Below are 57,671 nucleotides of genomic sequence, written 5' to 3' on the forward strand. Positions count from 1 at the left end.
TCGTCGGCGTCGACGTTGACCGCGATCAGCCGGGGCGGCTTGGGCATCCGCCAGTTCTGCGTCATCAGGCCGTCGAAGTCGGTGCCGATGGCGAGCACGACGTCGGCCTCGTCCCACAGCTCGCCGACCTCCGGCGTGTGCACCGGGTTCGGGGCCAGGCACGGGTGGTCGAGCGGGAGCAGCCCGCGGGCGGCGAACGTGGTGATCACCGGCGCGGCGAGCTTCTCGGCGAGGGCGCCGATCGCGTCGCCCGCGCCCGAGCGCAGCGCGCCGCCACCGGCCCAGATCAGCGGGTGCCGCGCGTCGGACAGCATCGCCTCGGCCCGCGCGAGGTCGGGGACGTCGACGTCCGGCTTGCGGTGCGGAGCGGGCGGGCGCCGGTGCGGCACCTGTTCGCGCAGGTAGTCGGTGGGCACGCCGAGGTAGACCGGGCCGCTCTGCGGCAGCTGCGCGAGCCGGGCGGCGCGGTGGACCGTGGTGCCGATCTGGTCGGGCGCCCGCACGGTGAAGCCGCCCTTGGTCACCGGCGCGAACATCGCCTGCTGGTCGGACGTCTCGTGCAGCACGCCGCGGACGACGCCGGGCCGCCGCAGCGTCGAGGGGATGTCGGTGGCGATCACCAGCACCGGCGCCGCGGACGCCATGGCCTCGCCGACCGCGCCGAGCGTGTTCGCCGCGCCCGGGCCGGTGGTGACCAGCGCGACGCCGAGCTTGCCGGTGGCGCGGGCGTAGCCGTCGGCGGCATACCCGGCGGTCTGTTCGTGGCGAACTCCGACCAGCTTGATGCGGGTTTCACCGAGCGCCTCCCACAGTGGCAGGTTGTGCACCCCCGGAAGGCCGAAGACGATCTCCGTTCCGAGCGCTTCCAGCGCGTCCACCAGCTCCCGAGCACCACTCACAGCCACGGCTCGGATACTGCCAGATCGTTGAACGATCTGGCAATCGACCCCTAGACGATGTTGTGCTCCGCCGGTGCGGTATCGACGGTTTCGAACCGCCGGACGTCGAGCTCGGCGAGGTCCACCGCCGGCCGTCGGCCCAGGTAGAGGTCCCGGATCAGCTCGCCGGTGGCCGGGCCCATCTGGAAGCCGTGCCCCGAGAACCCGGTCGCGTAGAAGAACCGCGACAGCAGGACGCTTTCCCCGATGATCTGGTTGCGGTCCGGGGTCGTTTCGTACAGCCCGGCCCAGGCCGTCCGGATGCCGGCGTCGAGCACGGCGGGGATCCGGCGGCCCGCCAGCCCGGCCAGCCGCGGCAGCCACTCGCCGGGTTCGTAGCGGGTGTCGAACCCGGGGACGCCGTCGCCGTCGGAGAACGACATCGCCAGGCCGGGTCCCTCGCGGTGGAAGTAGAAGGCCGACGGCATCTCGATGGTGAGCGGAACCGATTCCGGCAGCCCGGGCACCGGCCCGGTGAACACGACCTGCCGCCGGTACGGGCGCACCGGCAGGTCCAGCCCGGCCAGCTCGCCGATCCGGCCCGACCACGCGCCGGCCGCGCACACCACGGCGCCGGTTCCGACGACCCCCGCCGTCGTGACGACGCCGGTCAGCGTGTCGCCGTCGCGCTCGATCCCGGTGACCTCGACGCCGGTCCGCAGCTTCGCGCCGTGCGCGCGGGCCGCCTTCGCGTAACCCTGGACCACCGCGTCCGGGGTCGCCTTGGCGTCGTCCGGCGACCAGAGGGCGGCCACGACCCCGTCGGTCTCCACCAGGGGGAGCACCTTCTTCGCTTCGGCCGGGTCGAGCAGGTGGCTGCGGACGCCGTGCTCGCGCTGGAGTTCGGCGCAGCGTTCGAACGCGGGTACGTCGGCCGGTTCGGTGACGAGGTAGAGGTAGCCGTCACGGCGGAAGTCGATCTCGGTGCCGAAGTCGCGGGAGAAAGCGCTGTACGCGGCGAGCCCGCGCAGGCCGAGCTCGACGTTGACGCGGCTGGTGAACGACGAGCGGACGCCGCCCGCGGCCTTCGCCGTCGAGCCGCCGCCCAGCTCGCCGCGGTCGAGCAGCAGCACGTCGACGCCGGCTTCGGCGAGCCGGAACGCGCAGCTGACGCCGATGACGCCACCGCCGATCACGACGCATTCGGCCATCGGTGGCAAGGACGTTTCCCCTGCGCCGCGGGCGGTCATACTCGCCAGAGTAGAACGTGATCCACCGGCGGCCGCCGAGCGCGTAGAGTCGGCGTGCCGAGCTCGAGAGGTGATGTCCCATGGCGATGATGCCCGTGACCGATTCGATGTTCCTCCTCGTCGAAACGCGCGAGCATCCGATGCACGTGGGCGGTCTGCAGCTGTTCAAGAAACCCGAGGGCGCCGGCGACGACTACCTCCGCGACGTCCGGAGCAACCTCCTCGAATCGGACAACATCCGCTCGGTGTTCCGGCGCCGCCCCGCGCGGCCGGTCAACACCATGGGCCACGTGGCCTGGGCGAACGACACCGAGCTCGAGCTCGACTACCACTTCCGGCACTCGGCGCTGCCGCAACCGGGTCGCGTCCGCGAGCTGCTGGAGCTGACGTCACGCTGGCACGGCACCCTGCTCGACCGGCACCGGCCGCTCTGGGAGACCCACCTCATCGAGGGGCTGGCCGACGGCCGGTTCGCCGTCTACACCAAGGTCCACCACGCGCTGATGGACGGCGTCTCGGCGCTGCGCCAGCTGCAGGGCACGCTGTCGGACGACCCGGCGGACCTGGATTGCCCGCCGTGGTGGGGGACCCGGCACAAGCCCGGCGAAGAGCGCGAGAAGCGCCCGCGGTCACTGCTCGGGACGGCTCGGAAGACCGCCAACCAGCTCGCGAGCCTGGCCCCGGCCGCGATGAAGGTGGCGCGGGAGGCGTTCGGCGAGCACACCATCACCCTGCCGGGCCAGGCGCCGAAGACGATGCTCAACGTGCCGATCGGCGGCGCGCGGCGGTTCGCGGCGCAGTCGTGGTCGCTCGACCGCGTCCGGCAGGTGGCGACCGCGGCCGGCGTGTCGCGCAACGACGTCGTGCTCGCGATGTGCTCGGGCGCGCTGCGCGACTACCTCATCGAACAGCGGGCGCTGCCGGACGCACCGCTCATCGCGATGGTGCCGGTGTCGCTGCGCCGCCAGAACGACCCCGGCGAGGCGGCCGGCAACAACATCGGCGCGCTGCTGTGCAACCTGGCCACCGACCTGCCGGACGCGGGCAAGCGGCTCGTCACGATCCACCAGTCGATGCGCAACGGCAAGCGGCTGTTCTCCGAGCTGACGCCGTTGCAGACGCTGCTGCTGTCGGCTGTGAACGTCGCGCAGCTCGGCGTGTCGCCGATCCCGGGCATCGTCAAGAACACGCGGCCGCCGTTCAACCTGGTGATCTCGAACGTGCCCGGCCCGCGCAAGCAGATGTACTGGAACGGCGCCCAGCTGGACGGCATCTACCCGGCGTCGGTGCTGCTGGACGGCCAGGCCGTGAACATCACGCTGACCAGCAACGGCGACAACCTCGACTTCGGCGTCACCGGGTGCCGCCGAAGCGTCCCGCACCTGCAGCGGATCCTGACCCACCTCGACACCGCGTTGGTGGAACTCGAAGCCGCGGTGAGGTAGCCCGCTCACCGGCTCCCCCATCGGAAGGAATCTTTCCGAACTCGCTGGTCAGCTCCGTGGCGCGCTCCTAGGGTGGCGATGATCACCCCCGGAGAGAGGAGCAGGCCATGACCGAGGAGTGGACGACCCCGGACTTCGTCGAGTACGAAACCCCGATGGAGGTCACCGCCTACGCGGCCCGCATGGCGGACTGACGGATGCCGGTCGAGCCACTGCCGGAAAGCGCATTCATCGACGCGCTGCGCGGTCTTTCCGGCCGGTACTGGGGCACGCACCCGTTCCACCGCCGGCTGCACGCGGGCGAGCTCGACGAGCGCGCGCTGCGGATCTGGGCGGCGAACCGCTGGTACTACCAGTGCGTGCTGCCCCAGAAGGACGCGGCGATCATCAGCAACTGCCCGGTGCCGGAGATCCGCCGCCAGTGGCTCGACCGGATCGTCTACCACGACGGCGTGAGCGCCGGCACCGGCGGGATCGAACGCTGGCTGCGCCTCTGCACGGCCGTCGGCCTGAGCCGCGACGAGGTGCTCGACGAGCGGCACGTCGCTCCCGGCGTCCGGTTCGCCGTGGACGCCTACGTGACCTTCGCGCGGACGAAGCCGTGGTGGGAGGCCGTCGCTTCCGGGCTGACCGAGATGTTCGCCGGGCACCTGATGCAGCGGCGGGTGGCGGACATGCTCGCTCATTATGCGTGGATCGCGCCGGACGACCTGGCCTACTTCACCAACCGGATCGACAAGGTTTCCGGCGAAGGCAAGGACACCCTCGACATCGTGGTGCGCCACTGCGTCACGCGCGAACAACAGGACCGCGCGATCGCCGCGCTGTCGTTCAAGTGCGACGTGCTGTGGTCGATGCTCGACGCGATCGAGCGGGCGGCCGCGTGATCACCGCCGATTCGGTTCCGCAGCTGCGCCGCGGCGTGCGGCTGTCCTTCGACCACGTCCGGGAGACGCACGTGCTGCTCTTCCCCGAAGGCGTCCTGGTGCCGAACCCGACCGCGGCGGCCGTGCTCGAGCTCTGCGACGGCGCCCGGTCCGTCGGCGAGATCACGACGGCGCTTTCCGAGCGCTACTCCGGCGTGGTCGCGCAGGACGTCGTGTCCGTGCTGACCCGGCTCGGGGAACGGCGGGTGGTCGCATGGACGTGAGCCCGCCGCTCGGCCTGCTGGCCGAGCTGACCCACCGCTGCCCGCTGCACTGTCCTTATTGCTCGAACCCGGTCGAGCTGACTTCGCGCGCCGCCGAACTGTCCACCGAGGAGTGGCTGTCGGTGCTGTCGCAGGCGCGGGAACTGGGTGTGCTGCAGGTGCACATGTCCGGCGGCGAGCCACTGCTCCGGCCGGATCTGCCTTCGCTGGTGGCGCACGCACACGGGCTCGGCTGCTACGTCAACCTGGTCACTTCGGGGCTCGGCCTGACGCCTTCGCGGCTCGACGACCTCGTTGCGCGCGGGCTGGCGCACGTCCAGCTTTCGGCGCAGGGCGCGACCCGGGAGCGGTCCGATCTGCTGGCCGGGGCGAAGGCTTTCGACCGGAAGCTGGCCGCGGCTTCTTTGGTGAAGGCGGCCGGGCTGCCGCTGTCGCTGAACGTGGTGCTGCACCGGCAGAACCACGACCAGCTGGCCGGGATCATCGAGCTGGCCGAGCGGATGGGCGCGGACCGGCTGGAGCTGGCGAACACGCAGTACTACGGCTGGGCGCTGCGCAACCGGGACGCGCTGATGCCGACCGCTGCCCAGCTTGCCGCGGCGGAGCCGGTGGTACGCGCGGCGGTTGCCCGGCTGCGCGGGACGATGGAGATCGTCTACGTCGTCGCCGACTACCACGAGCCGTACCCGAAGCCGTGCATGTACGGCTGGGGTGCGCGGCAGCTGACGGTGGCGCCGGACGGGACGGTGCTGCCGTGCCCGGCGGCGTCGGCCATCTCGACGCTTTCGCTGTCTTCGGTGCGGGACACGCCGCTGGCCGAGATCTGGTACCGCTCGTCGTCGTTCAACGCCTATCGGGGCGAGGACTGGATGAGCGAGCCGTGCCGCACGTGCGACCGCCGCGGCCTCGACTTCGGCGGCTGCCGCTGCCAGGCGTTCCTGCTCACCGGCGACGCGGCGGCGACGGACCCGGTGTGTTCGCGGTCGCCCCAGCGTTCTGTGGTCGATCTTGTCTTGTCCCGCCCCGAGGTTTCCGACCTGGTCATGCGCCGGTGAAGGTGATCCTGCTGGGCACCGCGGCGGGCGGTGGGTGTCCACAGTGGAATTGCGCGTGCCGGCTCTGCGTTTCGGGGCTGCCGCCACGCACCCAGGACTGCGTCGCGATCAGCGCGGACGGCGCCGGCTGGTACCTGCTGAACTGTTCCCCGGACATCCGGGCACAGCTGCTCGGGACGCCGGAGCTGCGGGCCGGTCCGGGGCCGCGCGAGATCCCGCTGCGCGGGGTGCTGCTGACGGACGCCGAACTCGATCATTCGCTGGGCCTGCTGATGCTGCGCGAGTCGGGCGGGCTCCCGGTGTGGGCGCCGCCGGCGGCGCTGTCGGCACTCTCGCCGTTCGTTTCCGTGCTGGACGGTTACGGCGGCTGGACGTATTCGTCTGTTGTGGACATTCCGGGGTTGCGGGTCGAGGCGCTGCCGGTGAGCGACAAGCGGCCGAAGTACGCCTCGGGTGCGGACGGGCCCTGGGTGGTCGCCTACCGCATCTCGGACCCGGCGACGGGCGGGGTGCTGGTGTACGCGCCGTGCCTGCGCAGCTGGCCGCCCGGGTTCGACGAGTTCGTGGCGGACGCGTCGCTCGTGTTGCTGGACGGCACGTTCTACGCGCCGGACGAGATGGCCGGGGTCGGCGGACCGGACCAGCTCGCAATGGGCCACCTGCCGATCACGGCGAGCCTGCCCCGGGTAGCTGGGCGGCCGTGGGCGTACACGCACCTGAACAACACGAACCCGGCCCTGGACCCGGCATCGGCCGAGCACGCGGCGGTGCTGGCGGCGGGGGCCGCACTGCCGGGGGACGGCACGAGGTACCTACTTTAAGCCGTTGACAGCGGTGGTTGGCTGAAGCCATGCGCCCACCGGGTCCCGCGCATCACCCACCACCGGCGGCCGCCCTGCGCCATCCCGCCGCGCGCCACTCAGCGGCCACCTGCACCAGCCCTCACCGCCCGATCCCGACAAGCGAACCGCACCACCCCGCCACGCGCCGCTCATCGGCCACCCGCACCAGCCCACGCCGCCCGACCCCGACCGGCGAACCGCGCCACCCCACCGCGCACCGCCCATCGGCCACCGCCACCAGCCCACGCCGCCCAATCCCGACAAGCGAACCGCACCACCCCGCCACGCGCCGCTCATCGGCCACCCGCATCAGCCCACGCCGCCCGATCCCGACCGGCGAACCGCGCCATCCCGCCGCACGCCATCGGGCGTCGGCTGAGCTGCCTTTCGGCGGGCCGGAGGCGCTGCCGTGAGCACGCCACTCCTCGCCCCGCTTCGGGAAGCCCGGTTCCGCGCGCTCGTCACCGGGCGGAGCCTGGCCGACTTCGGGAATGCCGTTGCTCCCTTTGCCCTGGCCTTCGCCGTGGTCGATCTCACCGGGTCGGCCGTCGATCTCGGGATCGTCGTCGGGGCTCGTTCGCTCGCCAATGTGCTTCTGCTGCTCTTCGGCGGGATGCTGGCCGACCGGCTGCCGCGGTCCGTCATCCTGCAGGGCACCGAAACCGCCGCCGCGCTCACGCAGGCCGCGATCGCCGCGAGTGTCCTTTGTGGATTCGCCTCGATCCCGCTGCTGGCGGGGCTCGGGCTCGTCAACGGCGCCGTCTCGGCCATCTCGCTGCCCGCGGCCGCCTCGCTCACGCCGTTGACCGTGCCGCCCGCGCTGTTCGCCCCGGCGAACGCCCTGGTCCGGCTGCTCTCCAACGCCGGCCGCATCGCCGGGGCCGGGCTGGCCGGTGTGCTCGTCGCCTTCGCCGGCTCCGGGTGGGCGCTCGCCGGGAACTCCCTGCTCTTCCTCGCCGCCGCGCTGGCGTACCGCCGCATCCGGCTGCCGCGCGGGGAACGCGTCCCCGGCAGCCGTCCGCTCGCCGAACTCGCCGAAGGCTGGCGGGAGTTCCGTGCCCGGTCGTGGGTGTGGCTCGTGGTGCTCCAGTTCATGATCGTCAACGCCGCGATCGCCGGCGCGCTGCTGGTGATCGGCCCACTGGTCGCCGACGACACGTTCGGCCGCACCGGCTGGGGCTTCGCCCTGGCCGCGCAGACCGCCGGGTCGCTGCTCGGCGGGGTACTCGCCGCCCACTGGCAACCCCGGCGGATGCTGCTCTTCGGCGTCGCGCTGACCATGGTCGACGCGCTGCCGATGCTCGCCCTCGGCCAGACGCCGTACCTGCTGCCGCTGCTGGCCGCGATGTTCCTCTCGGGCGTGGCGATCGAACAGTTCGCCGTCGCGTGGGACGTGTCGCTGCAGGAGAACATCCCGCCGGACAAGCTCGCCCGCGTCTACTCCTACGACATGCTCGGCTCGTTCATCGCCATGCCGCTCGGCCAGCTCGCCGCCGGCCCGCTGGCCGAGCACGCCGGCCGGTCGGCGACGCTCCTGGGCGGCGCGGCCCTGGTCATCGGCGCCACCGCGCTCGTGTTGTGCAGCGCCCAGGTGCGGGGGCTCGTCCGCCGGGAGCCGGTCAGCCCGGGCTGACCCTCCGGCCCACGCCAGGTCGCGGTGGCCGCCGGGACGCGGCCGGCGCTTCCGCGGCCACTTCCAGGGCGGTCAGGCGGGCGCCCAGGGCCGCACTTCCTCCAGCAGCTTCGCCACGGCCAGCACGAGGTCGTCCGAGTGCCGCGGCCCGACGATCTGCAGGCCGACCGGCAGCCCCGCCGACGTGCGCCCGGCCGGCACGCTGATCGCCGGCTGCTGGGTCATGTTGAACGGGTACGTGAACGGCGTCCACTCCGGCCACTCGCTCAGCCCGCTGCCCGGCGGCACGTCGTGCCCGGCCTCGAACGCCGCGATCGGGAGGGTCGGCGTGATCAGCACGTCGTAGCGCGTGTGGAACCCGCCCATCCGGATGCCCAGCGCGGCGCGCTCGGCGGTCGCGTCGAGGTAGTCGCTCGCCGTCCACTTCTTGCCGAGTTCCCAGACCCGGCGCAGGCCCGGGTCGGTCCGGTCCGCGGACCCGGGCGGGAACGAGTCCAGCAGCTTCGCCGCCCCCGAGGACCACAAGACGTCGAACGCCGGCTTCGGGTCGGCGAACCCGGGATCGGTCTCCTCGACGTGCAGGCCGGCGTCGCCCAGCGCGCGGACCGCTTCCGCGACGATCGCGGCCACCTCCGGGTCGACGTCGACGTAGCCGAGCGTCGGCGAGAACGCGGCGATCAGCCCGCGCACGTCCCGCCGGACGGCCTCCCGGAACGACCCCACCGGCGGCGCCAGCGCGGCCGGGTCGCGGTGGTCGGGCAGCGACAGGACGTCCAGCAGCAGCGCGGTGTCGTCCACCGACCGAGCCATCGGCCCGGCGTGCGAAAGCGGGCCGAACGGGCTGGCCGGGTAGAGCGGGATCCGGCCGTGGGTCGGCTTCAGCCCGACGATGCCGCAGAACGACGCCGGGATGCGCACCGAGCCACCGCCGTCCGTGCCGACCGACAGCTCGCCCATCCCGGCCGCGACGGCCGCGGCGCTGCCGCCGCTCGAGCCGCCCGCCGTCTTCGACGGGTCGGCCGGGTTCCGCGTGATGCCGCACAGCGGGCTGTCGGTGACGCCCTTCCAGCCGATCTCGGGCGTGGTCGTCTTGCCCAGCAGCACCAGGCCGGCCTCGCGCATCCGCGCGGCGACCGGGCTGTCGACGTCCCACGGCTGGTCGGGGTCGATGCTCTTCGAGCCCCGGACGGTGGGCCAGCCCTGGGTGAGGAACATGTCCTTGATCGAGGACGGCACGCCGTCGAGCCACCCGATCGGGTTGCCGTCCCGCCAACGGACCTCGGACGCCTTGGCCTGTTCCAGCGCGCGGTCGGCGTCGACGAGGCAGAAGGCGTTGCACTCGCCGTCCCGGGCTTCGATGGCCTGCAGCGCGTTCTGCGTCGCCTCGACCGGCGAAAGCTCGCCGGTCGCGTAGGCGGCGACGAGCTCGCTGGCGGTCAGCATCCTGTCGTTCATCCGGCTCCCTGGTTCCCCGACGGCACGTAGCCGAGCGTCTTGTCGACGACATTGCGCAGCGGCTCCCCAGCGCGCCAGCGGCGGAAGTTTTCGGTGAACACCTCGACCAGCGTGTTCCGCCAGCCGATGAAGTCGCCGGACATGTGCGGCGAGATCAGCACGTCCGGCAGGGTCCACAGCGGGCTTTCGGCCGGCAGCGGCTCGGTGTCGAGCACGTCGAGCGCGGCGCCGGCGATGGCCTTGCTTTCGAGCGCTCCTATGAGATCCGACGTCACCACCAGCTCGCCCCGGCCGACGTTGACGAACCGCGCCGACGGCTTCATCGCGGCGAACGCGCGCGCGTCGAACATGCCCTTCGTGTGCTCGGTCAGCGGCGCCACCGCGACGACGTAGTCGGCGTGCGGCAGGACCTCGGTGAGCCGCGCGGACTCGTGCACGACGCCGAAGTCCGGGTCGCCGATGCGCTCCCGGCGGCCGGCGCCGCTCACCCGCATCCCGGCCGCGCGCAGCAGCCGCGCGATGGCCCGGCCGATCGGCCCGGTGCCGACGACCACCACTTCCCGCCCGGCGATCCGCTCGGTCTCGCGGTGCCGCCAACGGCCTTCGCGCTGCAGGTCGTGCGAGCGCGCGAAGTCCTTGGCGAAGGCGAGCACGACGCCCAGCACGTACTCCGCGATGGCGTCGTCGAAGACGCCCCGCGAGTTCGTCAGGACCACCTCGCTCTCGCGCAGCCCGGGGAACAGCACAGGATCGACGCCCGCGCTGGCGATGTGCAGCCAGCGCAGCCGGTCGGCCGCGTGCCACGCGCCGGGCACCGCCGTGGAGAGGAAGTCGTAGACGAAGAGGGCATCCGCTCCGGACAACGCTTCGGCGAGCCCGGCCGCGTCCGTGTAACGCACGACCGCCCCGGATTCGACAGCACGCATGTCCGGTGGGCGGGACTCGCCGCAGAGCACTGCCAGGACGGGGGCTTCCCGGTGTTCCGAGACGATCACGTTGACACGGTAAAAGTGACTCGTATGATTGTCAACAATCCGAGGAACGACCCCCGGAGCACCGGACGTGTCAAGTACGGACGTATTCCGGAGGCTGAGCCTTGGATTTCGACTTCCTGGCGTTCGACGGCCCGCTGGCGCAACGCGGCATCGGGGTCATCGCGCCGTTCGACCTCGCGCTGGAGCGCGAGCTCTGGCGCTGGGTGCCGATGGAGGTATCCCTCCACCTCGCCCGCACGCCGTACGAGCCCGTGCCGGTCAGCATGGAGATGGCCCGCCTGGTCAGCGACAGCCACCACCTGGCCAGCGCCACCCGCGACGTGCTGCACGTCGAGCCCGAGGTCGTCGCCTACCTCTGCACGTCGGGCAGCTTCGTCAACGGCGTCGACTACGAGCGCTCGCTGACCAAGGCGATCTGCGACGCCGGCGCGCCGGACGCCGTCACCACCTCGGGCGCGCTGGCCGAAGTGCTGCACCAGCTCGACCTCCACCGCGTCTCGGTGCTCACGCCGTACGACGCCGACCTGACCAGCGCCCTGCACGCCTTCCTCGCCGAGCTGGACGTCACGACCGTCGCCAGCGACCACCTCGGCCTGGGCGGCGGCATCTGGAAGGTCAGCTACCGGACCATCGCCGAGCGCATCCTCGCCGCCGACCACGGCGACGCCGAAGCGATCTTCGTCAGCTGCACCAACCTCCCCACCTACGACCTGATCGAACCCCTGGAAGCCGCGCTCGGCAAACCGGTGCTCACCGCCAATCAGCTGACGATGTGGGCGTGCCTGCGCCGGATGCACCTCCCCATCGTCGGACCCGGGAGGTGGCTCCGTGACGTGTCGTGAAGGTTTTCCCTTGACCTCCCCTCTAGGATTGTCGACAATTTGCGTCCCCTCCGGAGGTTCCGTGACCACCATCGGTTTCATCTACCCCGACCACGCGGCCGAAGACGACTACCCGCTGGCCGAGCAGCTGCTCGGCGGCATGGCCGTCGACGAGGGCGACATCCGGCTGGCCGTCGAGCACATCTACGGCACCGACAAGCACGCGGTGGCCGAGCTGCTGGACCTCGGCAGCGAGGCCCGCCTCGCCGACGGCGCCGCCCTCCTCGCCAAGCACGAGCCGGCCGCGGTGATCTGGGCCTGCACCAGCGGCAGCTTCGTCTACGGCTGGGAGGGCGCCCGCGACCAGGCCGACCGCCTCGCCGCCGTCGCCGGTGTCCCGGCCTCCAGCACCTCCTTCGCGTTCGTGCACGCCGCGCGGGCGCTCGACGTCAAGCGGGTCGCCGTCGCCGCCAGCTACCCGGACGACATCGCCCGGCTGTTCGTGGACTTCCTCAAGGCCGGCGGCATCGAGGTGGTCTCGATGGCCAGCGCGGACATCGTCACGGCGGCCGAGGTCGGCGCGATGAGCCCGGAGGCCGTCGTCGAGCTCGCCGTCGGCCACGACCACCCGGACGCCGAGGCGGTGCTCGTGCCGGACACCGCCATGCGCACCCTCGGCGAGATCAACGCCGTGGAAGCCGCCCTCCGCAAGCCCGTGCTGACCGCCAACCAGGTCACGGTGTGGGAGGGCCTGCGCCTGACCGGCCAGCAGCGGCTCGTCCGCTCGCTCGGCGCGCTCTTCCGGCACCTGCCCCACGGGAGTGCCTGAGATGGCCCTGCCACCGGGCATGCTGCCCGAGATCGAACCGGTGAGCCGCGAGTCGACGGCCGCCGTCATCGCGCGCCAGCTTCGCGACGCGATCATGACGGGCGCCCTCCCGCCCGGGACCCAGCTCGGCGAGACCGAGCTGGCCGCGCGGTTCCAGGTGTCACGGGGGCCGCTCCGGGAAGCCATGCAGCACCTGGTGTCCGAAGGGCTGCTGCGGAGTGAAAGACACCGCGGGCTGTTCGTGATCGACCTCGAGCCGGGCGACGTCTACGACATCTACGCGGCCAGATCCGCGATCGAGCGGGCGGCCATGCAGCGCGCCCTGCGCGGCGGCGACCGCGACCGGATCGCGGACGTCCTCGAGCAGACCGTCGCCGAGATGGCGACCGCGGCGAGCGAGGACGACCCCACCGCGTTGTCGACCGCGGACCTGAAGTTCCACGAGGCGCTGATCAACGCCTCCGGCAGCAAGCGGCTGGTGCGGATGGCCCGGACGCTGCTGATCGAGACGCGGATGTGCCTGACGGCGTTGCAGAGCACGTACCAACGGGTCGAGGAGCGCGTGGAGGAGCACACGAAGCTGATCCAGGCACTTCGGGACGGCGACGAGGAGACGGCGCTGGCGTTGCTCGAGGCCCACATGGAGGACGCGGTGCAACGGCTCGCGCCGGGCACGAGCTTGAAGGACGGGGAAGCGCCGCCGGTGCCGGGAAACGCGTGATCGGGATCTGAACTCCTGTGATCCAGGACGGAACTCACGTGACCGGAGCCGGAACTCGCGTGATCCGGGACGGAACTCACGTGACTGCAGCCGGAACTCGGGTGATTGGGCGGGCATCTCCTGTGACTGGGCGGGCATCTCCTGTGACTGGGCGGGCATCTCCTGTGACTGGGCGGGCATCTCGCGTGACTGGCGGGGCATCTTGTGTGTCTGGAGGGGCATTGCGGGGTGGGGGTCAGTGGGCATGGCGGGGTCCTAGGACCGGCTGGCCTGCCTGGCCGTCGCGGTAGTCGGGGGACCAGGGGAAGCGGCCCTCTGTGTCCGCGTGGACCAGTTGCAGGGCGCGGATTTCGGGCCCGTACAGCGCTGCTGCGAACACCAGGTGGACCGACGGCTCCGCGAGCTCGACGACCTCGGCAGGCGCGCCGCCGGGCAGGCGGATGCGGTCGCCCGCGGCCGGTGGTGGGCCGGTGGCCACGGAGTTCAGCAGGTTGCCCGCCGTGAGCACCGGCAGGCCGGTCACCACCAGCTCCGGCAAGCCGTACCCGCTCAGGCCGATCGTGTAGGCCCACGGCGGGTGCGGCCCGGCTCCCTCCACTCCCTGCACCAGCCAGCCCCGCGCGGCCACGCCGCCGCGAAGCCGCTCCAGGTACCCGGGTCTGTCCCGGTTCTCGCACTCGAAGCACATCGGTGACTCCTCCCCTTCGGTGGGCTCGTGGTCCACCGTGCCGGAGGGCACCGACAAAAACTCAGCCCAGCGCTTCGGCCACCGCCGTGCCGAGCCGTTCTGTGGTATCCGTGCCGCCGAGGTCGGGCGTGCGCACCCGGCCCTCGTCGAGCACCCGGTCCACCGCGGCGCGGATCGCTTGCGCCGCAACGGTTTCACCCAGGTGCTCGACCAGCATCGCGGCCGCCAGGATCTGCGCCACCGGGTTGGCGATCCCTTGCCCCGCGATGTCCGGAGCGCTCCCGTGGACCGCCTCGAACATCGACGGATATTCACCCGATGGATTGATGTTTCCGGACGGCGCCATGCCGAGCCCGCCGGTGATCGCGGCCGCGAGATCGCTCAGGATGTCGCCGAAGAGGTTCGACGCCACCACGATGTCGAGCCGGTCCGGCGCCTGGACCATCCGCGCGGCCAGGGCATCCACGTGCATCTGTTCACTGCGCACGTCCGGGAACTCGGCCGCGACCTCGGCGAAGATCTCGTCCCAGAACGGCATCGAGTGGATCAGCCCGTTGGACTTCGTCGCCGAGCAGACCCGCGAAGACCGCGTCCGCGCCAGTTCGAAGGCGTACCGGATGATCCGCGTGACGCCGACGCGCGTGAAAACCGACTCCTGCAGCACGAACTCGTCCGGCCGGCCGGCGTTGTGCCGCCCGCCGATCGCGGAGTACTCCCCTTCGGAGTTCTCGCGGACGATGACCAGCTCCAGCTCCTCGGTCTTGCGCCCGGCCAGCACGGACGTCGTGCCCGGCAGCAGCCGCACCGGCCGCAGGTTGACGTACTGCTGGAACGCCCGCCGCAGCGGGATCAGCAGGCCCCACAACGAAACGTGGTCCGGGACGCCGGGGAAGCCGACCGCGCCGAGCAGGATCCCGTCGTACGCCGAAAGCTGCGCGACACCGTCCTCCGGCATCATCGCGCCGACCCGGGCGTACCGCTCGCAGCTCCAGTCGAACTCCGTCCACTCCAACGAGAAATCGAACAGCGCGGAGGCCCGGTCGAGGACCTTGCGGGCCTCGACCGTGACGTCCACACCGATCCCGTCGCCGGGGATGCTCGCGATGCGGTAGGCCGTCACAGGGCCACCGCGATGTACTTGGTCTCCAGGAACTCGTCGATACCGACCGAGCCGCCTTCGCGACCGAGCCCGGACTGCTTGATCCCGCCGAACGGCGCCGCCGGGTTCGACACGATCCCCTGGTTGAGCCCGATCATCCCGGCTTCCAGGGCCTCCGAGACCCGCAACGCCCGCTTGAGGTCGCTGGTGAAGACGTAGGAGACGAGCCCGAACTCGGTGTCGTTCGCCTTCGCCACCGCCTCTTCCTCGGTGTCGAACGGCGTGATCGGGGCGACCGGCCCGAAGATCTCCTCGTGCGTCAGCCGCGCTTCCTGCGGGACGTCGGTGAGCACGGTGGCCTGGTAGAAGTGGCCCGGCCCGTCGACGCCCGAACCGCCGGTGAGAACGCGCGCGCCGCGGTCGGTGGCGTCCTTGACCAGCTCGGTCACCTTCTCGACGGCCTTGTCATCGATCAGCGGGCCGACCACGACGTCCTTCTCGGTGCCGCGCCCCATCGGCAGCGCCTGCATCCGCTCGGTCAGCCGCCGCGCGAACTCGTCGGCGACCCCGCGCTGCACGTAGAACCGGTTCGCCGCGGTGCACGCCTCGCCGATGTTGCGCATCTTCGCCTGCATCGCGCCGTCGATGGCCGCGTCCATGTCCGCGTCGTCGAAGACCAGGAAGGGCGCGTTGCCGCCCAGCTCCATCGACGTCCGCAGGATCTTGTCGGCGCACTGCTCCAGCAGCTTGCGGCCGACCCCGGTGGAGCCGGTGAAGGAGAGCTTGCGGGCGCGGCCGTCGCGGATCAGCGGCTCCATCACGCCGCCGGAGTCGCTGGTCGTGACGACGTTGAGCACGCCTTCGGGCAGCCCCGCTTCGGCGAGGATGCCGGCCAGCGCGAGCATCGACAGCGGCGTCTGCGCGGCGGGCTTGATCACCGACGTGCAGCCCGCGGCGATCGCCGGGCCGATCTTGCGGGTGCCCATCGCCATCGGGAAGTTCCACGGCGTGATGAGCAGGGTCGGGCCGACCGGCTGCTTGGTGATCAGGAACCGGCCCACGCCGTTCGGGGCGGTCGCGTAGCCGCCGTCGATGCGGACGGCCTCCTCGGCGAACCAGCGGAAGAACTCGGCGGCGTAGGCGATCTCGCCCTTCGATTCGGCGAGCGGCTTGCCCATTTCCAGGGTCATCAGCAGCGCCAGTTCCTCCTGGCGCCGCATCAGCAGCTCGTAGGCGCGGCGCAGGATCTCGCCGCGTTCGCGGGGCGCCATCTTCGCGAAATCGGCCTGGGCCGCGACGGCCGCGTCGAGTGCCGCGACGCCGTCCGACGGCGAAGCGTCGGCGACGTGGCACAGCTCCTTGCCGGTGGCCGGGTCGACCACCGGGAACGTCTTCCCGTCCTGCGCGGCGACCCACTTGCCGCCGATGAACAGTTCCTTGCCGACCGCTTCGACGACGCCGGTCTCGGTGCTCGTGCTCATCCCGACCTGCTCCTCACGTGTTGTCCCGAGGGCCATGCTATGGATATTGTCAACAATCGACAACCCGCTCAGACCGACCGAGGAGCATGCTGTGGCCCAGCTCTCTCCGCTGCTCAAGCAGGCAACGCCCGTCGTGGTCGACCACGGTGAAGGGGTTTACCTCTACGACGTCGAGGGCAAACGCCACCTCGACTTCACCGCCGGGATCGGCGTCACGAGCACCGGGCACTGCCACCCCCACGTCGTCCGGGCCGCGCAGGAGCAGATCGGCAAGCTGGTGCACGGCCAGTACACGACGGTCATGCACAAGCCGCTCCTCGAACTGACCGAGCGCCTCGGCGAGGTCCTGCCGAGCGGGCTCGACTCGCTCTTCTACGCGAACTCGGGCAGCGAGGCCGTCGAAGCGGCGTTGCGGCTCTCGCGGCAGGCGACGAAACGCCCGAACGTCATCGTCATGCAGGGCGGCTTCCACGGCCGGACGGTCGCGGCGGCGTCGATGACGACGTCCGGGACGCGCTTCAGCGCCGGCATCGGCCCGCTGATGGCCGGCGTGCACGTCGCGCCGTTCCCCTACGCCTACCGCTACGGCTGGGACGAGCGGACCGCGACGAAGTTCGCGCTGCGCGAGCTGGACTACCTGTTCCAGACCGTCAGCGCCCCGAACGAGACCGCCGCCATCTTCGTCGAGCCGGTGCTCGGCGAGGGCGGGTACGTCCCGGCGAACACGGAATTCATGGCGGGCCTGCGCGAGCGCGCCGACCGGCACGGCATCCTCCTCGTCGTCGACGAGATCCAGACCGGTTTCGGCCGCACCGGGAAGTTCTGGGGGCACGACCACTTCGACGTCTCCCCCGACATCGTGCTCATCGCGAAGGGCCTGGCGAGCGGCTTCCCGCTGTCCGGCATCGCCGCTTCGCAGGAGCTCATGGCGAAGGCGTTCCCGGGCTCGCAGGGCGGGACGTACGGCGGCAACGCCGTTTCGTGCGCCGCGGCGATCGCGACGCTCGAGGTCATCCAGCAGGAGAACCTCGTGGAGAACGCCGCCGAGCGCGGCCGCCAGCTGCTCGAAGGCGCGCGGGTGATCGCGGACAAGACGCCGTCGATCGGCGAGGTGCGCGGGCTCGGGCTGCTGGTCGGCTCGGAGTTCACCACCGCCGACGGCGAGCCGGACGCCGCGACCGCGGCCGCCGCCCAGCAGACGGCGTCGAAGAACGGCCTGCTGCTGCTCACCTGCGGGCCGTACATGAACGTCGTCCGCATGGTGCCGCCGCTGGTCGTCACCGCCGAGCAGGTCGACGACGCGCTGCGCATCTGGGGCGACGTCGTCGCGTCCGTCACGGGGAGCTGAACATGGCCCGGTACATCACGATCACCCTCGACAAGCGCGGCGTCTCCTGCCGCGCCCGGCTGCTCGACGACGAGGCACCGCGGACCTGCAAGGCGGTCTGGGACGCGTTGCCGCAGAGCGGATCCGCCTACCACGCCAAGTACGCGCGCAACGAGGTCTACACGCTCGTGCCACCGTTCGCGGAACCCAAGCCGGGCCGGGAAAACCCGACGATCACGCCGATTCCCGGCGACGTCGTGTACTTCGGCTTCGAGGCCTGGGAAATCGGCAACCCGGCGTACGGCTACGACGAAGGCAGCGAGGCGCACAGCGACCAGGGCGCCACCGACCTGGCGATCTTCTACGGCCGCAACAACCTGCTGATCAACGGCGACGCGGGCTGGGTGCCCGGCAACGTGTTCGCCACGATCGAGGAGGGCCTGGCCGAGATGGCGGCGGCCGCGCAGGACCTGTGGCTGCGGGGTGTCGAGGGCGAGACGCTCTCGTTCGCGCGGGCCTGAATTCCCGGGCCGGCCGCGGTTTCCCGCGGCCGGCCCGGGGTTCAGCCGAGCGCGTTCAGCCGCTCGAAATCCTCGTCGGAGAGCGTCACTTCGGCGGCGGCGCAGTTTTCTTCCAGGTGCGCGATCGACGACGTCCCCGGGATCGGGATCACGACCGGCGAACGCCGCAGCAGCCAGGCGAGGGACACCTGCGCCGGTGTCGCGCCGACGTCGGCCGCGACCTTCGCCAGCACGCCACCCGCCGTGGCGTGGTCGCCGCGGGCGATCGGAAGCCACGGCACGAACGCGATTCCTTCGCGCTCGCAGTAGCCGAGCACGTCTTCGGACGCGCGATCGGTCAGGTTGTAGCGGTTCTGGACGCTCGCGATCGGGGCGATCGCGCGCGCCTCGGCCAGCTGCGCGACGGTCACTTCGGACAGTCCGATCCGGGCGGCCTTGCCTTCGTCGCGCAGCCGGGCGAGCGCGCCGATCTGGTCGGCGAGCGGCACCTGCGGGTCGAGCCGGTGCAGCTGCAGCAGGTCGAGGCGGTCGACGCGCAGCCGCCGCAACGAGAGTTCCGCCTGCTGCCGGAGGTATTCGGGCCGGCCGAGCGGCACCCACTCGCCGCGGCTCGGACGTGCGTGCCCGCACTTCGTCGCGACGAGCAGCCCCGGGTACGGGTGGAGCGCGTCGGCGAGCAGCTCCTCGTTCAGGCCCAGGTCGTAGGCGTCGGCGGTGTCGAAGAACGTGACACCGAGTTCGGCCGCGCGGCGCGCGACGGCATCGGCACCGCGCGGCACGTGGTCCCACTCGGTCAGTCGCATGGCGCCGAAACCCAGGCGGTGCACGGAGAGGCCGTCTTCGAAGGTGTACGTCGAGGTCATGCCGAAAAGGTTCGCCGTCGCCGCCCTCCCGGACCACAGATTTAGCCTGAGCTAAAACCTGCAATTTGCACTCTGCGTGATGTGTTAGCGCGAACAGAGCAGTCGGATTGCTCCATCCGGGGATATGCTGACGAGTCAGGCAATCCTAGGGTGATCGGACCTGACCACTGGGGTCGGCACGTCGAAGCGTCGGGACAAGGAGAAGACGGCCCATGAACATCGAAACGGCCTTGAAGGAAGCCCTTTCCATCACCGGTGCGGTGGGGGCCGCCCTGGTCGACTACGAAAGCGGGATGGCGCTCGGGACGCTGGGCGGCGGCGACTGGCTGGACCTGGACACCGCGGCCGCGGGCAACACCGAAGTCGTCCGCTCCAAGCTGCGGGTGATCTCCGCGCTGCGGCTCAACGACGAGATCGAGGACATCCTCATCACCCTGGGCCGCCAGTACCACCTGATCCGCCTGCTGAAGCCGGCCAAGCACGACTCGGCCCTGTTCCTGTACCTCGTCCTGGACCGCGAACGAGCCAACCTCGCACTGGCCCGGCACTACCTCAAGAACATCGAAACCGAGCTGGTCGTGTGATCGGGATGCCGGCCGAAGTACCCGGCGCTCCCCTGCCGCTGCCGATGCGCACACAAGGCGCGGCCCGCGCTTTCCCGGTCCGGCAAGGCATCCGGGAGGCGCACCCCGAAGCGAAGGCCACCGCCAAGGCCCTCGACGAGATCCGCGACAAGGTCGACCGGGCCAACATCACCGGGCTCCTGGTGGCCAGCCGGGACGGCCTGCTGCTGGCCAGCGACACCCAGGAGATCGAAGAAGACAGCGTGGCGGCCATGTCCGCCGCCGCCGTCGGGCTGGCCACGAAGTTCATCGGGCAGGCCGGCCTCGGCGAGGCCAAGGGCGCGATGTTCCAGGGCTCGCTCGGCCACGTCTGCGTCTTCCCCGTGCAGGGCCCCGTCCTGCTGGTCGTGTTCGCGCGGCCGGACACGACCATGGGCCTGTTCAACGTCGTCGCGAGGCAGGCGCTGACCCTGCTCCAAGAAGCCCTGAACACGACGAACTGACCTTCGAAGCCCCTCCGCGCAAAAACATGAAAATCCTTCATGGCGGCGTACCGCCGGTACGTACTACGCTGCGGTAACCACAGCGACGGCGCGGAGGAGAACTGCCGATGGGCGACGTGGCAACACGCCTGGCGGAGATCGTCGGAAAGAGGAACCTGCTCACGGGCGAGGCGATCTCGGAGGACTACGCGCACGACGAAGCATTGACGGCGGAGCCGCAGAAGCCCGCGTACGTCGCGAAGCCGGCAACGGCCGAAGAAGTCGCGGAGCTGCTGAAGGCGGCTTCGGAGCACAACGTCCCCGTGACCGCCCGCGGCTCCGGCAGCGGGCTGTCCGGGGCGGCCCGGCCGCAGGCGGACGGGCTGCTGATCTCCTTCGAGCGCATGAACGCCGTCCTCGAGGTCGACACCGGGAACCACGTCGCGGTCGTCCAGCCCGGTGTCACCCTCGCGGAACTGGACGCCAAGACCGCCGAAGCCGGCCTCGGCTACACCGTCTACCCGGGTGAGCTCAGCGCGAGCGTCGGCGGGAACGTCGGGACCAACGCCGGCGGGATGCGGGCGGTCAAGTACGGCGTCACCCGCAACAACGTGCTCGGCCTGCAGGCCGTGCTGCCCACCGGCGAGATCATCCGGACCGGCGGCAAGACGTCGAAGATCTCCACCGGTTACGACCTCACGCAGCTGATCATCGGCTCCGAGGGCACCCTGGCGCTGGCCACCGAGATCACCGTCAAGCTGCACCCGAGGCTGCCCCACGGCGCCACGGTGCTCGCCCCCTTCGGCGACTTCGGCCAGGTGATGGCCGCCGTGCCGGAGATCCTCTCCAGCGGGCTCGCGCCGCACATCCTCGAGTACATCGACAACCTGACGATGGCGGCCATCGTCTACAACGAGAAGCTCGAGCTGGGCGTCCCGGACAAGATCCGCGAGACCAGCGAGGCGTACCTCGTGGTGGCGCTGGAAAACCGCGAGACCGGACGCCTCGCCGAGGACGTCGAGACCGTCGGCGAGCTGCTCGGCGAGCTGGGCGCCACCGACGTCTACGTCCTCGAAGGCAACGCCGCCCGCAAGCTCATCGAAGCCCGCGAAAAGGCGTTCTGGACGGCGAAAGCGGCCGGCGCGGACGACGTGATCGACGTCGTCGTGCCGCGGACCGCGATGCCGCGGTTCATCGGCAAGGCCCGCGAACTGGCGATGGCCGCCGGCGGCGGCGCGCTGGGGTGCGGGCACGCCGGCGACGGCAACGTCCACCTCGGCATTTTCTGCAAGGACGACGCCAAGCGGAAGCAGTTGCTCACCGACATCTTCGCCTACGCCATGGAACTCGGCGGCGCGATCTCCGGCGAGCACGGCCTCGGCCGCACCAAGGCGCACTACCACTCCGAACTCGAAGACCCGGCGAAGATCGAGCTGATGCGCCGGATCAAGCAGAGCTTCGACCCCGCCGGGATCCTGAACCCCGGCGTTCTCTTCCCCGAAGGAACCGCATGAGTGACATGAACGGCGCCCAGTCCCTGATCCGCACGCTGGTCGACGCCGGCGTCGAGGTGTGCTTCGCCAACCCGGGCACGTCCGAGATGCATTTCGTCGCCGCGCTCGACACCGTCCCCGAGATGCGGGGGGTGCTCGCGCTGTTCGAAGGCGTCGTCACCGGGGCGGCCGACGGGTACGCGCGGATCGCGGACAAGCCCGCCGCGACGCTGCTGCACCTCGGCCCCGGCCTCGGCAACGGCCTGGCGAACCTGCACAACGCGCGGCGCGCGCACACGCCGATCGTCAACGTCGTCGGCGACCACGCGACCTACCACAAGCAGTACGACGCGCCCCTGGAGTCGGACATCGAGGCCGTCGCGGGCTCGCTGGAAGGCTGGGTGCGCCGCTCGGAGCACACCAAGGACGTCGGAGCGGACGCCGCAGCCGCGGTCGCCGCCGCGCAGGACGCGCCCGGCCGCGTCGCCACGCTGATCCTGCCCGCGGACGCTTCGTGGGGCGAGGGCGGCGAGACCTGCGCGCCGGTCCCGCCGCGCGTGCCGCAGGCCGTGGACGCCACGACCGTCAAGGACATCGCCGCGGTGTTCGGCACCGGGGAACCGGTCGCGCTGCTCATCGGCGGTAGCGCGTGCCGTGCAGAAGGCCTGCGTGCGGCGAGCCGGATCGGCGCCGCGACCGGCGCGAAGGTGTTCGTCGAGACGTTCCCGGCGCGGCTGGAGCGCGGCGCCGGGCTGCCGTCGATCGAGCGGCTCGGCTACCTCGCCGAGCAGGTCGCCTACCAGCTCGACGGGATCAAGCACGTCGTCGTCGCGGGGACGAAGGCGCCGGTGTCGTTCTTCGCGTACCCGGGCAAGGCGAGCGATCTGGTGCCCGAAGGCGCCCAGGTGCACACGCTCGCGTCGGTCGGGCAGGACGTCACGCGCGCGCTGAACGAGGTCGCCGGCCTGGTCGCCGCGGACACCGAGCCGGTGCCGGCCCCCGAGTCGCGGCCGTCGCTGCCGAGCGGGCCGCTGACCCCGCAGAACTGGGTCGAGGTGGTCGGGGCGCTGTTGCCGGACAACGCGATCATCGCCGACGAGGCCAACACGTCCGGCCTGATGCTGCCGATGGCGACGGCCGGCGCGCCGCGCCACGACGTCCTGACGCTGACCGGCGGCGCGATCGGCTACGGCATGCCGGTGGCGACCGGGGCGGCCGTCGCGGCGCCGGACCGGCCGGTGCTGAACCTGCAGTCCGACGGCAGCGCGCTGTACACGATTTCGGCGCTGTGGACGCAGGCGCGGGAGAACCTGAACGTCACGACGGTGCTGCTCAACAACCGCGCGTACGCGATCCTGCGGCTGGAGCTGCAGCGCGTCGGCGCGGCCTCGGGCGGCCCGAAGGCGAACGACCTGCTCGACCTTTCCCGGCCGGACATGGACTTCGTGAAGATCGCGGAAGGCATGGGCGTCCCGGCGTCGCGCGCGACCACCGCGGAGGAGCTGGCCGAACAGCTCCAGCAGGCCTTCGCCGAGCCCGGCCCGCACCTCATCGACGCCGTGGTGCCGCCCCTGCTGTAGAAACGGACTATCCTCCCGTCACACCCCTGAGCCCGGGAGCGGCGGATGAGCGAAGACGAACACGCAAAGCGGGGCATCGACCTCGACCGGCCGAACGCGGCGCGCGTGTACGACTACATGATCGGCGGCAAGCTGAACTACGCCGTCGACCGGATGTTCGCCGACCAGATCCTGAACGTACTGCCGAACGCGCAGCACATGGCGCTGACCAACCGGGCGTGGCTGCGCCGTGCCGTGCGGTTCGCGGCCGAGCAGGGCGTCCGCCAGTTCCTGGACATCGGGTCGGGGATGCCGACCGTCGGGCACGTGCACGAGGTCGCCCAGGCGATCGACCCGGACTCCCGGGTGGTCTACGTCGACAACGAGCCGATCGCCGTCGCGCACAGCGAGATCGTGCTGGAGGGCAACGACAACGCGGCCATGGTCCAGGCCGACGCCGAATACCCGGACGAGGTGCTGGAGCACCCGACGACCGAGGAGCTGCTGGACTTCAGCGAGCCGGTGATGGTGATCATGGCGGCGTTCGTGCACTTCATCCCGGACTCGCGGGACCCCGCCGGGCTGATCGGCACCTACCGCGACGTCCTCGCGCCGGGCAGCTACCTCGCGCTGTCGTCGGGCACCTGGGAAGGCCAGGGCGAGGAGTCCCAGCGCTCGGTCGCGCTGTACGAGAAGAGCGGCACGCCCCTGACGCTGCGGTCGCCCGACGAGCTGCGGGCGCTGGTCAAGGGCTTCGAAATCCTGCCGCCGGGGATCGTGTTCACGCCGGAATGGCGGCCGGACGGGCCGCTCGAAGACCCGCCGGAGCAGTCGGGCGGCCTCGCGCTGGTGGCCCGCAAGGAGCGCTGATGATCGGCGAGCACGCGCCGCGCGGGATCGACGTCGACAAGCCGAACGCGGCGCGCGTGTACGACTACCTGATCGGCGGCAAGCTCAACTACGCGATCGACCGGGAGTTCGCCGAGCGGATCCTCCAGGTGCGGCCGGAGTCCAGGGAGCTGGCCCTGATCAACCGGCGGTGGCTGCGTCGCGCCGTGCGCTTCGGCGCCGAGCAGGGGATCCGCCAGTTCCTGGACATCGGTTCGGGGATGCCGACGGTCGGGCACGTGCACGAGGTCGCCCAGGCGATCGACCCGGCGTCCCGGGTGGTCTACGTCGACAACGAACCGATCGCCGTCGCGCACAGCGAGATCGTCCTGCACGGCAACGACAACGCGGCCATGGTGCAGGCCGACGCGGAAATCCCGGCCGGCGTCCTCGAGCACCCGACGACCGAGCGGCTGCTGGACTTCACCCGGCCGGTGATGCTGATCATGGCGGCGTTCATCCACTTCGTCCCGGACTCGCACAACCCGGCCGGGCTGATCGCCGCCTACCGCGACGCGCTCGCGCCCGGCAGCTACCTGGCGCTGTCCTCGGGCACGCTCGAAGGGCAGGGCGAGGACGTCCGCCGCGCGGCCGAGCTGTACCAGAAGAGCGTCACGGACGTCGTCGGCCGGTCGAGGGACGAGCTGCGCGCGCTGGTGGACGGCTTCGAGATCCTGCCGCCGGGGATCGTGTTCACGCCGGAGTGGCGCCCGGACGACCCCTCCGAGGTCGGCGAGCACCCGGAGCAGGCCAGCCAGCTGGCCCTGGTGGCACGCAAGAACTGAGCGGCTATTCTCGCGGCAGACCTGACTCCGGGGAGCGGCGGATGAGCGAAGACGAGTACGCGCGGCGGGGCATCGACCTCGAGAAGCCCAACGCCGCGCGCGTGTACGACTACATCCTCGGCGGGCAGCTCAACTACGCCGTCGACCGGATGTTCGCCGAGCAGGTGCTGGCCGCGCAGCCGAACGCGCGCGAGCGGGCGCGGCTCAACCGGCAGTGGCTGCGCCGGGCCATCCGGTTCGGGATGGACCAGGGCATCCGGCAGTTCCTCGACATCGGCTCCGGGATGCCGACCGTCGGGCACGTGCACGAGGTGGCCCAGGCCGTCGACAGCCGCGCTAGGGTCGTCTACGTCGACAACGAGCCGGTCGCCGTGGCGCACAGCGAGATCGTCCTGGAGGACAACGACAACGCGGCCATGGTGCACGCCGACGCCGAGTTCCCCGACGACGTCCTCGAGCACGACATCACCGAGATGATGCTGGACCTGGACCAGCCGGTGATGGTGGTGATGGCGCTGTTCGTGCACTTCATCCCGGACGAGCGCAACCCGGCCGGGCTGATCGCCGCCTACCGCGACGCGCTCGCGCCCGGCAGCTACCTCGCGCTGTCGTCCGCCACCTACGAGCAGCAGAGCGAAGGCACGGCCCGCGCGGTCGCGATGTACCAGAAGAGCGCGAACCCGGTGACACCGCGCTCGGCCGACGAGCTCCGCGCCCTGGTCGACGGCTTCGAAATCGTCGACCCGGGCATCGTGTTCATCCCCGAGTGGCGGCCGGACGACCCCGCGGAAATGCCGCCCAACCCCGCGGACTGCGGCGGCCTCGCCCTGGTGGCGCGCAAGAACTAGACGAGTAATGCGTAACTCGGTTGGTGGCCGGGTGATGCCCCCTCAAATGACGGAGCTGGGTGGTCATCCCGTCGCCTGAGGCCGTGAAATCACTTTGAGCCGGGCCCGCAACCAACGGCGCGACGGGACCAGACGACGCGGGCTTGCGGGCCCGGCTCAAAGTGATAGGCCTCGATCAGGCGACGGGATGACCACCCCGCGGCCCACCTCCAGAAGGTGAGGTGGCAGCGGTAGTTGTGGCCATCCCAGAGTCTGCCTGTCCGGCGAGGACATGCTTTTTCTTCTAAGCCGCGGCAGACCCGCTTCTGCTGGGGCAGAGGCGTCTGCCGCGGCAGGGTGAACCCGCGGCAGAGCGGGTCCGACCTCCCCCGCCCCTCCGGTGGGATTTTCAGTCGCCGCCCGGGTTCGTCAAGGCGGGAAAACGTGCCTTGACCAACCCGACCGCCGACTGAAGAGAAGGCTGGGATGAGGGGCGGGGGAGGTCTGGTGACGTCGTGGTCGGCTTGCGCTCCCGGCCTGCGGTTCGCGTGCTGGCCCGGACGGCTTGCGCCGTTGGTCGGCTTGCGTTGCCGGCCGCCGGTCCGCAACGACGAAGCACCCCCGGAGAGGTGCGGGTCTGCCAATCACCCGAGCGGGAACAGCCGAGCAACCGCAGCCATCGCGCTTCGGAGGTGAACAGGATGTTCGCCGACCGAGTTACGCATCACTCGTCTAGCCCGCAACCAGCTCCGGCGCGGTCCGCTTCCGCGGGACCAGCGCCGCGAGCAGCGCGCCGGCCAGCGCGGCGAACGCGGCCACCGCGAACGTCGCCCGGAAGCCGAACAGCGACGGCACCGGCAGCCCGCCGACGGTGATCGTCAGCTGGGCCAGCATCGCCGCCATCACCGCGCTGGAAACGGCCGTGCCGACCGAGCGCATCAGGGAGTTCAGGCCGTTCGCCGACGCCGTTTCGGTGACCGGCACCGAACCCATGATCAGCGCGGGCATCGCCGCGTACGCGATGCCGACGCCGGCCCCGATGATCACCGACGCCGTGACGAGCTCGAGGGCGTTGTCCATCAGCACGATCGCGAACGCGTACCCGGCGGCGATCACCAGCGAGCCGCTCATCAGCGTCGGGCGCGGCCCGAACCGGGCGATGAGCCGCGCCGAGACCGGCGAGAGCAGCATCATCACCAGGCCGTTCGGGGCCAGGGTGAGGCCGGACTCGACCATCGTCTGGCCCAGCCCGTAGCCGGTCGACGCCGGCGCCTGCAGCAGCTGCGGGAACGACAGCGCCATGGCGTACAGGGCGAAGCCGACCATGATCGACGCGAGGTTGGTGAACAGCACCGGCCGGCGCGCGGACACCCGCAGGTCGACCAGCGGGTCACGGCGGCGCAGCTGATAGGCGCCCCAGGCGAGCAGGACGACGACGGCGGCCGCGGCCAGCCCGAGCGTCGGCGCGCTGGTCCAGCCCCACGTGCCGCCCTTGACCACCGGCAGCAGCAGGCACAGCAACCCGGCGGCCAAGCCGAACGCGCCGAAGTAGTCGAACGGCGCGGGCGTGCGCAGCGGCGACTCGGGCACCACGGCGATGATCAGCAGCGCGCAGGCCAGCCCGAGCCCGGCGGCGGCCCAGAAGAGCACGTGCCAGTCGGCGTTCTCGGCGATGACGGCCGCGACCGGCAGCCCGATCGCGCCGCCCACCCCGAGCGTCGCGCTCATCAGCGAGATCGCGCCGCCGACGCGTTCGGGCGGCAGCTCGTCGCGCATGATGCTGATGCCGAGCGGGATCACGCCCATCGCGCAGCCCTGCAGCCCGCGGCCGAGGATCTGGAACGCGAGCGCGTCGGTCGTCGCGGACACGACCGACCCGGCGATCAGCAGCCCGAGGCTGACGAGGAGCATCCGCCGTTTGCCGTAGAGGTCGCCGAGCCGCCCGCTGACCGGCGTGATGACGGACGCGGCGAGCAGCGTCACGGTGACCACCCAGGACGCGTCGGCCGCCGGGACGTGCAGCAGCCGCGGGAAGACCGGGATCAGCGGCACGACCAGCGTCTGCATGAACGACGCCACGAGCCCGCAGGAGGCGAGCACCACGACGATCGGCCGGCCGGAACGGGACACCACCACACCCCCAGTGTGTGCTTAGTACGCATCATGCAACTTCATGCACTGTACCCACGGGGTGACGGATTTCCGTACTGGTGGCGGATTGGTCACAGCCAGGTGCGGACGCCTCCGTGGCCGGAGCAGGTGCCCGAGCGGTGCTGGCTGTAGCTGTAGGTGCCGTCCTTGCAGAGGGCCGTCGCCCCGGCCGGGTTGTCACTGGGCCGGTGCACGCAGTTGCCGTCCGAGTTCCGGTAGTAGTCGGCACCGCACTCGGCCGGCTTCGGCGCGGCCTGCGCGGTGGTCCGCGGCGCCGGGGGCTTCGGGGCCGTGGTCTTCGGCGCGGCCGCCTTCGGTGCGATCGTCGTCGGGACGGTCGCGGGAGTCACGGCGGCCGCCGGCGCTTCCGAGGCCGAGGTCGTCGTCTCGGTCGGCACCGGGTACGTGGGGGTCGGGTAGGCCGAGGTGGTGGGCGCGAGAACGCCGAGCTTCCCGGTGTCCTTGGGCGGCACGGAACCCACCCCGCAGCCCGCGACCAGCAGACCCGTAACCAGTACCGAAGCGAATTTCATCCGCATGCCGACTCCCTTGGCACCACGAAGCAATGCCGCAGGAGTCGATCGGACGCGCCCGGTTGTTACGCCGGTCCTCCTAAACTCTCCGTATGTCCTGGCTACGGCGATACGCGGCCGAGCTCGCGGTCGTCGTCGCGGTGCTCGTCGGTTCCCTCTTCGCCTTGCTCAACGACGGTGCCAAGCCCGCGCACCACGCCGCGCTCGGCTGGGTGCTCACCGGCCTCGCCTGCGCCGCCCTCTTCGGCCGGCGCCGCCACCCGCTGGGCGTCGCCGCGTTCACGCTCGTCTGCTGCGCCCTCTACTACCCGCTCACCGACCCCGACGGCCTGGTCCTGCTCGCCTTCGCCTATGCGCTCTACAACGCCGCCGCGGCCGGGCGGATCCGCGGGGCGGCGCTGCTCGTCGTCGCCGCGATGGCCGGGGTCACCGCCGGCGAACTCGGCTCGCGGACCGGGCGGCACGTCGACAACTTCGCGTTCTTCCTGATGACCGGCTGGTTCGTCGCCCTGGTCGCCGGCGGGGCCGTCGCGCACTACCGCGCCGAGGCCGAGCGCACCAAGGAGGCCGAGGCCCGGGCGCGCGCGACCGACGAGCGCCTGCGCATCGCCCGTGAGCTGCACGACGTCCTCGGCCACCACCTCGCGCTGATCAACGTCCAGGCCGGCGCCGCCCTGCACCGGCGTGAACCCGGGCAGGCCGAGGAGGCGCTCGGGGCGATCAAGGACGCCAGCAAGACCGCACTCCAGGAGTTGCGCGCGACCCTCGGGATGCTCCGGCAGACCGGCGGGCCGCGTCTCCAGCGGATCGCGGAGCTGGCCGAATCCGTCGGCGCCTCCGGGCTGACCGTGCGCACCGAGATCGACGGCGTCGCGCGGGACCTCCCTCCGGAGGTCGAACACGCCGCGTTCCGGGTGGTCCAGGAGGCGCTGACGAACGTCGCCAAGCACGCCGGGGCGAAGACCGTCGTCGTCCGGCTCGGCTATGGCGCCGACGAGCTTTCCGTGCAGGTCGACGACGACGGCCGCGGCGGCACGGCCCCGGCGGGCAACGGCATCCGCGGGATGGCCGAGCGCGCGCGGGTGCTCGGCGGCGAACTGACCGCGGCGCCGCGCGAAGGCGGCGGTTACCGCGTGCGGGCCCGGCTGCCGGTGCGATGATGGGCCGATGATCCGGGTCCTGCTCGTCGACGACCAGCGGCTCGTCCGCGCCGGCTTCCGGTCCATTTTGGACGGCGAGGATGACATCACCGTCGTGGCCGAAGCCGCGGACGGGCGCGAGGCGCTGCAGGCCGCGCACGACCACCACCCCGACGTCGTGCTGATGGACATCCGGATGCCGGTGCTCGACGGCCTCGCCGCCACCCGGCACCTCCTCGAAGACCCGGGCGTGCAGGCCAAGGTCGTCATCCTCACGACGTTCGACCTCGACGAGGACGTCTACGGCGCGCTGCGGGCGGGCGCGAGCGGGTTCCTGGTCAAGGACACCGAGCCCGAGGAGCTGATCCACGCCGTGCGCGTGGCCGCCCGCGGCGACGCGCTGCTGGCGCCGTCGATCACCCGGCGGCTGATCGCGGAGTTCGCCGCGCGCGGCACCCGGCCGGCGCCGTCCCCGGCGCTGGAGCGGCTCACCGACCGCGAACGCGAAGTGCTGTCCCTGGTCGCGGCCGGGCTGTCGAACGACGAGATCGCCCGCGAGCTCACGCTCAGCCCGGCGACGGCGAAGACGCACGTCAGCCGCATCATGACCAAGACCGGGACGCGGGACCGGGCGCAGCTCGTCGTCCTCGCCTACGAGTCCGGCGCGGTGACGCCGAGGTGGCTGGCGCCCTGACCCGTACTCCCCCGGGTGTACGGGACGAGCCTTAGGGGACACCGCCGGTAGCACGCGAAGTGTCGTCCACGGCGCGACGCGCGGTAGGGCCCTCCTCGCGAATCCTTGTCCACCATGGACACCATCAATCGTACCTCCGGCGGCGGCCTGGCGCGGCTGGCCGGCTGGGCGCAGCGCCACCGGTGGCTCGCCGTCGCGCTCTGGGCGCTGGTCCTCATCGGCGTCACGTTCACCTCGCAGCTGGCCGGCAGCGCGTTCCACGACGACAACTCCTTGCCCGGCACCGAATCCCAGCAGGTCGTGGATCTGCTGGAGTCCTCCGCGCAATCGGGCGCGAGCGCGCAGATCGTGCTGAAGGCCGACGGCGGCCTCGCCGCGAACCGGGCGCCGATCGACGCCATGCTCGACGACGTGCGGTCCCTGCCGCACGTGCGGTCGGTGACCGAGACGACGCTCTCGCGCGACGGGCGGATCGGCTACGCCACCGTCACCTTCGACGCGGCCTCGACCGACCTCCCCTACGACGACATCGTGAAGTTCGCCGACACCGCGAAGCGGGCCGGGCCGGTCGAGGTCGCGCTCGCCGGGGACCCGATCGAGCGGATCTCCGAAAGCGGCGGCCCGGCGGAAGGCGTCGGCCTGCTCGCCGCGCTGGTCATCCTCGTGTTCCTGTTCCGCTCGCTGCTCGCGGCCGGGCTGCCGGTGCTCACCGCGGTGTTCGCCGTCGGCAGCACGCTGGGCGTGATCACGCTCGTCTCGCACTTCGTCGACATCGCGAGCTACACCGCGCCGCTGATGATGCTGGTCGGGTTCGGCGTCGGCGTAGATTACGCGTTGCTGATCTTTTCCCGCTACCGCACCGAAATCCTCGCCGGCCACGACCGCGACACGGCCGCCCGCCGGGCGCTCGACACGGCCGGCCGCTCGGTGCTGTTCGCCGGGACGACGGTGATCATCGCGCTGCTCGGCCTGCTCGCGCTCGGCCTCGGCGGGCTGCGCGGGGTCGCGCTGTCCGTCGCGCTCACCGTCCTGATGACGATGGTCGCGTCCGTCACGCTGCTGCCCGCGCTGCTCTCGCTGTTCGGCCGGCGGCTCGAACGCGGCATCCGACGGCAGGCTCTCCGCCGCGAACCCGGCAAGGCGTGGCGACGGCTCGCCGACGGCGTCCAGCGTCGTCCACTGGCCCCGCTGGCGATCGGCCTGATCGTCCTCATCGGACTGTCGGTTCCGGCCGCGGGGATGCGGCTCGGGTTCGCCGACGCGAGCACCGACCCGGCGGGCTCCACCACGCGGCAGGCCTACGACCTGCTGGCCGAGGGCTTCGGCCCGGGCTTCACCGGCCCGCTGGCGATCGTCACCGAGGACGGCGACACCGTGGCACTGCAGCGGAAACTCGCGTCGACGCCGGGCATCGCCCAGGTCCTGCCGCCGATGGGCCGGACCGTCTTGGCCTTCCCGACGACGTCACCGCAGGACGCGGCGACCGCCGAGCTGGTGACACGGCTGCGCGCCGACGTCCTGCCGACGCTGCCGGGTCACTACCTGGTCGGCGGCTCGGTGGCGGCCGCGACGGACTTCGCGGGCGCCGTCGCGGACCGGCTGCCGCTGTTCGTGCTGGTCGTGGTCGGGTTGTCGGCGTTGCTGCTGATGGTGGTGTTCCGGTCGGTGCTGATCCCGCTCAAGGCGGCGCTGCTGAACCTGCTGAGCATCGGCGCCTCCCTCGGCGTGATGACGCTGGTGTTCGGCGACGGCTGGTTCGGCGCCCAGCCGGGCCCGATCGAGGCGTTCGTGCCGGTGATGATCTTCGCGATCGTCTTCGGGCTGTCGATGGACTACGAGGTGTTCCTGGTGTCCCGCATGCACGAGGAGTGGCGCCGAACGGGCGACGCGCGGCTGGCGGTGCGCGAAGGCCTGGCCTCGACGGGCGCGGTGATCACCGCCGCGGGCGCGATCATGGTGCTGGTGTTCGGCGCGTTCCTGCTGGACCCGTCCCGGATGCTGGCCCAGTTCGGGCTCGGCTTGGCGGTCGCGGTGCTGCTGGACGCGCTGGTGATCCGCTGCCTGGTCGTCCCGGCGATCATGCGGCTGCTGGGTGCCCGGGCCTGGTGGCTGCCGCGGTGGCTGGACCGGCGGCTGCCGCACTTCGCGCTGGAGCCGTGACACGCCGAGGGCCGCCACCGGGATCCGGTGGCGGCCCTCGAACGTCAGCCCTTATTCGTAGATCTCGCCCTTGGCGGCCTTCTCCACCAGCGACGCCGGCGGCTCGAAGTGGTCGCCGTACCGGGCCGCGAGTTCGCGGGACCGGTCGACGAATCCCTGCAGGCCACCCTCGTACTGGTTGATGTACTGGATGACGCCACCGGTCCACGCCGGGAAGCCGATGCCGAAGATCGAGCCGATGTTGGCGTCGGCCACCGACGTCAGCACGCCTTCGTCGAAGCACTTCACCGTTTCGAGCGCCTCGGCGAAGAGCATCCGCTCCTTGAGGTCCTCGAACGGCACCTCCGCCGAGCCGGACTTGAACGCGTCGCGCAGGCCCGGCCACAGCCCGGTGCGCTTGCCCTCGTCGTCGTACTCGTAGAAGCCCGCGCCCGTCGAACGGCCCTTGCGGTCGAACTCCTCGACCATCCGGTCGATCACGGCCTCGGACGCGTGCGCCTTCCAGGTGCCGCCCGCAGCTTCGATCGCCTCGCGCGTCTCCTTGCGGATCTTGCGCGGCAGGGTCAGCGTCAGCTCGTCCATCAGCTGCAGCGGCGGCGCCGGGTAGCCCGCCTGCGAACCGGCCTGCTCGATCGAAGCCGGCGCGACACCTTCGCCCAGCGCGGCGACGGCCTCGTTCAGGAACGTGCCGATCACGCGCGAGGTGAAGAAACCGCGGCTGTCGTTGACGACGATCGGGGTCTTCTTGATCTGCAGCGTGTAATCGAAGACCTTGGCCAGCGTCGCCGGCGACGTCTTCTCCCCGCAGATGATCTCGACCAGCGGCATCTTGTCCACCGGCGAGAAGAAGTGGATCCCGATGAAGTCCTCGGTCCGCTGCACGCCCTCGGCGAGGGTGGTGATCGGCAGCGTCGAGGTGTTCGAGCCCAGCACCGCGTCGGCGTTGACGACGCTCTCGATCTCGCCGAACACCTTGTGCTTCAGCTCGACGCTCTCGAACACGGCCTCGATCACGAAGTCGACGCCCGCGAAGTCGGCCGGGTCGGCGGTCGGCTTGATCCTGGCCAGCAGCGCGTCCGACTTCTCCTGCGTGGTCTTGCCGCGCGAGAGCGCCTTCTGCTCGAGCTTCTCCGCGTAGCCCTTGCCCTTCTCGGCCGCCTCCAGCGAGACGTCCTTGAGGACGACGTCGATACCGGCCTTCGCCGAGACGTACGCGATCGCGGCGCCCATCATGCCCGCGCCGATGACACCGACCTTCTTGGCCGTGTACTTCTCGAAGCCGTCCGGCCGCGAGCCGCCCGAGTTGATGGTCTGCAGGTCGAAGAAGAACGCCTTCGTCATGTTCTTCGAGACCTGGCCGGTGGCGAGGTGGATGAAGTAGCGCGTCTCGATCTGGATGGCGGTGTCGAAGTCGACCTGCGCACCCTCGATCGCGACGGCCAGGATCGCCCGCGGGGCCGGCATGTTCGCGCCCTTGATCTGCTTGCGCAGGTTCGCCGGGAACGCCGGCAGGTTGGCCGCGAAGCTCGGGTTCGACGGGGTGCCGCCGGGGATCTTGTAGCCCTTGACGTCCCACGGCTGCACGCCGCCCTCGGGGTTCGCCTTGATCCACGCCTTCGCGGCGGGGACGAGCTCCTCGACCGAGCCGACGAGCTCGTGCACCAGGCCGAGCTCGAGTGCCTTGGCCGGGCGGTGCCGCTGGCCCTGCAGCAGCACGTTCAGCAGCGCGCTCTGGATGCCGAGCAGGCGGACGGTGCGCACGACGCCACCACCGCCGGGCAGCAGGCCCAGCGTCACCTCGGGCAGGCCGATCTGGCTGCCCTTGACGTCGGCGGCGATGCGGTGGTGCGTCGCCAGCGCGATCTCGAGGCCACCGCCGAGCGCGGCGCCGTTGATCGCCGCGACGACCGGCTTGCCGAGCTGCTCGATGCGGCGCATCTGCCCCTTCATCAGGGTGCTGCCCTCGGTCAGCTCGACCGCGTGCTCGGGCTTGGCCTGGATGAGGTCGTTCAGGTCACCGCCGGCGAAGAACGTCTTCTTCGCGGACGTGATGACGACACCGGTGATGGAGTCCTTCTCGGCCTCCAGGCGGTCGACCGTGACACCCAGCGACTCGCGGAAGTCGGCGTTCATCGTGTTCGCCGACTGGTTCGGGTCGTCCAGGGTCAGGGTGACGATGCCGTCTTCGTCCTGCTCCCAGCGGATGGTCTTGCTTTCAGGCATTTGGAGTCCTCACACCCGCTCGATGATGGTCGCGACGCCCATGCCGCCGCCGATGCACAGGGTCACCAGAGCACGGCGCGCCTGGCGGCGTTCCAGCTCGTCGACCATGGTGCCGACCAGCATCGCGCCGGTGGCGCCGAGCGGGTGGCCCATGGCGATCGCGCCGCCGTTGACGTTGACCTTCTCCTCGTCGAGGTGCAGGTCCCTGATCCACTTGAGCACGACGGAGGCGAACGCCTCGTTGAGCTCCCACAGGTCGATGTCCTCGGGCTTGAGGCCCGCGGTCTTCAGCACCTTTTCGGTGGCCGGGGTCGGCCCGGTGAGCATGATGGTCGGCTCGGAGCCGACCGACGCGGTGGCCACGATCCGGGCGCGCGGGGTCAGCCCGAAGGTCTTGCCGACCTGCTCGGAGCCGATGAGGACCAGCGCGGCGCCGTCGACGATGCCGGAGGAGTTGCCGCCGGTGTGGACGTGGTCGATGCGCTCGACCGAGTGGTACTTCTGCAGCGCGACGGCGTCGAAGCCGCCCAGCTCGCCGATGCCGGCGAAGGCCGGCTTGAGCTTGCCGAGGCCCTCGATGGTGGAACCGGGGCGGCGGTGCTCGTCGTGGTCCAGGACGGTGACGCCGTTGATGTCCTTGACCGGGACGACCGACTTGGCGAAGTAGCCGCCGGACCAGGCGGCCTCGGCGCGGTCCTGCGAGCGGACGGCCCAGCGGTCGACGTCCTCGCGGGAGAAGCCCTCGATGGTCGCGATCAGGTCGGCGCTGGTGCCCTGCGGGACGATGTAGTTGTCGTAGACGGTGGTGGGGTCCATGAACAGCGCGCCGCCGTCGGAGCCCATCGGCACCCGCGACATCGACTCGACGCCGCCGCCGATGACGAGGCTGTCCCAGCCGGAGCGCACCTTCTGCGCGGCGGTGTTGGTGGCCTCGAGACCGGAGGCGCAGAAGCGGTTGAGCTGCACGCCGGCGACGGTCTCGGGCAGGCCGGCGTTCAGCGCGGCGGTGCGCGCGATGACGGCGCCCTGCTCCCCGACCGGCGACACGACGCCGAGCACGATGTCGTCGATGGCGGCGGGGTCGAGGTTCGGGTGGCGGACCTTGAGTTCGTTGATCAGGCCGACCACCAGGTCGACCGGCTTGGTGCCGTGCAGGGCACCGCCCTTGTTCTTGCCGCGAGGCGTGCGGATCGCCTCGTAGATGTAGGCCTCGCTACTCACTGAACAACTCCTCGCGAGCGTGTGGGACGTCGTTGTGCCTAGCCGTGTCACAGCCGATGATACCGACCAGTAGGGCTAATGCCCATTAACATATCTCCGGATAACCCCATGGTGTCAATGGGTTGCCCCTGTGCCGTGAGCCGCTATCGTGCAATCACCATGACCGAACGCAGCCTTCGCCCTCGCGACCGCAAGGCCCAGCTGGCCGCGGTGGCGGCGGAGCTGTTCCGCGTCCGCGGCTTCCCGGGGGTGTCGATCAAGGACATAGCGGACGCGGCGGGCGTGACGGGTCCGGCGCTGTACCGCCACTTCGCGGACAAGCAGGCAATCCTGGCGTACGTGGTCCTGAGCGGCTTCGAGGACATGGAGGCGGCGACAGAGGAGGCGCTGTCGGACTCGGTTCCCCAGCCTGACCAGCTCCGGCTCCTCCTGGGCCGGCTCGCGACCCAGGCGGTCGAGCGGCGCGAGATCGCGGCGCTGTGGCGCTGGGAGGGCCGTCATCTGCCCAAGGAGGACCAGCGCGAGATCGCCCGCCGGTGGACGTTGGCGCTGGCGGCGTGGTCCAAGGCCCTGCAGACCCGCCGCCCGGAGCTGCCGGCGGAGGACGCCGAGCTCCTGTGCTGGGCGGCGCTGTCGGTGTTCGGGAGTGTTTCGGTCCACCACACGTCGGTGGCCCGACGCCGCTTCGCTCAGTTACTGGTCGACCTGGCGCTCGGTGTGCTCAACACCACACTGCCTCCACCTTCACCGGCCCCCGAGGCCCCGGCTTTGCGGCTCGGCACCCCATCCCGCCGCGAGCAGCTCCTGGCGGAGGCGACGGCCCTGTTCGCCCAGCGAGGCTTCCACGACGTGAGCATGGAGGACATCGGAGCGGCGGCGGGCATCGCCGGCCCGAGCGTCTACCGCCACTTCCCGAGCAAGGCGGCCCTGATGGTGGCGATCGGCCACCGGGCCGCCGATCGTCTGGCCCTGGCGGCCGAGCTGGCTTTGCGGACCTCGGACGAGCGCTCGGCCCTGCGCCGCCTGGCGGCGTCGTATGTGCACACGATCTTGCACACGCCGGAGCTGCTGGTGTCGTTCTCGGCGGACCGGGTGACGATGCCGGACCGGGACAAAGCCGACCTTCTGCGCATTCAACGCAACTACGTAACCCAGTGGGTCACACTGCTGTCAGCAGTGCGGCCTGAGTTGCCGGCGAGGGAAGCGAAGATCACGGCCCACGCGGCGCTGACCATCGCGAACGACCTGGCTCGAACGCGCCGGGTGGCATCGCGCCCGAACTTCGAAGCCGAGCTCTCGGCGTTGCTCCATACGGTCCTTAGGGTTGCGAGCTAGCCACCGGCAGGCAGTCATTGTCGGGACAGATTGACAATCAAGCGATCGGAATTGCACCGAGCAGTCACACCAAGCGCTACCGCCACCTAACACAGCGTGCCTAAATCGACGACACCGGCGGATTCGATCAGATGTTTGATCACTTCTTCCGCATCGACATGCAGTTGTACTGCATAAATGCTTAACCGGGGTCACCCGTATGGAGTAGCACGACGACGTGCTAAATTGTGTTCGGCTGGCCAGCCGTTTCTAAGTTGTCGTTTCTATGCTATGGAAGAGGAACAATCGGCATGCGATCGCCGGATGGCAATGGACAACCGGGGATCAAATCCGAACTCCTCGATCTGAGCGCGATCTCGCTGTCCCAACTGCGAAAACTCGATCCCGTCGCCCTGCACCGGTCGATCCGCCACGCCGTTGACCGCACCGCACACATCCCGGTGACCGCGAGCAGCAGTGGCGGCAACGCCAAACGCGTCGACTGACCATTGTTCGAAAGGTTTCTCCGTGCGCACGATGGACCACGCTCCGGCCGAGCCGGATGTGCATTCGATCGCTTGGGACACCTTCGACCGCTTGGCCGTCGGTAGCGGCGGGATCGCCGCCGTGGACGCCCTGCGTGCCTCCGATCGGAGCCGACGCCTGCTCCTGCTGTGCGGCCTGGTGGAACGGGCGGAGACCGACGCGCGGCTGACGGAGGCGCTGGCCGGCTCCGAAACGGCCTGGGACCTGCTGGTCAGAGCCCAGCAGGTCGCCCCCAGCTCGCTGGAGCAAGTCCTCGCGCACCCGTACACCGGAAGCTGGGCGGGGTACACCACCCGGCTGGTCGAACAGGGTCTGAGCGGGGAATGCCCGCTCTGGGTGCACTTCGGCTACCTGCACACGATCGCGGCTTCGGCGGCGATCCGCGCGGGCCTGGACTTCACGATCCGCGTGCCGGTCTGGGACGGCACCGTCGTGCTGCCGACGCTCGGAGCGGCTCGGCTTGCCGAAGAACCCGGCTTCACCACCGCCGAGGTACGGGGGGAAGGGGCAACGTTCACGATCCGCGGCGAACGTTCGCGTGTCGCACCCGGGCAGCCGGGCTGGAGCCCGCTGCGGACGTTCCGGTTCGAGGTTCGCGACCGGGTCCTCGAGCTGCGGCTCGACGACCTGGACCCGCACCGCGGTCTCTACCACCCGATCCCGCCGAACCGGCTGGCGGAAACCGATGCGGCGAGCTGGCGGGATCTGCTCGGCGAGGCCTGGGGTCTGATCGTCGAACATTTGCCCGAGTACGCCGAGGTCCTGCCCGTGGGCCTGACATCGATCGTGCCGGAGCCGGCCGTCCCGTTCCGGCTCCCCAGCGCATCGACGGGCGAGGCCTTCGGCAGCGCGGTCATTGCGGCCACCGACGAGCCGGCGGCGCTGGCCGCGGCACTCGTACACGAGTTCCAGCACGTCCGGCTGGGCGCCCTTCTGCAGCTTGCCCGGCTGCACGACGACGACCGCACCGAACGGCTTTACGCGCCGTGGCGGGAGGACCCCCGGCCCCTTGGCGGGCTGGTCCACGGGATCTACGCGTTCTTCGGGGTCTCAGCCTTCTGGCGAGCGCTTTACCGGGCCCGGCCGGACGATCTGCTGGCCGCGTTCGAATTCGCCCACTGGCGCGCCCAGAGCTGGCGCACGCTCGAAGCGATTCGCGATGACTCGGCTCTGACCGACGAGGGGCGGCGTTTTCTCGGCGAGCTGGCCGCCGTGCTCGGCCCCTGGCAGGACGAGCCGACTGCGGACGAAGCGGCGCAGTGGGCGGAGGCCCTGGCGGTGGACCACCACGCCGGCTGGCGGCTCCGCCACCTCCGTCCCGCACCTGAAGCGGTTGCCGGGCTCACGCGGGCTTGGCAGGGCGGACTTCCCTGTCCGCCGCCGGCCCAGGGAGGCCTGCTCGACACCGTTTCGGACGGCGATTGGCCGAATGCCCGTGCTGACCTGGTCCGGATCCGGCTGGGCGAAAACGGCGAAACCCGGCTGCAGCAGTTGTGGTCGCTGGTCCCGGAAGTTCTGACCGCCGATCACCTTCTGGTCTGCGGCCGGATCAGCGAAGCCAAGACCGCCTACGCCGCCGAACTCGCGGCCGATCCGGACCACGCTTCGGCCTTGATCGGCCTCGGTCTGTCGCTCCCGGGAGGACCGGCCAGGCGGGCCTTGCTCACCGTGCCCGAACTGGTCCGCGCGGTCCACCGGGAGCTGCGCGACACCGGCATGGCCCCGACGGTCGAAGAACTGGCCGCATGGACGGGCGAAGGACTGGCCTGACTCGGGCTACAACGGCATCGGGTCGATGTCGCACTCAGCGCGCACTGCGTTTTCCGCGGCATCGATCGCGGGATGGCCTCGCCGGAGTACCCGGCCGATCGCGATGAGCACCTCGTGGTGTTGACTGACCGCCTCCCGAAAGCGGCCGAGCCGTTCGAGGTCCAAAGCTCGGTTGAGCCGAGCCGCGAGAGTGAGGGGATGACTGTCGGGTAACGCCCGCCGCAGCCGCGCGAACGTCTCGGTGTTCATGCGCAGGGAACGCTGCACGTCGCCGACCGCGTACCAGTCGTTCGCGGTGTTGATCGAGCACGCCAGGACGTGCGGGTGGGCCAGGCCCAGCCGATCCCGTAGCTCCGTCAGCACCCTTTCGTTGCGGCTCAACGCGGCCGCCGGATCCCCGAGCAGGCGCAGTGTCACTCCGATGTTCGCCTCGGCCACCAGGGTGTGGGGATGCCGGTCGCCCATGTTGGTCCGATACAGCGCCAGTACCCGCTCACCGAGCTCGATCGAAGCCGCCGGGTCACCCGCGTTGCGCAGGTCGAGCGAATGGGCCAGCGCGCAGGCCAGCGCGTTGGGGTGGTCCGGCCCGTATTTGTGTCGGAAGCGCTCCAGCGCGCTGCCCGACAGGCTCAGCGCGGCCTCGTGGTGTCCGTCCTTTCGCTGCGCAACCGCGAGGTGGTAGTCGCGACGGACGACGCCGTCGGAGTCCGAGCCGAAGAGGCCGCGCACCCGTTCCACGACCTTTTCCTGCTCAACGCGTGCCCAGGCGTAGTCGCCGAGTTCGCGCCGGCAGATGATCATGATGTTGAGGGTGAGAATGGTTTTCCAGTTGTCGGGGCCAAGGACCTCGGACTGGCGTTCGTAGGTATCTTCACTGAGCCAGCGCGCCTGTTCGTAGTCGCCAACCAGCAGCAACGACACAGCCAGGTCGTGTGCCGCGCCCAATGTGGACGGGTCGTCGTCGCCGAACAGGGATCGGGCGTTTTCGTAGGTCTTCCGGTTGAGATCCCGTGCCGCGTAGAAGTCACCGTTGGCCTTCAGCCCGACGGCGACCAGGGTTTCCGCCCGCAGTGCCTGTTCCGAATCCGGACCTGTAGTTCGCCGGTACAGATACAACGTCCGCCCGCAGACCTCCGATGAGGCCTCGTATCGGCCGAGCACCCAGAGCATGCGTCCGAGTTGCTCCGACGCGGCCAGGGTCTGGGCGTCCTCCGCGCCGTACCGGTCCGTCCAGGCGGCCGCCGCTTCTTGGGCCAGCGCCAGCGCACCGGCGTGGTCGCCGGAGAGGTTCAGGAACTTCATCAAGTTCAGCAGCAACCGCCGCACCCACGGGTCGTCGCAGTCGATCAAGCCGGCTTGCCGCAGGTGCGGCAACACCAGCTGGTAGCGCGGCCACAACGTAGCAGTCTCGGGGTCGTTCGGATCGAGATTGGCGAGGAGCAAGGCGGCCCCATGGCGCATCTTGTCGCGCGTCTCGTCGGACATCCGCACCCGCAGAGCCAACTGCGCGAGCCGGTGCAGGAGCAGGGTGCCGCTGCGGTGATCCAGCTTCGCCAGCTGGCACCGGTTGATGTCCCTCAATGCCCGGTCGAGCAGGTCGGGATCCCGCATCGCCGTGTCCAGTTCCGGGGCGATCGAAACTCCCCGCACCCCGGCGAACAGGCTGCGGGAAATCGGTTCGGCCGCCAGAAACGCACAAACCTGGAGCAGCTGGTGCGCGGCCGGATTGCGGACGGCGAGACCGTCGAACGAGACGTTCCAGGCGGCCGCCGCGGCGACCTCGTCGTCCGAGGTCCGCGGAGACGTCGACAGGATCTCGGCCATCTTCTCGTCCAGAAGCCGGGTGTACTCGGCGACCGGGATGCCGCTTTCCGCCCGCCACGCCGCGGCCTGTGCCAGCGCGATCGGCAAGTCGCCCAGTTTCCGCGCGAGCGCGTCCGCGTCCGCATCCGTGACCGTGGGGTCCCGGTGGCGCAACAGTTCGATGCTCTCCACCCGGGTGAAGCGGCCCACCGCGATCGACTCCGCGGGGAAGTCCCCTGGAGCGCTGTCCCGTGCGGTGACCAGAGTCCGGCCCGGCCCGTCGACCGGCAGGAACGGCAGGAGGGCCTGGGAGTGGTCGGCCGCGTCGAAGACGAGCAGCCAACGACGATAAGGCTTTCCCGCGCGCAACGCCGCCAGGACGGCGGGCACCGCGGTGAGGGTCTCCTCGGCACCCGGCAACCGCAGCTGCCGGGCGAGCTCTGTCAACGACGCCCGGATCTGCGACTCCTGGGGCGCACTGACCCACCACACGAGATCGTGGTCGCGCAGCTGCCGGTAGATGTACTCGACGGCGATCTGGGTCTTGCCGAGGCCGCCGGGGCCGTGCAGGATCGCGCAGCTCGACGGCCGCAGGGTGGCCGCGAGGTGGTCGAGCAGTTCGCGGCGGCCGACGAACTCCGGGTTTCGCGCGGGTACGGCCCCCCAGACGATCGGGGCGTCGGTCGTGATCCGCCGGATCCGGCGTAGGGAGGTGGCCGCTTCTTCCCGAACGTCCGTGACCAGCCGTTCCGCCGCGAGGCCAGGCTCGGTGGGGGCAGGCGGGGCCTCGCCGTCTTCCGTGACGACGTCCCGGTCGTCCTCCGCCGCGGCGAGCTCGTGCTCCCGCGCCTGCAGGCGTTCGGCCCGCCAGGCATACGGGCCCGAGAGCGCGCGCATGACGACTCGCTCGAGGGAAATGTCCGCCGTGTCGTCGGGCAGCGCGGCGTGGTCCGGGTCGGCGAGCGCGTCGGCGATCTTCAGCAGCACCGGGTGCCGCTCGCCGAACCGCTGTCCGGTCGCGGCGACCACCCGCACGGTCTCCGCTCGGCGGCCGGCCGCGAGCAGTGCCTCCCGGATCGGGATCGGGAACTCGAAAACGGCGTCTTCCTCGAGGACGTTCGTCTTGGGCGGGGCGAGGAGCCCGCTGGTGAACACCTCGGCCAGGTGTGCGGTTCCGGCCTCCGGGACGAGTTCCGCACGGACGAACCGCGCGATCGGCAGGCTGACCGGTACCGCGGCCAGCAATGTCGCGAGCCGGAGCGCCGGTGGGGTGGCGGCCCCCACGAACCGCCGGACCCGCTCCTCGGCCGACAGCGGTGCCGCGGGCTCGTCGTCGATCGCCGGCTCGGGCATCGGCTGGTCGCGGACGAGCAGGACCGTGCCCGGCACCGCCTCGGTGATCGTTCGCGAAACGAAGCGCACCCACCAGCTGAACCAGCGGCCCTCCAGCTCCAGAACCGGTACGGGGACGGCACCGGCGGTGGTCTTTTCCGGATCAGCCATGGTCATCCAGGCGTCCGGCAGCTCGAACCCGTACCGGCGGTTCGGCCGGAACGCGCCGGGCGAAGCCAGCAGGGCCCGGTGCAGCGGCAGCCCGCCCTTCTTCCACATGTACTGGGGCAGCAGGTGCACCACCGCCACCGGCATGCCGCGGCTCCACTGCGCGAGCAGCGGCGACACGAGGTCTCGCCGCCACGCTTCGCCGACGCCGTCGGTGAGGACCAGCATGAGCCGGTCGCCGTACCAGCCGAGGAGTTCGGCCGCACTGTGCTGCGGCGCGTCCGGGGTGCCGCCACGCAGCACCGGCGTGAGAGAGCCGTCCGTCGCGCGGGCCTCCGTTTCGAGGTACCGGATCCGGACGGTCCGGAACGCTCCCAGTTGTTGCACCAACCTCAGGAACGCCGTGACTTCCGACTGCCAGAGGGCCATCGAGGCGCCCGCGTCGACCACCACTGTCAGGTCGAGGACACGCGTTGTCGGCGCGGGCTTCAACACCGGCAGCCACAGACCGTCCTGCGCCGCTTGCTCGGCGGTCGATTCCTCGTCGAGCTGGAGGTCGTCCTCCCGCCTGGAGGGACGCAGCTGCTTCAACGGCCGGAGGGACCGCAGGATGTCCGGACCCCCCGGCATGGTCCCCGGCCTGGGCGCCCGGCCGTTCGACGGTGTGCCCGGGCGGGCGTCCCCGTGGACGTCCCGGGTGAAACCTCCGACCACGCGCGGCCGCTGCTGCCTGGTCACCGGATCGGGCCCCGCGACCGGCCGGGAGCCGTTCGCGGCGTCCGGCTCGCGGATCGGTGGCGGCGGCAGCTCGGGTACCGGATCCGGTGGGGGTGGTGGTTCCGGTTCACTGTCCGGCTGGACCGACGGCCGGCGGAGGGCCGCCGCCAGCCAGACCGCGTCGGCGACCTCGCTCCACGACAGCGGCTCGCTCCCGACCCGGATCTCCCGCGGCTCCTCGGCCATCTCACGGCACCACGGAATTCAGCTGCCGCCAGAGCGCGTCCACCAGCCGCGGCCAGGAATCACCCTCGTCGTGGTACGCCCCCGAAGTCGCCAGATACACGGCCTCGAGGAGCTTGTCGACCGGCAATCCGCCGTAGGCATCGCTGCGGCTGACGAACTCCTCGATGATGCGGGAGCGGTGGGTGTCGCCCGGATCGAGTGCGTGCGCCGCCACCATGGCCGCCAGCTGCTCGATGTCCGGGTCCTGGAGTTCGAGCCGCAGGCACCGGCGCAGGAAGGCCGGCGGGAAGTCGCGGTCGCCGTTGCTGGTGATCACGACGAAGGGGAAGGCCGCGCACCGGACGCGGCCGTCCACGACGGTCGCCGTCAGGTCGGGGTCGGCCGTGAAGACCTCGACCTCACGGGTCCGGCTGCGCATCCGCACGAGCTCGGGGATCACGAACTCGCCGTCTTCGAACAGGCTGAGCAGGTCGTTGGGCAGATCGGCTTCGCTCTTGTCGAGCTCGTCGACGAGCAGGACGCGGGGCAGCCGCCGCGGCAGGAAGACCGTGCCGAGCTCGCCGAGCCGGAGGTACTCGCCGATCGGCGGTTCCTGGTCGCCGTCCCGTGCGGCCGCGCGGGTGCCGGCCGCCTGGGCCCGGCCGATCGCGTCGTAGGTGTACAGCCCGGCTTTCAGCGTGGTGTGGGACGTGATCGGCCACCGGAGCACCCGGCCCAGCCCGAGTTCGCGCGCGACCCGGTACGCCAGGCTCGACTTGCCGCTGCCGGGCCTGCCGGTGACCAGCAACGGCCGCCGCAGGTACAGCGCCGCGTTGACCATGTCGATCTCGTGCGTGTCGACGTGCCTGGCGATCAGCCGGTGCTCAGACCCCAGGCGCCGGGCCGCTTCCCCCTCGTCCGGTGGGACGACGTCCTCGTCCGGCAACGGCCCGCCGTCGAACGCCCGCCAGGGTGGCGCGGGCGGGAGCAGGTCGGCGAGCGTGGCACCGTCGAGCGGCCGGCCGGTACCGCGGTAGATCCACCAGTCCGGCCGCTCAGGACGCTTTTCCCCGTTCATCCGCACTCTCCCGTGTCACATCCGACAGGTAAGGGCCATCGTCAAGGAAGATCAGCCTGCTCGGGTCGTCCCACAAGATCACCAGGTCGCCGGCCACCCGCAGGTCGACGGGAATCGTGACCTCGCGAAACGACGCCCGCCGGGAATCCTGGGTCCGCACGGGGAGATCGCCGAGCCCACCGCCGTCGACGAGCCAGGCGACGAGTTCGCGCACCACCTCGGCAGGCGCATGGGGGTGCCAGAGCAGAGCCGGAATCCCCGTCCGCAGTCCCGTCGCCAGCTCGTCCTCCCCCGGCCGAGGCCGCACGGGAGGCGGTTCGGCGAGCACCATCACCAACCACCGTCCGTCGCTCAAGGTGGCGTCGAGCCGGTGGCGCTTCGCGGTGTCCTGTGGCCGGCAGTAGTACACCCGTTCAGCGGACGGGTTGCCGAGCATCGCTTCCCACCGGATCCGCCAGGCGCGGTGCCACTGCCGGGAAAACATCCGTTCCAGTGAACGGATGACGATCGGGTAGTCGAGGGAAAGCGGCCGGGGATCCCCGGTTTCGTGTTCTTTGCACCACCGGTGCACCGGGAGGTTGACCAGTGCCCGCGGCAGGATGAATTCGAGCGCCACTTCTTCGCGGTATTCCGCCCAGGCGCGTTCGGCGTCGACGACCAGCCGGTCGACGTGGTATTCGAGATCAGCACCCTGCACAGTCGCCATCCCACCGCGGGCAGGCGGCCATTCCCGCGGGTCCTCCTGCCGCCAATGGGAAACGACGTGCAGGTCGGGGTCGATGCCGTCCACTTCCACCATGATCACCAGGTGCAGGCGCAGGCCATCGCCGGCACCGGGCTGGTGCTCGGCGCGCAGTTCGTGCAACCGAGCCTCGCCCTGGACCCGCCGGGCCTGCCACGTGTTCCATTCCCGCAGCTGATCACCCAGTGACCTCGGGCATTCCGCGGCGACGAGCTCGATGAAGGTCAGCGCGGGTGGCAGCCCGTGTGCCGGGGTGTTGAGCTCGGTCAGCAGGCAGAAGGCGTCCCAGGCGTCGCCCGGTTCGGCGGCCGGGCAAGTCGCGGGGCTCGCCGACCGGCGCAGGAGCGCACCCAGCCTCGCCGGGGCGACCCCGTTCAGCGCCGAACGCAGCCAAAGCAATTCGGCATCCGGCAGCAGATCGTGCATCCGCGGTTCGTGCACGAGCCGGTGCAGGAGCTCCGTTTCCGGCGAGCCCGGCCGCAGCATGCGGACGGCCTGGTCGAGCGCGTGCATCCCGCCTTCCGCTCTGGCGCAGGCGTTGACGACGTCGATCAGCTGATCCCGCCCGGTGGCGTGTTCGGAAAGGGTCAGCGGGGAACCGAGGTTGTCGTGGATCAGGTCCACCAGCAGCGACCGGCTGGGCCGATCGGCAGCCAGCCCGGCTTTGGCGAGGAGATTGACGATCGCCTCCCGGACCGCGACGCGAACCGTCGACGGGGTCTGCAGCTCACGGCTCGGTCCGTAAGTTCGTTCTCCGGCCGACACTTGCTGAACCACCTCCCGCCCGGCAGCCCGGGAACGGTGATTTTACCCACCGCGTCCGGGAATGGGAGTGGGCAAAAGCTGGACAGCTGGGGCGAATCTTCCGTGTTCAGTGCACGCGGCAACGGCCGGTTTCCCTCGCCGAAAGCCGGTGCATCTTCGCGTGCAGGCCGCCCCGCGCCGGGCAGGCGGCCCGGTCGACATCACCTGAACGGCGCACTGCGTCCGTCCCTGTCGCAACCGCCCGGCATGCGGAATAATGCAAAGCGGGCCGACGGGGTCCGTTCTCCCTGCGAGAAGGGAAAGCGTGATGCAGGCAGCTCGTTCCGGCGCGGAAGACGGAATCGAATCGGAACTCGTCGACCTCGGCGGAGTTTCCCTCACCAGGCTGCGCACCCTGGACGGCGGCGAAATGCGCAGGGCATTACGCCATGCGGTGGAACGGGTCGCCCACATCCCGGTGACCGCAAGTACCAGCACTGGCGGCGCCAAACGGGTCGATTGATCGTGGAGCCCGCGGAATCTTCGGACCACACCACAGAACTGGGCCGACACCAGCTGCGGTGGACGGACTTCGACGTGATCGCACGCGGTGACAGCAGCCCCCATCAGCTGCGTAGACTGCGAGCGGCTGAGCGAAGCCGTAGGCTGTTGCTGCTGCGCGGCCTGGTCGAAGTGGCCACGAAATCCGAGGACCTGTACTGGCCGCTGCCGTCACCAGAAACAGCATGGGAACTGCTGGCCAGGGTTGAACGGGCAGCACCGCAAGAGCTCGAAGTGATTCTTACCCACCCGTACACCGGAACGTGGGCCGGCTACACGACCCGGCTCTACCGGCACGACGTCACCGGGGTCTGCCCCTTCTGGGTCCACGTCGGGTATTTGCACTGCCTGGCCGCGGCCGCCGCCGTGCGCGCCGGAATCCCGTTCGAGACGGAACTGCCGGTGTGGCGGGGGAACGTCGCGCTGCCCACGCTAGGGCTGGCGCACCTGCGAGCAGAGGCGCCGTTCTCCGTGGCAGCCATCCGAAGCGCGTACGGAGTGGTCGAAATCCGCAACCGGCACTCGGTGATCCGCCTGCCCACGCGTCCGTCCGCCGATGCACCAGGATGGTCGGGGCTCAAGGAAGCGGTTCTGTGGTCCGGTGACCGGCGGCTCGCGGTCCGACTCGACAGCCTGGATCCGTACCGCGGGCTATACGAGCCGATTCCACCGGAGCGGTTGCGTCCGGTCGAGATCGAGTCGTGGCGGACAGTACTCGGCGACGCCTGGCGGCTGCTCACCCGGCACCTGCCCGCCGTCGCGGAGGGCCTCACAGTCGGCTTGGATTCGATCGTCCCGTCGCCGGCTGTCCCGTTCCGGCTGCCCAGCGCGTCCACTGGGGAAGCGTTCGGCAGCGCGATCGTCGCCTACGGCGACGATCCCGCCACACTCGCGGCCGCGCTCGTCCACGAATTCCACCACATCCAGCTCGGCGGCCTGCTCCACCTCGTCCGGATCAGCCGGGACGATTCGCGAGAAAGACTGTACGCACCGTGGCGCTCTGACCCACGCCCGATCGGTGGTGTGCTCCACGGAATCTATGCCTTTTTCGGCGTGACGTCGTTCTGGCGCGCGGTGGCCGCAGCCGAGCCCGGCCACGAGCTGGCCGCTTTCGAATTTGCTCTGTGGCGCGAGCAAGTGTGGCGAACGCTTACCGCAGTACGCGCCGATGAGAGCGTCACACTGGCCGGCCGCCGGTTCCTCGACGGCGTCGCCGCGAAACTCCGGCCGTGGCAGAACGAGCCGGTCGCCGCGGGCCCCCGCAAGTGGTCGCGCTTCGCAGCCGAAGACCATTACGCAGTCTGGCGGACGAGACACTTGCGCCCCGACCCCGGCACGGTCGCCGAGCTGGCAGCGGACTGGCGAGAGGGGCTTTCGCGGCCCCGATGCGCCGTGACCGGCCCGCCGGAACCCCGGGTGCCGACACCCGTGCCGGACGGGGATTGGCAGGACGCTCGCACTGACCTGATCCGGCTCCGCCTCGGCCCGGACGGCGCCGCCCGATTCGCCGAGCACGCGTCCTCTGTCCCGGGAGCGACGGAGGCTGATGTGCATTTCGTGGCCGGACGCCCGATGGAAGCGGCAACCGGGTATCGGCAGCTGCTGGCCGCGGCCCCGGACGACCCGTCGGCACTCGTCGGCCTGGGCCTCGCCCTGTCGGCGCGGAGCACCGGACCGGCATCGCGGGCGCTGTTGCACCGCCCGGAACTGGTCCGGGCGGTGCACCGCCTGCTGCGCGACGGGCCAGGAAAGACTCCCTCCGTGGAAGCGATCGCCGGCTGGCTGGGCCGGTTCACCCACTGAACCGCCCGGCCGGGCTCCACAGCGACAGCCGAACGAGACATTCCCCGCCGCGGCGACGGACACTTCGTAGTCGTTCGGCGCGCCGTGTCGAGGATTTCGCCGCCCTGGTTGCCGGTGTTCGACTCGGCCGAGGATCGGTACCAGGCGATCACTATCACTGGACGCTGGCGCGGCCCGAATAGCGCGCATCAGATCAAGTTCCAGGGCGACGTGACCGGCCCGTCGGACCACAAGTGCCGACTCCGGGTGCCGGGCGGGAATCGGCAGGGCGCTCGAACAGGCCTGATCCGACTTCCTCGGCTCGGCGCGGAGCACCGGACCGGCGTCGCGTGCGCTGCTGCGCGACGAGCCGGGAGCGACCGCGTCCGTGGAAGCGGTTGCCGGCCGGCGGGGTCGGTTCATCCAGTGAATCGACCCCGCCGTGAGGTCCCTACAGCGGCATCGGGTCGATGTCGCAGTCCGCACGGACGTTCCGCGAGGCCGCTTCCGTGCCCGGGTGGTTTTCCCCGAGCACCAGCCGGTACCGCGTCAACACGTCCTCGTACAGCGCATCCGCCTCGGCGATCTGCCCGGTCGCCCGCAGGTCGAGCGATCGGTTGAGCTGCACCGCCAGTGTGGTCGGGTGATCTTCGCCCAGGACGCGGCGGGCCCGGTCGAAGAGATCGGCGTCGAGCACCGCCGCCTCCTCGATCCGGTCGAGCGCGAAGAGGTCGCTGGCCAGGTTGATTCCGCAGACGATCGTGTGCGGGTGGTCCTCGCCGACCTTCTCGCTCAATCCGGCCAGCGCCTTCTCGTCGACCGTGCGCGCGCTCGCAGGGTCGCCACCGAGCCGCAGGGTGACCCCGAGGTCGAGCTCCGCCGACCGTGTGTGCGGGTGGTTCTCCCCCAGGTTCTCCCGGTAAAGCTCAAGCACCTCCTCGCCGAGCTCGCGGGCTTCGGCGAACCTCCGCGCGTGCCGGAGGTCGATGGAATGCCCGAGAGCGCAGGCCATCGCGTTCGGGTGGGTGTTGCCGTAACGGATGCGGAACCTGCGCAGTGCGTCACCCGACAGCTCGAGCGCTGTGTCGTGGTCGCCGTCCTTGCGGCACGACACAGACTGGTAGTAGCGGCGGCGGAGTGTACCGACGCTGTCGCTGCCGTAAAGCTGCTCGGCCCGCTCTGCGATGCGTTCCATCTCGATCTTGGCCCACGGGTAGTGCCCGAGTTCGCGGCGTGCGAGTACGAACAGCACCTGGGTACCGATCGTGTCGACATTGTCGAAACCGAAGATTTCGGCGCGACGGCTGTAGGTCTTCTCCGCCAGCTCACGGGCTTCCGCATACTCGCCGGTCAGCAGCAGCGCGACGATGAACTCGTGCGCGGCGCCGAGGGTGACGGGGTCGTCCTCGCCGAACAGGCCGCGGGCGTTGACGTAGATTTCCCCATTGCGCCGCCGCGCCTCCGAAAAGTCACCTCGCGCCTTCAGGATGAGTGCGTAGGTGAGCTGCGCGCCCAGCGTCTCTTCTCTCGCCGCGCCGATCGCCTCGGTGTAGCGATCCAGGGTCTGCTTGGCGACTTTGGCAGCTTCGTCGTATCGCCCGACCACCCAGTAGAAGAACGCGAGTTGCTCGGACGCCTTGAGCTCCAGCAACGGTGGATCTTCGACCAGTTCCTCGCCCCGGACCAGCCGCTCCTCCCGGTCCGCCGTCCACGCCTTGACCGCCCGCTCGGCCAGGGAAAGCGCGCCCTCGTGGTCGCCCCAGTGGTAGAGGAACCGGAACAGGTTGATCACCAGCTGGCGCGCCCACGGGTCGGTGCAATCCGTCAGCTCGGCGTCGTAGACGTGCGGCAGGATCTCCTGGTACCGCGTCCAGGTTTGGGGTGCGGCCGGGTCGTTCGGATCCAGCTTGGCCAGCAGCAGGTGCGCTCCATGACGCATCTCCAGGCGGTGCTGCTCGCTCATCCTCTCGCGCAGGACCAACTGCACCAATCGGTGCAGCAACAGGGTGTTGCTGCGGTGGTCGATCTTCGCCAGGCTGTACCGGTTGACGTCGCGAATAGCGCGCCCCAGCCGCATCGGGTCGCGTAGGGCCGCGTCCAGCTCCGGGGCGATCGAAGCGTCTCGCACGCCGGTGAACAGGCTGCGCGAGATCGGCTCGGGCGCGAAGAAGGCGCAGACCTGGAGCAACTGGTGGGCGGCCGGGCTGCGGGAGCTCAGCTCGTCGAACGAGACGTTCCACGCCGCGGCGACCGACACTTCGTAGTCGTTCGGCGCGGCCGTGTCGAGGATTTCGGTGACCTTCTCGTCGAACAGGTCCAGGTAGTCCCGGGCCGGCATCCCCGTCTCGGCCAGCCAGGCGGCCGCCTGCTCGATCGCCAGCGGTAGATCGCCGAGCTTCTCGGCGATGAGGTCGGCGTCGGCGTCGACGAGTTCGGAACGGCGCAGCCCGAGCAGCTTCTTGCTCTCGTCGCGTTGGAAGACCGCGACCTCCAGCGGCCGCGCGATGCCGGCCCACGTGGGGTTGCGCGAGGTCACCAGGATCTGGCCCGGCCCGTCCACCGGGAAGAACTGCCGCACCATCGCCGGATCCTCGGCCGAGTCGAAGACCAGCAGCCAGCGCCGGTAGGGACGGCCCAGCCGCAGCGCTTCCCGGACCGCCGGGACCGCGGTGATCGCTTCGTCGGCGCCAGGCAGTCGCAGGTGTTGAGCGAGTTCGGTGAGCGATTTGCGGATCTGCGTTGCCTGAGTGGCTTGCACCCACCAGACGATGTCGTAGTCTTTCAGGTGACGGTAGATATATTCCACCGCCATCTGCGTCTTGCCGATACCACCCATTCCGTGCAATGCCGCAGGCAGGACGGCTGTGGTGCCGGCCCCGAGCCGCTCGCTCAATTGATCGAGCAGTTCATGCCTTCCGGTGAAATTGGGGTTCTTGGGCGGGACAGCACCCCAAACGGGTGGTGCCTCGTCACCGGAACGGCGTTCGGTTCGGCTGGTCACGTCGGCGATCTCCCGGACGATCTTCGTCCGCACGACCGGCGACACTTCGTCCACCGGTGGAGTTATATCGACATTTCTGGTGCCGGGCTGGACGACGGTTGCAGGTTCGCTCGCGGAACCCGTCGGCTTGAGTTCCTGCGACATCGTGTCACTCACCGCCGGGATCGTAGTGGGTGGATCACCGTGTTGACCAATGCTCACTATTTTAGCCTCCAGCCGGTCCGCGCGTGATAAATACGGCCCGGATAGCGCACGCATGAGGTCACGCTCGAGAGCGATGTCCGCCTTGGTCGCCGCGGGTACCACCGGATCGGGCGTTGCGTCGGGAGCCGCCAGGGCGGCCTGGAGGCGCGCCAGCACCGGATTCCGGTCGCCGAAGCGCCTCGAAGCGCTGATCACGGCGTGCGCGGTGTCCGAACGGCGTGCGCCGCGCAGGAGCAGCTGTCTCACGTGATCCGAAAACTCCCAGTGTGCCCGGTCCCACGGCGTTCCGTCCCGGACCCGCTCCAGCAGACCGCTGGTGAAGACCTCGGCCAGGTGGTCGGGCCCGGAACCGGGCACCAACTCCGCCTGCAGCGTGCGCGCGATGCCGACGTCCACGGGCACCGCCGCGAGCAAGGTGGCCAGGCGAAACGCCGAGGGGGAAGCGGAACCGTGGAACTGCTTCACCTTCTCCCGCGCGGATCGTTCCGGCTCCTGTCCCGCGGCGTGATCACCCGGCCGTGGCTGGTCGCGGGCGAGGACCACCGCCGCTTTGCGGGCGATGCCACCCACTCCGGTGATCATCGAGGCCCACCAGCCGAGCCACCGGTCCTGCAGCTCGAGCACGGGCACCGCGACCGCACCGGCGGTGAGCTCGGCGGCTTCGGCCGGATCCAGCAGCACGTCGGCCGAGCGCACGTCGTAGCTGCCGTTGGGCCGCAGCGGGCCGGGTGGGGTGAGCACCGTCTGGTGGATGGCCATGCCGCCGCGCGGCCAGAGGCGCTGCGGCAGCAGGTGCACGATCGCGACCGGCATCGCCCGCGCCCAGCGGGCGAGCAGTGGCGACACGAGGTCACGATGCCAGGCATCGCTGACCCCGTCGGTCATGAGCAGCAGGAGGCTCCGGTCCGCCGCGCCGATGACCTCGCCGGCGCCGCGCGCCGGGGCGTCGGCCGTGCCGCCGCGCAGGGTGGGGCCGAGGACCTCGCCTCCTTCGGCTGTCCCCGTCTTACCGGTTTCCAGCAGCCGGACCCGGACGGACCGGAACGCCCCCAGCCGTTCCAGCAATCGGGCGAACGCGTTCACCGTAGGAGTCCACAGCGCCATCGACGGCGATGAGTCGACGACGAGCGTCAGGTCGAGCCAGCGACCGCGCCGCCGTCTCGTGACCGGCAGCCACATCCCGGTCTGCGACGCTTCCTCCGCGGTGCGGTCTTCGTCGAGCTCGACGTCGTCCGCCTTGTTCGAGAAGACTTTTCGCTTGAACGGGCGGAGCGCGCGGACGAGTTCGACCGCACCGGGCAGGACCGGGGCCGTGGGCACGCTGGTGAGATCCGCCTCGGGCGACGGTTCTCCGGCTTGCGGCGCGAGCGGGCCGCCGTTTCCCGCGAGGTGCTCGGCGAACACAGGCTGGTCGGGCGGTGGCGGTTCACGATCGGGTTCGCCGCTACTCTCGGTGTGAATCAAGGGGCGTTCGCGGGGAGGCGGTTCTCGCCGGTGCTCCGGAAGCGGGACGGCCGGCCGTTCCGGCTGCGTCGCCGGTGGCGGAGCGGCGGCCGCGGCCGGGGTCACGTCGATGGCCGCCATGAGCCACAGGCCGTCGCCGAGTTCGGTCCACGTCAGGTCGTGGTCGCCCGCAGTGGGATCCGGCCGCTCCGGCATCTCACGGCACCTGCTGGCTGAGCTGCCGCCACAGCGCATCGACGAGCCGCGGCCACGCTCCGTCCTCCGGCCGGTAGGCACCTGAAGTCGCCAGGAAGACCGCGTCGAGCAGTTTGTCCGCGGGCAGGCCGCCGACGGCCGCGCTGCGCGCGATGAAGTCTTCGATCAGCCCGGCCCGGCCGCCGTCGGTGTCCAGGGCGTGCGCCGCCACCATGGCCGCGAGCTGGCCGGCGTCCGGCTCACGCGTCTCGAGCCGCAGGCACCTGCGGAGAAAGGCGGGCGGGAACTCCCGCTCACCGTTGCTGGTGATCACCACGACCGGGAACGCCGCGCACCGGACGCGGCCGTCGCGGATTTCGGCGGTGTAGCCGGGATCCGCCGTGAACACCTCCGCCGACGTCGAGCGGCGCGCGTCCCGGGCCAGCTCGGGAATCACGAACTCGCCGTCCTCGAACAACCCCAGCAGGTCGTGCGGCAGGTCCGACTCCGACTTGTCCAGCTCGTCGACCAGGAGCACGCGCGGCAACCGGCGCGGCAGGAAAGCCGTGCCGAGCTCGCCCAATCGGACGAACTCACCGATCGGCACCTCGCCCTGCGCTCTCGTGCCGGCCTCGGCGAGTTCCTTCCAGGCCGCGGCAGCCTGCACCCGGCCGATCGCGTCGTAGTCGTAGAGGCCCGACCTGAGCGTGGTCTGCGACGTGATGGCCCAGCGCAGGACGCGCCCCAGCCCCAGCTCCCGCGAAATCCGGTAGGCCAGCGACGACTTGCCGCTGCCCGGGCGGCCCGTCACCAGCAACGGCCGCCGCAGGTACAGCGCCGCGTTGACCATTTCCGCCTCGTGCGGGTCGACGTCGCGGGCGGAATAGCTGAGCTCAGTCCCCAGCTTGCGCTCGATCTCGCCGTCGTCCGGCGGGAAGACGTCCCGCTCCGGCAGCGCGGCCCCGCGAAACGTCCGCCACGGCGGTGGATCCGGCAACCGGTCGGCCAGCCGGATGTCGCGCAGCGGCCGTCCGGTCCCACGGTAAATCCACCAATCGGGCGGGCTGTCCGGATGCGACGGCCCTCCGGCGCGATGCTCAGGAAGCTCGGTCACGTTGCTCGGCACCTCCTTCGGGGCGCCCCACGATCCCGGTTTCGCCAATGGGAAGCAACCGATTCGGGTCGTCCCATAGCACCACCAGGTCCGTGAGTGCTCCGCCATCGCCCGACGACGGCGGATTCCGAAGCGCGTCCAGCCGAGACTCCCTTACCAGTGCGGGCAAATCCCCCAATCCACCACTGCTTTCGGCCAGTAAGGCTACCACTTCCCGAACGACTTCCGAAGGGGCCGATGGGTGCCAGACGATGACCGGGACCCCGGTCCGCAACGCCGGCAAAAGCTCGTCCTGGCCGGAGATCGCGCTGACCGGCGGCGATTCGGTCAGCACCGTCATCGCCCATTGCTCGTTGCTCAATATTGCTTCGAGCCGAAGTGGATCGTGCCGGTCCCCGGCCCGGCAGAAATACACCCGTTCGAACGAAGGATCGCCCACCCACGACTCCCACCGTTGTCGCCAGACGCGGTGCCAGCGCGGCGCGCTCATCCGTTCCAGTGACCGCACGACCGTTTGGTAACTGAGGTACAACGGCTTCGGCGCACCGGAAGCACGTTCGGTCGCCCAGGAATGCACCGGCAGGTTCAGCAGCGCACGCGGCAGGACGAACTCCACGACGACGTCGGACACCACCTGCGACCAGGCTTGTTCGGTTTCGGCGATCAGCACGTCGACGCGACGCTCCAGCTCGCTTTCGCGGACCAGCGCGGCTTCGCCCCTCGACAAGGACCAGTCGTCCGGATCCTCCTGCCGCCAGCAAGACAGCTCGTACAAGCCCTCCTCGATCGGGTCCGGGCGCACCACGATCAACAGGTGCAGCGTGCCCGGCGCCGGGCGGACGGCGGCCAGTTCCGCGCGCAGCTGTTCCAGGGCGTCGCCGAGGCGAAGCCGCCGCACCTGACCGTCGGACCACGCGCGCAGCTCCGCCGCGAGGTCGTCGTCGCATTCGCCGGCGATCAGTTCGACGAAGATCAGCAGGGGTGGCAGTTCCCCCGGCCCGGCGTTGAAATCGGAGAGCCCGGAAAACGCCGCGGACGCGTCTTCGTAGCGAGGCGGCGGAGACACATAACGGGCGGCGCGGCGGACGGCCATGCCGAGTCCCGGCGGTGTGAAACCCGCCAACCGTTCCCGCAGTTTTTCTTGTTCGGCTTCCGGGACGACTTCGTGCATCCGCACCGACGTGACGAGCGCGCGCACCTCCGCGCACTCCTTGCTCCCGGGCCGGAGGAATTCGATCACGTCCGCCAGCGCCGTCAATCCTTCCGCCAGCCGACAGCACGCGGAAACGATCTCGATCAACTGGTCACGGCCGGTCAGCTGCTCCGAAAAGGTGAATGGGTGATCGAGCGCCTCCCGCAGTTCGCTCACCATCAGGGTGCGAATCGATTTGTCGTCGGCGAAGCCGGCCACCACGAGCTCGTCCACCACTGCTTTGCGGACCGCGATGCCCAGGCCGGGATGCCCCTGCTTCACCCTCACCTCCACCCCGAGAAGCGCACCGAAGATCGTGAGTTTACCTGTTCGGCGTAATCACAAAAGGGCAAAAAGCTGACACGCGGGACACCGCCGAAAGCGGAACCGGCCGCTCACCAAGGCGGCCGCTCGGGCCATTGGCCGACGATCGCGGCCAGCGCCGACACCTGTGGCGATCCCGGTTCGACGGTCTTGACCGTCTCCAGCAGGTCGTGGAGCCCACCGTCGAAGCGCAGGCAGGTGCGCGCCAGCGCGATCACGTGCAGGCGGTCTTCGGCGTGGTGGGGCACGAGGTCGGCGATTTCCCGCCGGGGCAACAACTCCAGCAGCAGCTGCCGGCTTTCCGCCTTACGCACGCACGGTACCGCCAGCAGAGCCGCCACGAGCGCCGGGAAGTCCGGGGCCGCGGGCGTGGCGGGCACCGCCACCGGGAACCCGTTCGTGACCGCGCCCAGCAGGCGCAGCCAGGCTTCGGTCTTCGTTTCCTTGTTCTCGATGGGGATCCGGCGGTACGACGGCGCGTCCGCGGCCGGGTCCGCGCGCACCACGTCCTCGTAGAACGTGTTCGACACGACCAGCGCCAGTACCGCTTTCGACGCTTTCAACGCGTCTTTGACCTCGGCCGCGTCCAGGAGCCGGAACGCGTAACTGTTCGCGTCGCTGATCGTCCCGTGACTTCCTTGGTAGACCTCGCCCGCGTGGAGGGCCATTCGCAGGCGCACGTTCGCCTCGTCCGCGTGCACCTCGTTGTAGCGGCGCAGCTCGGCCAGCATCCGGTCCGGCAGCTCGGCCACCAGGTCCGCCTTCGCCACCTCCGTCGGCAGGTGGATCATCACACCGTCGCCGGTGTTCTCCCTGAAGAGCGCGTCCCAGGGGATGCCGGCGTCCGCGAACGCCGTGCGCATGATCTTCCAGAACCCCTCGTGGACGACCAGCCGGTGCGCCGTCGTCCGCCGGGGATCGTTGTAGCCGGCGATGTCGACGGCCATGATCGTCTTGTGGTGCGCGGCCGCATAGGAATGCACGACCCACCTCCCCACGTCCGTGCTCATTGTCCCAGACCTGTGCACGCTGGGCCACGTTCGCGCAGGGCGTTACGACAAAACCGGAGTCACTTGACATGTTTTCGTCCATAATTCGGCGTGCCCACGACACGCCTGCACCTGGTGAGCGCGGATGAGGACCACCGCGTCTCCACCATCGAACTGTTCTTCGACCTGGTCTTCGTCTACGCCATCACGCAGACGACCCAGCTGATGGCCGACCACCTGAGCCCCACCGGCGTCGGGCAGGGGGTGGCCATGCTCGCCGTGCTGTGGTGGTGCTGGTGCTCCTACGCCTGGCTCGGGAACACCATTCATGTCGACCACGGGATCGCCAGGCTGGCGATGTTCGGCGCGATGGCCGTGATGTTCCTGGTGTCGCTGACCATCCCGGAAGCCTTCGTCGACCACCCCGGCGGGTTGTACGCGCCCGCTCTCTTCGTCGTCTGCTACGCGCTCGTGCGGCTGTTGCACCTCGTCGCGTACCTGGGCGCGGCGAAGAACGACCAGGGACTGCGGCGGGTGCTGCTCAAGATGTTCGTCGGGCTGCTGCCGAGCGTCGTGCTGCTCGGGGTGGCCGCCTTCCTCGGCGGGCCGTGGCAGCTGGGGCTGTGGGTCGTCGCGCTGCTGGTCGACTACCTGAA

Annotated in this window: 47 protein-coding genes (2 of these 47 only partly in view); 28 read left to right on the top strand and 19 right to left on the bottom strand. The window is 70.5% G+C overall.

Annotated elements, in window-relative coordinates; translation table 11 throughout:
- Nucleotides 1–878 carry the 5' portion of a thiamine pyrophosphate-binding protein gene (locus tag ACWED2_RS01945; RefSeq protein WP_449688643.1) on the bottom strand. It extends 718 nt beyond the left edge of the window, so 878 of the gene's 1,596 nt are visible here — the first part of the coding sequence; it begins with the start codon at nt 876–878; the stop codon falls past the left edge of the window.
- A gap of 71 nt (nt 879–949) precedes the next feature.
- Nucleotides 950–2,128 carry an NAD(P)/FAD-dependent oxidoreductase gene (locus ACWED2_RS01950; RefSeq protein WP_449688536.1) on the bottom strand — a complete coding sequence of 393 codons (1,179 nt, stop codon included), beginning with the start codon at nt 2,126–2,128 and terminating at the stop codon, nt 950–952.
- Nucleotides 2,129–2,208: 80 nt separating this feature from the next.
- Here ACWED2_RS01950 and ACWED2_RS01955 point away from each other — a divergent pair, with 80 nt between their 5' ends.
- The 7 genes from ACWED2_RS01955 to ACWED2_RS01985 all read left to right on the top strand — a co-directional run bounded on the left by ACWED2_RS01955 (nt 2,209) and on the right by ACWED2_RS01985 (nt 8,253).
- Entirely contained in the window at nt 2,209–3,573 is a 1,365-nt protein-coding gene (locus ACWED2_RS01955; RefSeq protein ID WP_449688537.1) for a WS/DGAT/MGAT family O-acyltransferase, read from the top strand.
- Nucleotides 3,574–3,680: 107 nt separating this feature from the next.
- Nucleotides 3,681–3,767, top strand: coding sequence for a pyrroloquinoline quinone precursor peptide PqqA (gene pqqA / locus ACWED2_RS01960; RefSeq protein WP_043776987.1), 87 nt, complete (start codon nt 3,681–3,683; stop codon nt 3,765–3,767).
- A 3-nt stretch (nt 3,768–3,770) separates the two neighbouring features.
- Nucleotides 3,771–4,460 (top strand): pyrroloquinoline-quinone synthase PqqC, encoded by a 690-nt coding sequence (gene pqqC / locus ACWED2_RS01965; RefSeq protein WP_449688538.1) that lies wholly within the window; start codon nt 3,771–3,773, stop codon nt 4,458–4,460.
- The gene (gene pqqD / locus ACWED2_RS01970; RefSeq protein WP_449688539.1) at nt 4,457–4,723 is read left to right on the top strand and encodes a pyrroloquinoline quinone biosynthesis peptide chaperone PqqD; all 267 of its coding nucleotides are present in this window, start codon (nt 4,457–4,459) and stop codon (nt 4,721–4,723) included. The genes pqqC and pqqD overlap by 4 nt, the downstream gene beginning before the upstream one ends.
- Nucleotides 4,714–5,778, top strand: coding sequence for a pyrroloquinoline quinone biosynthesis protein PqqE (pqqE, locus tag ACWED2_RS01975; RefSeq protein WP_449688540.1), 1,065 nt, complete (start codon nt 4,714–4,716; stop codon nt 5,776–5,778). Before pqqD ends, pqqE begins: the two co-directional genes overlap by 10 nt.
- Nucleotides 5,775–6,599, top strand: a complete 825-nt coding sequence (gene pqqB / locus ACWED2_RS01980) for a pyrroloquinoline quinone biosynthesis protein PqqB (RefSeq protein ID WP_449688541.1) — start codon at nt 5,775–5,777, stop codon at nt 6,597–6,599. Before pqqE ends, pqqB begins: the two co-directional genes overlap by 4 nt.
- A 430-nt stretch (nt 6,600–7,029) precedes the next feature.
- Entirely contained in the window at nt 7,030–8,253 is a 1,224-nt protein-coding gene (locus tag ACWED2_RS01985) for an MFS transporter (protein ID WP_449688542.1), read from the top strand.
- Nucleotides 8,254–8,325: 72 nt separating this feature from the next.
- Here ACWED2_RS01985 and ACWED2_RS01990 read toward each other — a convergent pair whose 3' ends face one another.
- Nucleotides 8,326–9,708, bottom strand: coding sequence for an amidase (locus ACWED2_RS01990; RefSeq protein WP_449688543.1), 1,383 nt, complete (start codon nt 9,706–9,708; stop codon nt 8,326–8,328).
- The gene (locus ACWED2_RS01995) at nt 9,705–10,634 is read right to left on the bottom strand and encodes a D-2-hydroxyacid dehydrogenase (protein WP_449688644.1); all 930 of its coding nucleotides are present in this window, start codon (nt 10,632–10,634) and stop codon (nt 9,705–9,707) included. The genes ACWED2_RS01990 and ACWED2_RS01995 overlap by 4 nt, the downstream gene beginning before the upstream one ends.
- A 170-nt stretch (nt 10,635–10,804) precedes the next feature.
- Between ACWED2_RS01995 and ACWED2_RS02000 the strand changes: the two genes are divergently transcribed.
- From ACWED2_RS02000 to ACWED2_RS02010, 3 genes are all read left to right on the top strand, one after another.
- Complete coding sequence (locus ACWED2_RS02000) at nt 10,805–11,545, top strand: maleate cis-trans isomerase family protein (protein WP_449688544.1); 741 nt, start codon at nt 10,805–10,807, stop codon at nt 11,543–11,545.
- A 61-nt stretch (nt 11,546–11,606) separates the two neighbouring features.
- Complete coding sequence (locus tag ACWED2_RS02005) at nt 11,607–12,353, top strand: maleate cis-trans isomerase family protein (RefSeq protein WP_449688545.1); 747 nt, start codon at nt 11,607–11,609, stop codon at nt 12,351–12,353.
- Nucleotide 12,354: 1 nt separating this feature from the next.
- Nucleotides 12,355–13,074, top strand: a complete 720-nt coding sequence (locus ACWED2_RS02010; protein WP_449688546.1) for a GntR family transcriptional regulator — start codon at nt 12,355–12,357, stop codon at nt 13,072–13,074.
- A gap of 235 nt (nt 13,075–13,309) precedes the next feature.
- Here the strand turns inward: ACWED2_RS02010 and ACWED2_RS02015 are convergent, their stop codons facing one another.
- From ACWED2_RS02015 to ACWED2_RS02025, 3 genes are all read right to left on the bottom strand, one after another.
- Nucleotides 13,310–13,762 carry a DUF4262 domain-containing protein gene (locus ACWED2_RS02015; RefSeq protein ID WP_449688547.1) on the bottom strand — a complete coding sequence of 151 codons (453 nt, stop codon included), beginning with the start codon at nt 13,760–13,762 and terminating at the stop codon, nt 13,310–13,312.
- A gap of 61 nt (nt 13,763–13,823) precedes the next feature.
- Nucleotides 13,824–14,882 carry a tartrate dehydrogenase gene (locus tag ACWED2_RS02020; protein WP_449688548.1) on the bottom strand — a complete coding sequence of 353 codons (1,059 nt, stop codon included), beginning with the start codon at nt 14,880–14,882 and terminating at the stop codon, nt 13,824–13,826.
- The gene (locus ACWED2_RS02025) at nt 14,879–16,342 is read right to left on the bottom strand and encodes an NAD-dependent succinate-semialdehyde dehydrogenase (RefSeq protein WP_449688549.1); all 1,464 of its coding nucleotides are present in this window, start codon (nt 16,340–16,342) and stop codon (nt 14,879–14,881) included. The genes ACWED2_RS02020 and ACWED2_RS02025 overlap by 4 nt, the downstream gene beginning before the upstream one ends.
- A 91-nt stretch (nt 16,343–16,433) precedes the next feature.
- Between ACWED2_RS02025 and ACWED2_RS02030 the strand changes: the two genes are divergently transcribed.
- Both ACWED2_RS02030 and ACWED2_RS02035 read left to right on the top strand, forming a co-directional pair.
- The gene (locus ACWED2_RS02030) at nt 16,434–17,690 is read left to right on the top strand and encodes an aspartate aminotransferase family protein (RefSeq protein ID WP_449688550.1); all 1,257 of its coding nucleotides are present in this window, start codon (nt 16,434–16,436) and stop codon (nt 17,688–17,690) included.
- 2 nt (nt 17,691–17,692) lie between these two features.
- Nucleotides 17,693–18,190 carry a DUF3830 family protein gene (locus tag ACWED2_RS02035; RefSeq protein ID WP_003079597.1) on the top strand — a complete coding sequence of 166 codons (498 nt, stop codon included), beginning with the start codon at nt 17,693–17,695 and terminating at the stop codon, nt 18,188–18,190.
- A 41-nt stretch (nt 18,191–18,231) separates the two neighbouring features.
- Here the strand turns inward: ACWED2_RS02035 and ACWED2_RS02040 are convergent, their stop codons facing one another.
- Complete coding sequence (locus tag ACWED2_RS02040) at nt 18,232–19,053, bottom strand: aldo/keto reductase (RefSeq protein ID WP_449688551.1); 822 nt, start codon at nt 19,051–19,053, stop codon at nt 18,232–18,234.
- Nucleotides 19,054–19,265: 212 nt separating this feature from the next.
- On the opposite strand from ACWED2_RS02040, the gene ACWED2_RS02045 reads away from it, so the two are divergent.
- The 7 genes from ACWED2_RS02045 (at nt 19,266) to ACWED2_RS02075 (ending at nt 25,671) form a co-directional block, all read left to right on the top strand.
- Nucleotides 19,266–19,637 (top strand): hypothetical protein, encoded by a 372-nt coding sequence (locus ACWED2_RS02045; protein ID WP_449688552.1) that lies wholly within the window; start codon nt 19,266–19,268, stop codon nt 19,635–19,637.
- A gap of 5 nt (nt 19,638–19,642) precedes the next feature.
- Nucleotides 19,643–20,119, top strand: coding sequence for a roadblock/LC7 domain-containing protein (locus ACWED2_RS02050; protein ID WP_449688553.1), 477 nt, complete (start codon nt 19,643–19,645; stop codon nt 20,117–20,119).
- A 107-nt stretch (nt 20,120–20,226) separates the two neighbouring features.
- Nucleotides 20,227–21,612 (top strand): FAD-binding oxidoreductase, encoded by a 1,386-nt coding sequence (locus ACWED2_RS02055; RefSeq protein ID WP_449688554.1) that lies wholly within the window; start codon nt 20,227–20,229, stop codon nt 21,610–21,612.
- Nucleotides 21,613–21,617: 5 nt separating this feature from the next.
- Entirely contained in the window at nt 21,618–23,171 is a 1,554-nt protein-coding gene (locus ACWED2_RS02060) for an acetolactate synthase large subunit (RefSeq protein ID WP_449688645.1), read from the top strand.
- Nucleotides 23,172–23,216: 45 nt separating this feature from the next.
- A complete protein-coding gene (locus ACWED2_RS02065; protein WP_449688555.1) occupies nt 23,217–24,020 on the top strand; it encodes an SAM-dependent methyltransferase in 804 nt (267 codons plus the stop codon).
- Nucleotides 24,020–24,823, top strand: coding sequence for an SAM-dependent methyltransferase (locus ACWED2_RS02070; protein WP_449688556.1), 804 nt, complete (start codon nt 24,020–24,022; stop codon nt 24,821–24,823). The genes ACWED2_RS02065 and ACWED2_RS02070 overlap by 1 nt, the downstream gene beginning before the upstream one ends.
- A 41-nt stretch (nt 24,824–24,864) precedes the next feature.
- Complete coding sequence (locus tag ACWED2_RS02075; protein ID WP_449688557.1) at nt 24,865–25,671, top strand: SAM-dependent methyltransferase; 807 nt, start codon at nt 24,865–24,867, stop codon at nt 25,669–25,671.
- Nucleotides 25,672–26,382: 711 nt separating this feature from the next.
- Here ACWED2_RS02075 and ACWED2_RS02080 read toward each other — a convergent pair.
- Nucleotides 26,383–27,786, bottom strand: coding sequence for an MFS transporter (locus ACWED2_RS02080; protein WP_449688558.1), 1,404 nt, complete (start codon nt 27,784–27,786; stop codon nt 26,383–26,385).
- 86 nt (nt 27,787–27,872) lie between these two features.
- Nucleotides 27,873–28,340, bottom strand: a complete 468-nt coding sequence (locus ACWED2_RS02085) for a DUF3761 domain-containing protein (RefSeq protein WP_449688559.1) — start codon at nt 28,338–28,340, stop codon at nt 27,873–27,875.
- An 86-nt stretch (nt 28,341–28,426) separates the two neighbouring features.
- Between ACWED2_RS02085 and ACWED2_RS02090 the strand changes: the two genes are divergently transcribed.
- From ACWED2_RS02090 to ACWED2_RS02100, 3 genes are all read left to right on the top strand, one after another.
- Nucleotides 28,427–29,494, top strand: a complete 1,068-nt coding sequence (locus ACWED2_RS02090; RefSeq protein WP_449688560.1) for a sensor histidine kinase — start codon at nt 28,427–28,429, stop codon at nt 29,492–29,494.
- A gap of 7 nt (nt 29,495–29,501) precedes the next feature.
- Nucleotides 29,502–30,167, top strand: a complete 666-nt coding sequence (locus ACWED2_RS02095) for a response regulator (RefSeq protein WP_449688561.1) — start codon at nt 29,502–29,504, stop codon at nt 30,165–30,167.
- A 114-nt stretch (nt 30,168–30,281) separates the two neighbouring features.
- A complete protein-coding gene (locus ACWED2_RS02100) occupies nt 30,282–32,327 on the top strand; it encodes an MMPL family transporter (RefSeq protein WP_449688562.1) in 2,046 nt (681 codons plus the stop codon).
- Between the two features lie 51 nt (nt 32,328–32,378).
- Here ACWED2_RS02100 and ACWED2_RS02105 read toward each other — a convergent pair whose 3' ends face one another.
- Both ACWED2_RS02105 and ACWED2_RS02110 read right to left on the bottom strand, forming a co-directional pair.
- The gene (locus ACWED2_RS02105) at nt 32,379–34,550 is read right to left on the bottom strand and encodes a 3-hydroxyacyl-CoA dehydrogenase NAD-binding domain-containing protein (RefSeq protein ID WP_449688563.1); all 2,172 of its coding nucleotides are present in this window, start codon (nt 34,548–34,550) and stop codon (nt 32,379–32,381) included.
- Nucleotides 34,551–34,559: 9 nt separating this feature from the next.
- The gene (locus ACWED2_RS02110; RefSeq protein ID WP_449688564.1) at nt 34,560–35,771 is read right to left on the bottom strand and encodes an acetyl-CoA C-acetyltransferase; all 1,212 of its coding nucleotides are present in this window, start codon (nt 35,769–35,771) and stop codon (nt 34,560–34,562) included.
- A 153-nt stretch (nt 35,772–35,924) separates the two neighbouring features.
- Here ACWED2_RS02110 and ACWED2_RS02115 point away from each other — a divergent pair, with 153 nt between their 5' ends.
- The 3 genes from ACWED2_RS02115 (at nt 35,925) to ACWED2_RS02125 (ending at nt 39,401) form a co-directional block, all read left to right on the top strand.
- Nucleotides 35,925–37,106 (top strand): TetR/AcrR family transcriptional regulator, encoded by a 1,182-nt coding sequence (locus ACWED2_RS02115; RefSeq protein WP_449688646.1) that lies wholly within the window; start codon nt 35,925–35,927, stop codon nt 37,104–37,106.
- 290 nt (nt 37,107–37,396) lie between these two features.
- On the top strand, nt 37,397–37,591 hold the full coding sequence (locus ACWED2_RS02120) for a hypothetical protein (RefSeq protein WP_449688565.1): 195 nt from the start codon (nt 37,397–37,399) through the stop codon (nt 37,589–37,591).
- Between the two features lie 31 nt (nt 37,592–37,622).
- Entirely contained in the window at nt 37,623–39,401 is a 1,779-nt protein-coding gene (locus ACWED2_RS02125; protein WP_449688647.1) for an HEXXH motif domain-containing protein, read from the top strand.
- A 6-nt stretch (nt 39,402–39,407) separates the two neighbouring features.
- Here ACWED2_RS02125 and fxsT (ACWED2_RS02130) read toward each other — a convergent pair whose 3' ends face one another.
- From fxsT (ACWED2_RS02130) to ACWED2_RS02140, 3 genes are read right to left on the bottom strand one after another with little or no spacing between them, the layout of a single operon-like run.
- Nucleotides 39,408–43,667, bottom strand: a complete 4,260-nt coding sequence (gene fxsT, locus ACWED2_RS02130) for an FxSxx-COOH system tetratricopeptide repeat protein (RefSeq protein WP_449688566.1) — start codon at nt 43,665–43,667, stop codon at nt 39,408–39,410.
- A 1-nt stretch (nt 43,668) separates the two neighbouring features.
- Entirely contained in the window at nt 43,669–44,724 is a 1,056-nt protein-coding gene (locus ACWED2_RS02135; protein WP_449688567.1) for an AAA family ATPase, read from the bottom strand.
- Nucleotides 44,702–46,231: a VMAP-C domain-containing protein gene (locus ACWED2_RS02140; protein WP_449688568.1), complete on the bottom strand. Its 1,530-nt coding sequence runs from the start codon at nt 46,229–46,231 to the stop codon at nt 44,702–44,704. Before ACWED2_RS02140 ends, ACWED2_RS02135 begins: the two co-directional genes overlap by 23 nt.
- A 304-nt stretch (nt 46,232–46,535) precedes the next feature.
- Between ACWED2_RS02140 and ACWED2_RS02145 the strand changes: the two genes are divergently transcribed.
- Nucleotides 46,536–46,733, top strand: a complete 198-nt coding sequence (locus tag ACWED2_RS02145; RefSeq protein ID WP_449688569.1) for a hypothetical protein — start codon at nt 46,536–46,538, stop codon at nt 46,731–46,733.
- A 146-nt stretch (nt 46,734–46,879) separates the two neighbouring features.
- On the top strand, nt 46,880–48,574 hold the full coding sequence (locus ACWED2_RS02150; RefSeq protein WP_449688570.1) for an aKG-HExxH-type peptide beta-hydroxylase: 1,695 nt from the start codon (nt 46,880–46,882) through the stop codon (nt 48,572–48,574).
- Between the two features lie 430 nt (nt 48,575–49,004).
- Here ACWED2_RS02150 and fxsT (ACWED2_RS02155) read toward each other — a convergent pair whose 3' ends face one another.
- The 4 genes from fxsT (ACWED2_RS02155) to ACWED2_RS02170 form a co-directional block, all read right to left on the bottom strand.
- The gene (gene fxsT / locus ACWED2_RS02155; protein ID WP_449688571.1) at nt 49,005–53,417 is read right to left on the bottom strand and encodes an FxSxx-COOH system tetratricopeptide repeat protein; all 4,413 of its coding nucleotides are present in this window, start codon (nt 53,415–53,417) and stop codon (nt 49,005–49,007) included.
- 1 nt (nt 53,418) lies between these two features.
- Nucleotides 53,419–54,510 (bottom strand): AAA family ATPase, encoded by a 1,092-nt coding sequence (locus ACWED2_RS02160; RefSeq protein ID WP_449688572.1) that lies wholly within the window; start codon nt 54,508–54,510, stop codon nt 53,419–53,421.
- Complete coding sequence (locus ACWED2_RS02165) at nt 54,494–55,984, bottom strand: VMAP-C domain-containing protein (RefSeq protein WP_449688573.1); 1,491 nt, start codon at nt 55,982–55,984, stop codon at nt 54,494–54,496. Before ACWED2_RS02165 ends, ACWED2_RS02160 begins: the two co-directional genes overlap by 17 nt.
- A gap of 113 nt (nt 55,985–56,097) precedes the next feature.
- Nucleotides 56,098–57,036 (bottom strand): effector-associated domain 2-containing protein, encoded by a 939-nt coding sequence (locus ACWED2_RS02170; protein WP_449688574.1) that lies wholly within the window; start codon nt 57,034–57,036, stop codon nt 56,098–56,100.
- A 90-nt stretch (nt 57,037–57,126) separates the two neighbouring features.
- Between ACWED2_RS02170 and ACWED2_RS02175 the strand changes: the two genes are divergently transcribed.
- A protein-coding gene (locus tag ACWED2_RS02175; protein WP_449688575.1) for a low temperature requirement protein A crosses the window boundary here: on the top strand, nt 57,127–57,671 show its 5' end (the start). It continues 661 nt past the right edge of the window; 545 of the gene's 1,206 nt are visible here — the first part of the coding sequence; the start codon lies at nt 57,127–57,129; its stop codon lies beyond the right edge, outside the window.

The sequence above is a fragment of the Amycolatopsis sp. NPDC005003 genome (assembly GCF_053600695.1).

What these genes read in the sequence shown, in the direction of transcription:
- ACWED2_RS01950 (WP_449688536.1), bottom strand. Translation starts at nt 2,128, where the DNA reads ATGACCGCCCGCGGCGCAGGGGAAACGTCCTTGCCACCGATGGCCGAA.
- ACWED2_RS01955 (WP_449688537.1), top strand. Translation starts at nt 2,209, where the DNA reads ATGGCGATGATGCCCGTGACCGATTCGATGTTCCTCCTCGTCGAAACG.
- pqqA (WP_043776987.1), top strand. Translation starts at nt 3,681, where the DNA reads ATGACCGAGGAGTGGACGACCCCGGACTTCGTCGAGTACGAAACCCCG.
- pqqC (WP_449688538.1), top strand. Translation starts at nt 3,771, where the DNA reads ATGCCGGTCGAGCCACTGCCGGAAAGCGCATTCATCGACGCGCTGCGC.
- pqqE (WP_449688540.1), top strand. Translation starts at nt 4,714, where the DNA reads ATGGACGTGAGCCCGCCGCTCGGCCTGCTGGCCGAGCTGACCCACCGC.
- ACWED2_RS01990 (WP_449688543.1), bottom strand. Translation starts at nt 9,708, where the DNA reads ATGAACGACAGGATGCTGACCGCCAGCGAGCTCGTCGCCGCCTACGCG.
- ACWED2_RS01995 (WP_449688644.1), bottom strand. Translation starts at nt 10,634, where the DNA reads ATGCGTGCTGTCGAATCCGGGGCGGTCGTGCGTTACACGGACGCGGCC.
- ACWED2_RS02010 (WP_449688546.1), top strand. Translation starts at nt 12,355, where the DNA reads ATGGCCCTGCCACCGGGCATGCTGCCCGAGATCGAACCGGTGAGCCGC.
- ACWED2_RS02015 (WP_449688547.1), bottom strand. Translation starts at nt 13,762, where the DNA reads ATGTGCTTCGAGTGCGAGAACCGGGACAGACCCGGGTACCTGGAGCGG.
- ACWED2_RS02025 (WP_449688549.1), bottom strand. Translation starts at nt 16,342, where the DNA reads ATGAGCACGAGCACCGAGACCGGCGTCGTCGAAGCGGTCGGCAAGGAA.
- ACWED2_RS02035 (WP_003079597.1), top strand. Translation starts at nt 17,693, where the DNA reads ATGGCCCGGTACATCACGATCACCCTCGACAAGCGCGGCGTCTCCTGC.
- ACWED2_RS02040 (WP_449688551.1), bottom strand. Translation starts at nt 19,053, where the DNA reads ATGACCTCGACGTACACCTTCGAAGACGGCCTCTCCGTGCACCGCCTG.
- ACWED2_RS02045 (WP_449688552.1), top strand. Translation starts at nt 19,266, where the DNA reads ATGAACATCGAAACGGCCTTGAAGGAAGCCCTTTCCATCACCGGTGCG.
- ACWED2_RS02050 (WP_449688553.1), top strand. Translation starts at nt 19,643, where the DNA reads ATGCCGGCCGAAGTACCCGGCGCTCCCCTGCCGCTGCCGATGCGCACA.
- ACWED2_RS02055 (WP_449688554.1), top strand. Translation starts at nt 20,227, where the DNA reads ATGGGCGACGTGGCAACACGCCTGGCGGAGATCGTCGGAAAGAGGAAC.
- ACWED2_RS02060 (WP_449688645.1), top strand. Translation starts at nt 21,618, where the DNA reads ATGAACGGCGCCCAGTCCCTGATCCGCACGCTGGTCGACGCCGGCGTC.
- ACWED2_RS02065 (WP_449688555.1), top strand. Translation starts at nt 23,217, where the DNA reads ATGAGCGAAGACGAACACGCAAAGCGGGGCATCGACCTCGACCGGCCG.
- ACWED2_RS02070 (WP_449688556.1), top strand. Translation starts at nt 24,020, where the DNA reads ATGATCGGCGAGCACGCGCCGCGCGGGATCGACGTCGACAAGCCGAAC.
- ACWED2_RS02075 (WP_449688557.1), top strand. Translation starts at nt 24,865, where the DNA reads ATGAGCGAAGACGAGTACGCGCGGCGGGGCATCGACCTCGAGAAGCCC.
- ACWED2_RS02085 (WP_449688559.1), bottom strand. Translation starts at nt 28,340, where the DNA reads ATGCGGATGAAATTCGCTTCGGTACTGGTTACGGGTCTGCTGGTCGCG.
- ACWED2_RS02090 (WP_449688560.1), top strand. Translation starts at nt 28,427, where the DNA reads ATGTCCTGGCTACGGCGATACGCGGCCGAGCTCGCGGTCGTCGTCGCG.
- ACWED2_RS02095 (WP_449688561.1), top strand. Translation starts at nt 29,502, where the DNA reads ATGATCCGGGTCCTGCTCGTCGACGACCAGCGGCTCGTCCGCGCCGGC.
- ACWED2_RS02100 (WP_449688562.1), top strand. Translation starts at nt 30,282, where the DNA reads ATGGACACCATCAATCGTACCTCCGGCGGCGGCCTGGCGCGGCTGGCC.
- ACWED2_RS02105 (WP_449688563.1), bottom strand. Translation starts at nt 34,550, where the DNA reads ATGCCTGAAAGCAAGACCATCCGCTGGGAGCAGGACGAAGACGGCATC.
- ACWED2_RS02120 (WP_449688565.1), top strand. Translation starts at nt 37,397, where the DNA reads ATGCGATCGCCGGATGGCAATGGACAACCGGGGATCAAATCCGAACTC.
- ACWED2_RS02125 (WP_449688647.1), top strand. Translation starts at nt 37,623, where the DNA reads ATGGACCACGCTCCGGCCGAGCCGGATGTGCATTCGATCGCTTGGGAC.
- fxsT (WP_449688566.1), bottom strand. Translation starts at nt 43,667, where the DNA reads ATGGCCGAGGAGCCGCGGGAGATCCGGGTCGGGAGCGAGCCGCTGTCG.
- ACWED2_RS02135 (WP_449688567.1), bottom strand. Translation starts at nt 44,724, where the DNA reads ATGAACGGGGAAAAGCGTCCTGAGCGGCCGGACTGGTGGATCTACCGC.
- fxsT (WP_449688571.1), bottom strand. Translation starts at nt 53,417, where the DNA reads ATGCCGGAGCGGCCGGATCCCACTGCGGGCGACCACGACCTGACGTGG.
- ACWED2_RS02170 (WP_449688574.1), bottom strand. Translation starts at nt 57,036, where the DNA reads ATGAGCACGGACGTGGGGAGGTGGGTCGTGCATTCCTATGCGGCCGCG.